This window comes from Anabaena sp. FACHB-1391 (assembly GCF_014696755.1).
Taxonomy (GTDB): Bacteria; Cyanobacteriota; Cyanobacteriia; order Cyanobacteriales; family Nostocaceae; genus Dolichospermum; species Dolichospermum planctonicum.
Map to the genome: position 1 here is coordinate 1 of NZ_JACJQS010000017.1, position 57,671 is coordinate 57,671.

Sequence of the window (57,671 nt, forward strand, 5' to 3'; positions counted from 1 at the left end):
GAAATAGTTGATAAAGTTATTTCTGTTGCTCTCGATTTGATGAATCCTCAACATTTAAAAAATTGGTTCACTAATTGTTGTTACTGTACCTCATAACACCGGGAAGTGCTGTATTGATCATAAATCATTTCGTGGAATCTTAACAGGTTTAACAGAAGCATTTGTCATTGGTAATGAAAATTGTAGAGAAATAATTAACAAAGATAGTCGAAATTCAAAAATAATTCGTTCATTTATTTTAGGTCGTAATATAAAACCTTATGCAATTCCTGAAGTAGAAAATTATTTAATAAAAATTGATAAAGGCTTTACCAATTCATTTAGAGAAAATCAAGATGCTTGGATATGGTTATCGGAAAATTATTCAGCAGTTTCTAATTATTTAAGTCTATTTAAAGATCAAGCAGAAAAAAGAACAGATAAAGGTGATTACTGGTGGGAGTTGAGAGCCTGTGATTATTATCAAGAATTTGAAAAACCTAAAATAATGTATCAAATATTTCAGACAAAACCATGTTTTATTTATGATGAACAGGGGCTATATTGTAATAATTCTATGTGGATTATTTCCAAAGCAGATAAGATTTTATTGGCTATTCTTAATTCAAAAATGGGTTGGTGGCTAATTTCAAAATACTGTACCGCTATTCAAAATGGATTTCAATTAATTTGGAAATACTTTGGACAAATCCCAATTCCTCAAGCAAATCCAAAACAAGGGGAAGTTATTACTTCCGTTGTTAATCAAATTCTCACTGCTAAAAAATCAGATCCAAAAGCAGATACAACCACATTAGAAACAGAAATAGATCAACTAGTTTATCAACTTTATGAATTAACACCAGAGGAAATTAAAATCATAGAAGGGTAAACACCACAAATTCCAGATCCCCGACTTCTGAGATTAATTTATCATTTATTGATAAGATAAAAAAGAAGTCGGGGATATTATTTTCATCCCTAACGCACCTCATTTAAACTTTCAATTTGTTCCGTAAACATCTCTGTAAACAAACTCATTACCGTGCGTTCTTCACGAACTTTAATATTAGCAGTAATGGACATCCCTGACTGTAAAGATATCTTTCTATCTTGATTCGTGAGATTTAAATGTTGTTTGTCTAACTTAACTGTGGCCGGAAATCTATAAAATTGATGGTTTTGGTCTGGAGGTAAAGCATCTGAAGCAATCTTAGTTACTTTACCTTTAATATCACCAAATTCACTAAAGGGAAAGGAGTCAATTCTTACATCTACGTTCATACCTTTTTTGACAAAACCAATGTCTTTATTGGTAATGAAAACTTCTGCTGATAGGTTTTCTTTGGGGACAATTTGTAGTAATTTTTGTGTGGAATTAGCAACAAAGCCAACATTTTTAGCCTGGAGATCAAAAACTATTCCTCCTACTGGAGCGCGAAGTTCTTGATATTTAAAGTTTAATTGTGTTTGCGATATTTTGCTATTTATGTCTGCTAAACGCTGTTCATTGTCTAAAATGACCTTCGTGAACTGACTATCAATTTCAGCAATGCGTTGTTTATTATTGCCTATTTTTTCCAAAATATCTTTACCGGAACTAGCAACTGTATTAGTTAATTGCTGTTTTCCTTTATCAATATCAAATTCTAGACGTTTTATTTCTTCCTGCAATTGTGAGATTTCCGCTGCGAGAGTTTGTACCTGTTGTTTCTGATTCAGATATTGAAGTTGGGAAATACCCCTTCTTCCGCTAAGACTTTGATTTTGGCTAAAATACCGCTTTGAATGGCTAGACTATTGCGAGTATCTTGCAGTTTAAATTGAGTTTGAGAAAGTTGTTTTCTAGTTTTTTCAACTTCTAAATTTGCGGCTTTGGAACGAGACGCTAATTCTATTTTTGCAACTGCTAGTAGTTGTTCTTCGTCAATTCCTATTCCTGCTGTTCCCGATGAATTTCTCAATTGAGAACGTAATAGTTCATTTGCTGCTACTAAGGAAGCGCGACTTTTGAGCAGAAATGCTGATTCTCCTGGTAGTTTACTGCGTAAAAATTCTATTTCAGAATCTTTACCTCTGCTTGCTCCCATTAAGCGTCGATAGATATTGTTTTCTTGAATTAAAGCTATGCGAATTTTATTCAAGGCATTTAATTCTGCTAGGGTAGCAATAGACTCAAATGTTAATAACAATTGTCCTGGTTTTACTTCGTCTCCATCTTTTACATAAATTGATTTAACGACTCCATTAACGGGAGCTTGTACCTCTTTGACTGTTCCTTCTGGTTTTAATTGACCCGTTGCAGGAATTGTTTGCTCAATTTTGGCTAAACAAGCCCAAGTAATTCCAAAACAAGCTAATCCCATGAGGGTGATCATGATGGTTCGTGACCATATTGGAGATTGTCGTAAAACTACAGATTGCTCAAAATTATCGAAATTAAAGTCAATTTTAGGCTGTTGGGAACTGGGTTTGGGAGATGTTAATACTTTTGAGTCTTTATATGATCCATTGCCATTTCCGTTTCCGTTGCCATTTCCGTTGCTGCGATTACCATTAACTTGAGTCATAATAATTTGGGATTTGGGATTTTAGATTGAATATTTACTGGAGTGTCATTTGAGCTTGGCTCTGTTATCAGTTGGATTTTATTTAAGCAACTGACAGGGTTTAGCATTGCTAAACCCCTAGAAATAATTGACTACAAATTTACTTCCTGTTGTTGATAAAGATAGAAATAATGACCTTTAGCAGCCATAAGTTCTTGATGATTACCTTGTTCTATCATCCTACTGTTATCCATGACGACGATAGTATCGGCATTACTAACAGTATTTAAACGGTGGGTAATGAAGAAGACGGTACTACCTTTAAAAGCGCGAGCTAAGTTCAGACAAATTTGTTTTTCGGTGGGATAATCTAGAGCGCTGGTGGCTTCATCTAGAACTAGTAATTTAGGTCTTTGTAACACAGAACGTGCGATCGCAATTCTTTGTCTTTGTCCACCAGAAAGGGCTGATCCTCTTTCCCCAACTCGCGTATTATAGCCTTGGGGTAAACCCATAATAAATTCATGGGCAACGGCAATTTGAGCAGCTTCAATAATCTCCTCTGTTGTGGCTTCAGGATTAGTTAAAGCAATATTTTCCTGTACTGTACCATCAAATAAAAGGGTATCTTGAGGAACTACACCAATTTGTCGCCGCAGAGAATAAAGTTCGACTTTGGCAATGTCGTAACCATCAACTAAAATTCTGCCAGATTCTGTGTCATAAAGTCTGAGCAGTAATTTCATCATTGTACTTTTTCCCGAACCACTTTGTCCAACAATACCGACAAATTGACCTGCGGGAAATTCGACAGTAACATTACTCAATTGTAGGGGGCCTGAGGCGGCAAATCGGAAGGAAACGTTTTCATATTTGACTCCACCAATAATCGGTGGGAGGGGAATATTATTCTTATCTATTTCTGCTTCTTGGGGGCTGTCAACAATATCGCTTAATCGTTCTAAGGATAACCCGGTTTCTTGGAAGTTCTGCCAGATTTGTGCCAGCCGTAATATGGGGGTGGTAACGTAACTAGAAATAATCCGAAAGGCAATTAATTCCCCTAATGTTAGTTCTTGTTTTAAAACTAAATAAGCTCCCACCCATAAAACTAATAAGCTGCTGAGTTTGCTTAAAAACTGACTTGTGGAGTTAGCTAATGTGGAAGTAATAACGGTTTTAAAACCTGCGGCCACAAATTTAGCATATTTTTTTTGCCAAGAAAAACGCGATCGCAATTCAATATTTTGGGCTTTAACTGTTTGAATACCTGACATCACCTCCACTAAATAAGATTGAGTTTCGGCGTTACGTTCTGCTTTACCTCTTAATTGTCTACTCACTGTTGGGGCAGCAATTAATGTCACTAACACAAATAGAGGGATGGTTCCTAAACCTACTATGGTCAATTGCCAACTGTAAAACAGCATGACCACTATATAAACTACGGAAAATAGGGCATCTAACACTACTGTTAAGGCCGTACCCGTGAGGAACTGACGAATATTTTCTAGTTCATTAATTCTGGTGGATAATTCACCCACTGGCCTTTTATCAAAATACCGCAGTGGTAAGCGCAATAGGTGGTCAATAATTTGTGACCCCAAACTCATATCAATGCGGTTGGTGGTATCTACAAATAAGTAAGTCCGCAATGTAGTTAATACCGCTTCAAATACACCCACTGCTAATAGTAATACTCCTAAAACATTTAGGGTATTAATACTATTTTGAACGATGACTTTATCAATAATTAGCTGAATGATTAGAGGATTAGCTAGGGCGGCTAATTGGACGAAGAAGGAAGCAATAAATACTTCTATTAGCACCCGTCGGTAACGGGATAAGTAAGGAACAAACCATCCTAATCCAAAGCGTTCTTTAGGTGTTTCCTTGGTAGCACTGAGCAATAAAACCCTAACTTGTGGTTGTAAGTTGGTTTCATCTGTTTCTAATTCTTTCAGCAATTTATCAAGGTTGGTGTTGATAATACCTTGAGATGGTACACCCAAAACGGCTTTTTTTCCATTTACGGCATAAAGAACCGCAAAACTGTCACGATAGCGAATTAATGCTGGGGTAGGAATGCGGTTAATGGAAACAGCCGGAACATCAACTAGCTGGGATTTGAGTCCAATTAATTCTGATAAATAAGCGCAAAGTTGAAAAGATACACTGCCTTGACGCTTGATTTGGTCATTTAAAATGCGGCGGACTACTTCTTTCCGAAAGGGAATTTCTAAATGCTTGGATAGCATTTGAAAACAAGCCAGACTAGATTCTAGTTCTCCCTGTCCTTTAAAAAATGGATATTTTTGATTTTTTGGTAAATCCTTTGATGTGCTTGTCCCAATAAATTCCGATTCTGTTGCGTAGGGAACTTCTTCTATGGTGACAGTACCATCTAACAGATTTTCTAATTTCTCTGTTTTTAGAGGTGGACTATCCACTAATGATAAATCATTCTGACTGATACCCAACAAACGGACAGGCAGTTTATCTTTAACTTCAATTACTTCGTCTTCTAAGCGAGAACCAGGGGTTAAATTGCTCAGATCACAACTACTACTTACAAACCAAATTCGATCACTTTCTAATTCTCTTAAAGACGTTTTTCCTGGTCGTAAATAGTGAATTTTTGACCCTAATAACGCCTGTTCCGTCAGGTCTTTGAGATTATGATTGGCTAAAGGTTGTTGTGCTATCTGTAAACTCAAGATATCAAATACTTCTGCCAAGTTAGTTATTTGTTGACGAGCCTGAGTAAATGCTAAATTTCGAGATAGGAATTGTAAATAATCTGCTGCATTCCAGGTTAAACATATCACTTCTTCATAGGCGATCGCTGTTTCGCACGGAATTTGACGTAACCAAGAAATTTCCCCAATTACCGCTCCTGGTTCTACTATTTTTAAAGTAATTGGTGATTGGTTTTCCGGGTATCCTAGTAGTCTGATCCTGCCTTGATAAAGAATTGATACTTTTTGAGGTAATTGTTCTTTGCCAACAATTTTCTGCCCCATGCGGTAACGTAAAGGCTGTAAAATTTGTGGTGATGAGAGTTTGCTAATTTCCTCGCTTGATAATTGGTCAAACCCTGGAATCGTGGCAATAAATTCTTCAAAGGTACTCTTAGTATAAGTCATGTTTCTTGAGGTTAATTATGTCAATTTATATTGGCCAAAGGTTCGGGTAATTTATGATGTTTGAATTTGCCATTTTCGTTCTGTCATTTGTTCTTGTAACCATTGATTAAATCTTTCATTCAGCAACCGTTGCCGCATTGAACGATCCAGTTGGGCTGGTAGTAATTTTTCCAAGCGGACAATTACCAGTACATTATTAATTTGAGTTGGTGGTGATAACTGCTGTGGCTGGCTTCTTGAAAGGATATTCACCAATGTTGGATGAAGGGATTGTAAATCTATTGGACCTACTAATCCATCAGTTTGAGCTTCTGGACCTTGGGCATATTCCCGTGCTAACTCAGCGAAAGACTGTTCACCCTCTTTGATGCGGAAGTAGATTTCTTGGGCAATCCCGATTTCCGAGGTAGTAATCAGCGAATAAATTACCCTATCTAGTTGGGCTTTACGTTGGAAGAAGTACGAGTTTAAATCCCCACCCCAAGTGGCCTCTTTAAACTTTTCTAGTTTTAATTGTCGCATGGCCATGATCTTTAATTGCTGGAAATTTTCTCCTTGTTGATCTATTCCCTGATATTGTTGGGCTAATTGTTCGCAGACCTGTTTTTCTTCTTCTGGAGTATGGACAATTTCGGCTGCTGCGATCGCTTGATCAATGATAATTTCCTTGATTAATACGGGAATAAGCTGGTATTCCGATATTAATGATAGAACTTCTCCGGGCTGGAGGATGCGATCGCCCCATTGCAGGACTTGATTCTTATGGCTTGTGATCAGATTTGTCACCGTTTTTAACTGCTTTTGAAAAGATAATAGGACTAAGTTTTGAACAAGTTATCTTTTGGTTAAGATTAGATAATCTATTACTAATTTACTCTGCTTTCGAGTTAGTGTATAGATGTATATCAGTAAATTTTCCATCGGCAGAAGTTGATTTGCTAGATGTAGATAATCAGACTGTTGATATTTGGATATTATTGTACCAAAATACCATGGATTGATAAATTTGTCATACCAAACTTACTTTTACTCTATAAATCTTTGCTAACCTTAACTATGGCATCATCCCCTGCTAAATTGCTCGTTCTGGATCACAGAAAATCAGGCCGGTAAATCGTAATTACGACTTACCAGCCTGAAGTAGACAATTAAATTTATTGCTCCTACCTCATCAAATCATCCTAATTAACGGAATCTGCCAGGATTTAGACGAGCAGGGTCTTTTTTTGGTCTATTGCGTCCAATTCCTACCCCATTTCTCAATTTTTTGGCAGTACCACCATCTTGAGGATCAAGGTATGGTTTCAAATTAATTCCACTTCTAAAAGAACTAAGCTGATTATTACCACTTACAAGTGTTTGTCCTATGTTGTATAAACTATCTCCCTTTCCTCTCTGAGGTTCAGTGTAGGTATCAACAGCAATAGTTTGTTGTCCACTATCAGCGGTAGTGAGATTTTGGAATACACTATTACGGATTGCATAGGGATCTTTACCACGGGGTACTGTTAAGACAATTCGACAATTGGGTTGGGCTTCAGTGGTGACACAAATAATATTTTCGTTGTTTTCTAAAGCTATTCGTAGTTCTTGTAAACCATCGGGACGATATAATTCTAAACGTCCTGCGATCGCTTGACAACGTTTTTGGGCATCCCAACCCCCACCTAAATTTTGAGGTGCAGCCCAAGCAAAATATTGTCCTGGTTGACTTTGGGGCTGATACATGACTGTAAACTGTCCATTGTAAGATTGACAACTAAATCTTGTACTACTGTTAACTGTGGTAGAATTTGGTACACTGGTTGTAGTTGAACTTGATGGAACTGTACTTGAACCTGATGGAATTGTAGGCACCACAACTTGAGCAACAGTCACAGCATTTCCAAAAAATAAAGAACAGCCAAGACTACTCAAGAATAAGAACCGCAGCGATTGTAAAGACATAAATATAATCCGTAGTGGAGATAGGTAAATAGCTGATGTCTATATTGACGGAGAACATAAGTTTTTGATTCATGGAAAAATCTGTTTTTTGTTTTTACTACCGCAGAAACCGCTGTATTATATGTTTACTAAAATTTAAATTTATTAATGTATTGCAACAATTATGAAATATTTCTTAAAATTTGCCTAGTCCTACATATTCCCTGCTAACGCTATATTAGAGGTTTTGTAAGTCATGCGCCCATGGAAATTATTATTGGTTGGCTGTACCCCAAGTTAATGAGTACTTATGGTGATCGGGGAAATGTGATTACCATAGAACGTCGCGCCCAGTGGCGGGGGTATAATGTGACTGTATTGCCCTTGGATCAAAATTCCACCGCAGAAGATATCAAATCAGTAGATGTGATTGTCGGTGGTGGGGCGCAAGACCGTCAACAAGAAATTGTGATGCGGGATTTACAGGGTGAAAAAGCTGAGGCCATGCGTCATAAAATAGAAAATGGTACACCGGGAGTTTTTACCTGTGGTTCTCCTCAACTACTGGGAAATTATTATGAACCAGCTTTCGGAAAAAGAATTGAGGGTTTAGGAATATTGGATTTAGTTTCTGTTCATCCTGGTGAAAATACTAAAAGATGTATTGGTAATTTGGTCATAGAAGTTACAGCTTCCCGGTTAGCAGCCGAATTGCAAGCAATGACAGGGATAAAACCTTATTTAGTCGGGTTTGAAAATCACGGTGGCCGGACTAAATTAGGGAAGGTGGAAGCTTTGGGGCGGGTAGTGTATGGCTTGGGTAATAATGGAGAAGATGGAACAGAAGGAGCGTTTTATCAAAATGCGATCGCTACCTACTCCCATGGTCCATTATTACCTAAAAATCCCTTTGTTGCTGATTGGTTAATTCAAACCGCGTTAAGATTAAAATATCAGCAAGAAATCAAACTTTCAGCTTTAGATGATACCTTAGCGATGCAGGGACGAGAAGCAATGTTTAAACGGTTAAAAGTTGATTTACCCAATGCTGCGGGAATCAGAATTTAAAATAGGTGTAGTTTAGATTAAATAAGAATCTAAATTTTAATATTAAACTACATGATTTTTATAGAAAAAAAACATAATTTTCTATAAAACATCTGATAAGTTACTATAAAAACCCGAAATCATTTAGTTAGTCATCATTTGAAATCTGTGCAACTTCCTTCTTTACCAGAATTTGAAAATCGCTCGTATCATCACCCTGATCAGGGTTTGCAAGAATTACTCAGTCGTCTGATCATCAGAATGCAACGAGATGAATTGATCAGACAAACGACAAATCAATTGCGAGAATCTTTACAGGTTGATCGGGTAGTATTGTATTATTTTTATGGACAATGGCAAGGACAAGTGACATTTGAGTCATTAGGTTCTGATGAATATTCGATTCTCGGTTCTACTGGTCCTAGTGATTGTTTTAATAATGAGTATGCTGCGTTATACTTAAAAGGACGAGTACGAGCGATCGCTGATATAGAATTAGAAGCGATTGAGGATTGTCACCGTGAATTTCTGCGCGGTATGCAGGTTCGGGCTAATTTAGTAGTGCCAATTTTAATACCAAGGGGATTATGGGGGCTATTAGTAGCTCATCACTGCCAAAGTGCGCGTTTTTGGACTTTAGCAGATATTGAATTGATGGAAAAGGGAGCGGGAACTTTAGCAACAGATTCTAATATTTTAGAGAGCTAATCATGTAAAGAATTTTTCTGATGTTGATGTTTTTTAGATATTATATTTGAGAAAGAAGTCGGTAAGCTGATGCTTTATCTGTGGTCATCAAAACGGAATTATTCACTGGGACGCACATCCTGGTAATATGATTGATATTAAAAGAAAATAGAAATACTGTAGGGGCAACCACAGGGGGTTGCCCTTAGCTAATCTAGCTTTTGCAGCTTGGAAATGCTAGAAAATAATACAATATTCATAATCCACCAACCCGAAACGGTAATGGTTCAAATCCCTATTAAACCCTTAACCCTTGATGAATTTCTCAAATTACCAGAAACCAAACCGGCAAAGGAATTTGTTAACGGCCAAATCATTCAAAAACCCATGCCTCAAGGAAAACATAGTACAGTTCAGCTTGACCTCGGTTCTAGTATTAACCTAGCACTCAAACCCCGGGGCGTAGCCCGTGTATACTCTGAATTACGCTGTACCTTTGGCGGTAGATCCATTGTACCTGATCTTGCAGTCTTCACTTGGGAACGCATTCCCCGTGATGAAAATGGTGAAGTTGCTAAGACCTTTGCTATCGCTATCGCTCCTAACTGGACAATTGAAATACTTTCTCCTGAACCAAGTCAAACTAAAGTTGTTCGTAATATCCTCCATTGTATTAGTCATGGTACTCAAATGGGTTGGTTAATTGACCCCGCAGAAAAACTAGTTTTTGTCTATTTTAGTGATCAACGTATTCTATTATTTGAACTAGAAACAGATGGCTTACCTGTTCCACCTTTTGCTGAGTCTTTTAATCTTACTGTAGGTCAACTTTTCAGTTGGCTAAATGAATAAATGCTATCAGCGATCGCTTTTTTAAGTCGTGGTAATGTATTTGGTATAGTGCTAAGTTCTCTGTCAACTGCAAATTTTATGGATTCCCATTTGCCACTGTGTCAAGCTATAGCCCATCGTATTATTACTAATTCCCAAAAAAGAATTACCTTTGCGGAATACATGGATATGGTGTTATATCATCCAGAATATGGCTATTATGCCAGTGATGCTGTAAAAATTGGATTTCGAGATAGTGACTTTTTCACATCTGCCAGTTTAGGATCTGATTTTGGGGAATTACTGACCAAGCAATTTTATCAAATGTGGGAGATTTTAGATCAACCCATATCCTTTAATTTGGTAGAAATGGGAGCAGGACAAGGCATATTAGCCTCCCATATTCTCAACTATGCAAAGCAAGAATACCCAGACTTTTTTGCAGCGGTCAAATATATTATTGTTGAAAAATCACAAAGTTTAAAACAAGAACAACAACAACGGTTACAAGATTTTTCTGTAGATTGGTGTAACTTGGAAGAAATCACCCCCAATTCCATTATTGGCTGTTTCTTCTCCAATGAATTAGTGGATGCTTTTCCAGTCCATCAATTTATTTTAAATGGGGGGGAATTACGGGAAATTTACGTTACTGTTGAGCAAAAACCGGAGGAAGAAAATTCTGCTTTACCTATATTTATTGAAATCATGGCAGAACCATCAACACCACAATTAGGGGAGTATTTTAAGTTGGTGGGAATTGATTTAAGCCAAAATACTTATGAAAATGGCTATCGCAGTGAAATTAATTTAGCAGCTTTGAAATGGTTGGGTATAGTAGCAGACTGCTTGCAACGCGGCTATGTGTTAACAATTGATTATGGCTACCCCGCACATCGTTATTATCACCCCAGAAGAGATCAGGGAACTCTCCAATGCTACTACCAACATCGTCATCATGATCATCCTTATATCAATATTGGCAGACAAGATATCACCGCCCATGTTGACTTTACAGCCTTATCATCCTGGGGTGAAAGGTGTGGACTCAAAAAAGTTGGTTGGACCGAGCAAGGCTTATTTTTAATGGCATTGGGAATAGGTGAAAGATTAGCTGCTCTCTCCTTTCAACAGCAACCAATATCACAGTTGCTACAGCGACGGGAAGGATTACACCAATTAATTAATCCAGGGGGACTAGGCAATTTTGGGGTTTTGGTCCAAAGTCGAGGACTAACTGCACAAGAGGCATCAAAACCACTGCTGGGATTAGTCGTACCAGAGTAGAGATCAAAGAGAAAGGTTAAAAATCTCTTTAACAATCCCGTATGAGTCTTGTTTGCACTAGCATAACAGAGATGACATTCAAATGACAAATCTACCCCAGAGAAATAATTATGACTGCTCATGATCTGTTAGTGCTAGTAACTCTATTGTCTCCCGGCATCTTACTTTCCGTGATCATAATGGTGACTTTTGCCGCAGGAGGCTAGGAGATTTTGGATTTTAGATTTTGGATTTTATCTAAAATCTAAAATTCAGATCACAACTGACAACTGACCACTGACTAAGGAACGTGAAACATGAAGGTGGCATTTCTGGGAACTGGATTGATGGGACTACCGATGGCTCAAAGGTTATTAGCAGCCAATATAGAGCTAATTGCCTATAATCGCACCCCAGAAAAATTAGAACCGCTACGGGCAGCAGGGGCGGAAATTGTAACAAAACCGCGGGAAGCCATCCGCGCTGCTGACTGTATAGTCCTAATGCTTTCTAACGCCGCAGCTATTTATCATGTCTTGCTGACAGATACCTCTTGGCATACTTTATCAGGACGCAGCATCATTCAAATGGGGACAATTACCCCCGTAGAAAGCCAAGAAATCAGAGATGCAGTAGTTGCGGCTGGAGGCGAATATATAGAAGCGCCTGTCCTCGGTAGTATTCCCGAAGCTAAAACTGGCAAATTAATCGTCATGGTAGGTGGAGAGGAGGAACAGTATCAACGTCATTTCCCACTCCTCCAACATTTTGGAGACAATCCTGTATACATAGGACCTGTGGGTACTGCTTCTACCCTCACCCTAGCACTCAATCAACTCATTGCTTCACTGACAACTAGCTTTGCTCTCAGTCTGGCTTTTATCCAGTTGCAAGGTATTGATGTTGATTTGTTTATGCAAATTCTACGCGAAAGTAAACTTTATGCTCCCACCTTTGATCAAAATTTGCGGCGGATGTTAGATGGTAATTATAATAATGCCAACTTACCGACAAAACAACTGATCAAAGAAATAGATTTATTTATCTCTGAAGCTAAATCCTTGGGTTTGAATCTCAGCAGTATTGAGGGTGTAAGGCAAATCTTACACGCGACTATGAAAATGTCTTATCCAGAAGATGATTATTCATCGGTATTTCCAGCAATTCGGGAATGGGGTGAAGTCAGTGGCGGTTGAGGTAAGCTGTTACCCATCTCAATTTGATCATCTTCATCTGGCTAGATGTTGTGGTGCGGGCATCTTGCCCGCTAGAATTATACAAATTAAATGCAGTTTAAAGGCAGTAAAGCCTTCCGGCTAAAACGGGATATCATCTGGATCGGGTTCTGGTGTAACTCCTACAGGGGACGGAGACTGAACGGGTGCGGGTTGGTATGTCAGTTGAGGGGCTGCTACCTGCGGTTCATTTTTTTGAGCAGGGGCTGATGGGGGATAGTTTGATTCATAATTCGTCGGGCGGTAGCTAGGTGATGCTACAGTAGTTTCTACTACAGGTGTGGTTCTCTTAGCAGCTGGTGGTGAATTAGTATAAGTACCTTGTTCAATAGCGTAAATCTTTTGCACCGTCAACTCTGCGCGTTTTTCCTTAAATCCTTCGGGGCGATCAATTGTATTCATACCTAAGCGCCCTTCTATAATAATGCGATCGCCTTGATGATAACTTTGGTGAATCTCTTTTGCCAAATTTCCCCAACCTACGACTTTTAAAGGATGAGTTGGATCATCTGGTTTTGTTCCTGGCACATGAACAATCATTTCTGTCACTTCCAACCCATCTGGTGTGTGACGCAGTTGAGGATTATCATAAATTTCCGCCATCAAAATACAACTGTTCATTACCTGCTCCTGATTTTCAATACTTTTTCTCGCAGTGAATTTAACTTCACGAGAAAATTTTAGCATAATTAATTACAGCATTTTTTATGTATTTATACCACACTCTGAATTAATCTACTCCTTCGCTTCTTCGCTCCTTTGCGTCTTGGCGCGAAACTTCGATTAAAATGTGGTTCATTTACCTAAAAATGGCTGTAAAACGATGATCATACTTACCGTTCCTGTACCGGAGGGAATCATCATCTTTCTATATTACAAGAATTGCGGCTCAAAGCCCTCATAGCACGGTGTGATGTCACCCAAAAAGTTTTTCAGTAAGTCCTATATATTTATTCATACATTGACAACTCAAGCATATTTATCTTAAAAATAACTTTATTGATGCGTATATTTGCCCTTGACTTGGGAGGATTTACCCCATTAAGCAGCGAAAAACAAACCACCTTTGGGTATTATCCTGTAATAATAGCAGAATGTGTCACATAAATTTTGCCTAAGTCCTATTTTTGTGTCAGGTAATATTGAAAGTAAAAAAAAACACAAATCCCTCTTGATAAAAGCCACTTTTTTTCAGTGATTTAACTAGTTGACAATCAATAAAAATGCAAAATATTATCACAAATGTAATGTGTAGAAAAAATTTAAAGGTTAATAGAATAATATGGCAACCATGAACGGAACAGCAGCAGCAGACAACCTCGTCGGTACAACGAGTGGCGATATTCTCAATGGTTTAGGTGGTAATGATACCCTCAATGGTGGGGGAGGAAATGATCAGATTTTTGGTGAGGTCTCCGTACCCTATTTCACCTATAATGGCAAATTTTACCTCTTGAGTAATGCAGGTACTTGGACACAAGCACAAGCACAAGCCGTTACTTTAGGTGGTAATCTTGTTACCGTTAATGATGCTGCGGAAAATCAATTTCTAGTTAACACCTTTGGTGGTACGGAAGGTTTATGGATTGGTTTGACAGACGAGGTGACTGAAGGAACATTTAAATGGGCAAATGGAGAAGCTGTCACTTATACTAACTGGGCTCCAGGTGAACCTAATGATGATGGTGGTCAAGACTATGCTTGGATCAATTTTCAAAATCCCGGGGAATGGGATGATGCTGGTGATACATTTAATAATTTCAATTTCCGAGGAATCATTGAAATCGAAATCGCTAACCCATCTAATGACACAATCATCGGTAGCACAGGCAACGATACAATTAATGGGGGTATTGGTCAAGACACAGCCGATTATAGTGCCATAGGTCAAGCCATTACCCTGAAACCAACAGGAGTAGTTACCAAAGGTACAGCAGGAACAGACCAACTGGTTGGGATAGAGAACATTATCGGTGCAACGGGTCTAACTAACATTATTGATGCTTCCACAGCCACCAGCACTGCTACCATTAATGCCAATTTAGCGACTAAATCCCTAGTTGTGAATACTGGTGATAGTGCTTTCCCCACTTTGTCCTTTTCCGTTCATAATTTTGTTAATGTTATTGGTACAGCCAATAATGACACAATTACTGGGAATGATGGCAATAATATCCTCGTAGGAAATGGCGGTAATGACATTTTAACCGGTAATAGTGGTAATGATACCCTCAATGGTGGAGAAGGAAATGATCAGATTTTTGGTGATGTTACCTCTGCTATTACTGCTTCTATTTTCACCTATAATGGCAAATTTTACCTCTTGAGTAATGCAGGTACTTGGACACAAGCACAAGCACAAGCCGTTACTTTAGGTGGTAATCTTGTTACCGTTAATGATGCTGCGGAAAATCAATTTCTAGTTAACACCTTTGGTAGTTCAGAAGCTTTATGGATTGGTTTGACAGACGAGGTGACTGAAGGAACATTTAAATGGGCAAATGGAGAAGCTGTCACTTATACTAACTGGTTTCCAGGTGAACCTAATGATTTAAATAATGAAGACTACGTAGAATTTAATTTTGTAGGAGCGGGAATATGGAACGATCTTCCCAATTCATTGCTATTATTACGAGGAATTATCGAAATCGCTAACTCTAATGACACAATTATCGGTAGCACAGGTGATGATACAATTAACGGCGGTTTAGGAAGCGATACAGTTAACTATAGCAGTCTTACGGAAGCAATTACCCTGTTAGCAGGTGGAATCGTTAATAAAGGCTCTTTTGGCACAGATACAATTGTGGACGTAGAAACTGTAATTGGTGCTACAGGTCAATCTAACACCATTGACGCATCCACTGGAATCGCTACCACCACATCCCTCAACGTCAATCTAGCCACTAATAACCTGATCATCAACGGATTACCAGCGCTGATTAATTCTATCACCTTAAACGTGCAGAATTTCCTAAATGTGGTTGGTACTACTCAAAACGATACCATCAAAGGTAATAATCTGGCTAACGAGTTAGTTGGAAATACTGGCAATGATACCATCCAGGGTAACGATGGAAATGATATTCTTGATGGTGGTGACGGTAATGATCAACTATTTGGTGGGAATAACGATGATCAACTATTTGGTGGTCTCGGTAATGATATTCTGCAAGGGGATAATGGAAATGATTTCCTCAACGGTGACTTAGGAAATGATACCCTCAGAGGTCTTGCTGGTGATGATATCCTTGATGGTGGTGTCGGTAATGATAGCTTGTTAGGTGGTGTTGGTAACGACATTCTCGTTGGTGATTTTGGTGATGATATTCTCAATGCAGAGGCAGGTAACGATTTAGTATTTGGAGATGATGGTAATGATCGGTTGTATGGTGGTGATGGATCAGATGAATTAAACGGGGGTATAGGCAAGGATTTCCTTTATGGAGGCAATAATAATGATACCCTCTTCGGAAATGATGATAATGACACCCTCTGGGGTGAAGCTGGAAATGACATTCTCAATGGTGGTAAAGGCAATGATATTTTGGTAGGAGGAGCAAACAATGATGTTTTTGTAATTGCACTAAGTAATGGTGCTGATATCGTTCAAGACTTCCAAGATGGATTGGACCGCATTGGCTTAAGTGGGGGTTTACTATTTACTCAATTGACAATTTTAGGAACTGGTACTAATACTGTGATCAGGAATACGAGCAGTGGTGAAATTTTCGCTACTTTGCAAAATGTTAGTTCCACATTGATTACAAGTGTTGACTTCACTGTAGTTTAAATTAGTATCATGTTTGGCGGTTATAAACCGCAGCTACACAAACAAAACATATCTTTATGGGTTTTATAACTTTAATTTCTCATTAGTATCCTAGAAACCTTGTAGAGACGTTCCATGAAACATCTCTACATTTTTTTTCATTAGATTGTTGATCAAAAATATTACCAATATAAGTAAGTTGGCATCAAAAAACCAAACTCTGTAAAGAAACGTAAAATCGCTGAAAACCTGTTCCCTGTTCCCTCTTCCCTGTTCCCTCTTCCCTATTCCCTCTTCCCTATTCCCTGTTCCCTCTTCCCTGTTCCCTGTTCCCTGTTCCCTGTCACCTGTCACCTGTTCCCTGTTCCCTGTTCCCTGTTCCCTGTTCCCTGTTCCCTGTTCCCTCTTCCCTCTTCCCTGTTCCCTCTTCCCTGTCACCTGTTCCCTGTCCCCGTGGCGTAGCACCTGTCACCTGTCACCTGTCACCTGTTCCCTGTCCCCGTGGCGTAGCACCTGTCACCTGTTCCCTAGTCAGTGAATATGTAAGAAAATCTGAGCAACCGTACAAGTCGCTCAGATTGATTGATTTTTATTCCGTCTGTGTCGGGATTAACTACAAACCCAAAAATTACTTTTTCGGAAATCCGCTGAAAATCCAACAAATTATACAAATTATAATTTTATTTAATAAAAGCTTGACTAATTAGCTATCAATCAGGTATTATATTAGATTGTCTGTCTAATTCCGGCTCGGATCAGGTAGACATACTGCAAAAGCTGGCAAAAGCTGTAAATAATAGCGTCTCTATAAAAGATTATAGCCAGCTACCTGTACGGCAACCTCAAGGACGATTTAATGACCTACGCAATTATTGAAACTGGTGGAAAACAAATCAAAGTAGAAGCAGGTCGTTTTTACGACATTGAACTACTCAACGCCGAACCAGATGAAAAAGTTACCATTAACGCTGTATTGCTTGTAAACCACGACGGCGCACTTTCCATTGGACAACCTTTGGTAGAAGGTGCAACAGTCGAAGGGACAATTATGCGACACCTGAGAGGTCGCAAAGTCCTGGTGTATAAGATGAAACCTAAAAAGAAAACCCGTAAAAAACGGGGACACCGCCAGGAAATTACCAGATTTTTGATTAATTCTATCAATCTCAACGGCGAAGTTTTAGCTTACGAAGCAGCCCCTACTGGTGCTGAAAGTCCAATTATTGATGCTGACTTTGTGGAAGAAACCGCAGAGGAATCATAAAAATTGATAATTGATAATTACCAATTACCAATTACCAATTACCAATTACCAATTACCAATTACCAATTAAATTTTCCCAGCCTAAACTAGACAATTAGCGGACTGGGATTCGTAAAGTAAATAAAAAAGAGGAAACCATGGCTCATAAGAAGGGAACAGGTAGTACGCGTAACGGTCGTGACTCAAATGCTCAACGACTAGGTGTAAAGCGTTACGGTGGACAAACTGTACGCGCAGGTAATATTTTGGTTCGTCAACGTGGTACTAAGGTTCACCCTGGTAACAATGTGGGTATTGGTAGTGATGATACCTTGTTTGCTTTAGTTGACGGTGTAGTTACCTTTGAAAGAAAGGGTAAAAGCCGGAAGAAAGTTAGCGTTTATCCAGTGGTGGTAGCAGAGGTAGAAGCGTTAGCAAGCTAGTTAGTGATTAATCATCTGGCTAAAAATTGTAGAGATGTTCCATAGAGCGTCTCTACAAGATTTAAAGTAATTAAGATGGGGTAGTTCATATATAAAGCTTAATAAATGCGCCCAGTGCTAAACCTACGACTGCAAAAAAGGATATACAGCCAAAAGCGAGCGCTGGTTTTAAAGCAAGTGTTTGGAAATCTATTCTGGCTAAAATAGTCGCGCACAAAATGAGTAAAATGTCAAGAAATACCCGAAACCAGGCAACCATCAGAAAAAATAGGAAAGCTGCTAAGATAGCTACACCAAAAGCCCTAGCACTGGACTTGAACAAGGTACTGACATACTCGTTTATTTTTAACCAAGGGTTGGTAAAACAGATTAGGGACAGCAGGATAGTTACCACGGTTATCAGCCATATATACCAAGGGGCTTTTTCTTCAAATATCATCCAGCCCAATGTACTGTAACTCAGTAATACGAGTGTCAGGGAGAACCAAGGGATCTTTTTCAAGATTGACATATAGCAGCAGTCAAGAATAAAACAGAGTGAATAAATGTGAAAGTAATGTGAAAGTAATGTGAAAGTTCTGTACCTTACTCAGTTACAAATCGTAATATACTGGTATTTTGAATATCGGTTTCATTCATTATTTCACAGATTTACCTAACCCATCAGGTTTCTTGATGGTAAATTCCACCCCTAATTCCATTTTGAGAGAATAAAAATCAACATTTGGTTAAATATGTTGATAAATATTTGTAAACTGTTAGCAGTTGAGTAGCCAACTGGCATATCATTAAGGATTGATCATGAGACAACTTGTTATCGTCGAGCGTATAAGCCTAATTGGTCATATCGTTTCTATGGTATTTGGACTGCTGGGGATATTAATTGTGATTCCCAATGCTGAATTGCTTGTCAGCTTATCCGCAGCAGGTGAGACCGTCATGCAGTGGAGTATGGCAGGTGGTGGTGTGGTATATATGATTTTCGGGGCGTTGGGAGTGTTCCTCTATGCTTACCGAACTTTGGGTTTGGCACGCACTTTAGGATTTTTAATACCATCCTTATCAATTTCCCTAACTAGTGAATTATTAGGAACTAGTACAGGCTTTCCCTTTGGAGGCTATAGCTATTTGAGTGGCTTAGGTTATAAAATTTCTGGTTTAGTACCTTTTACAATTCCCCTTTCATGGTTTTATGTAGGATGTGTATCTTATGTATTAGCCCGTGCGGGTTTACAAGTAGATAAAAAACCTAGCTTGTTTCGTCAAATTGGTGCAATTGTTTTAGGTGCTTTACTACTCACTTCTTGGGATTTTGTCCTTGACCCAGCCATGAGTCAAACTTCCCTGCCTTTCTGGTATTGGCACGAACCAGGCGCTTTCTTTGGTATGCCTTACCAAAACTTTGTCGGTTGGATGGGTACTGGTGCTTTATTCATGACTGTAGCGGCTTTATTATGGAGTCAAAACCCGATTAAATTAGACTCTTACCAATTGAATGTACCTTTATTAGTTTATTTAGGTAACTTTGGTTTTGCCACAGTCATGAGTTTAGCCGCTGGGTTTCCCATTCCTGTATTACTAGGTATAGCACTGGGTGTAGCTCCGGCTGTGCTGCTGTGGTCTAAAGGTTCTAGCGCACCTGCAACAGTGAATATGGAAGCAGCTACTCAGGAAGTTGCTGTTACTAATGTGAAGGTTGCTTTTAAGTAAGTAAGAGAGACGAGGAAAGAGGGAGAAGAAATTAAACTATTTACCTCTTTCCTAATTACACGGTCAAATTCCCATAATTTAGATTAATTTACACAAATTGCGAGAAGATGTAAACTAGCTACTTTATACAAAAAGTCAAGGTTAGAATTGCTAAATATTATTCCTCTCCTCCTGCTACTGGTCCAAGTCCCCGCCACGGCGATTTTACTTTCTCGTTTACTCAAAGGACCAGGACGTTATCCAGCTTTAAAACCACAACAACCCACACCAGAACTTTTGGGAACTGTGAGTGTGGTTGTGCCGACACTTAACGAAGCATTACGAATTAGCCCGCTGTTAGCCGGTTTAAGTCGCCAAAGTTACGAAGTTAGAGAAATTATTGTTGTTGATAGTAAGTCACAAGATGGTACTCCCGACCTAGTGAAAACCGCAGCATTAACAGACCCCCGCTTTAAATTAATGACAGATGATCCCTTACCTGCCGGCTGGGTTGGTCGTCCTTGGGCTTTACATAATGGCTTTTTATTTACTTCCGAGGGCAGTGAGTGGTTTTTGGGCATGGATGCAGATATTCAACCCCACCCCGGTTTAGTGGCGAGTTTGGTGAAAACTGCGATCGCTCAAGGTTATGATTTAGTATCTTTATCACCGCAATTTATTCTCAAATATCCGGGAGAATGTTTATTACAACCAGCTTTGTTGATGACATTACTGTATAGATTTGATCCTACGGGTATTTATACTGAACAACCAGAACGGGTCATGGCTAACGGCCAGTGTTTTTTGTGTCGTCGGTCTGTGTTAAAGGCTGTGAATGGTTACAGCAGCGCTAAAGGTTCTTTTTGTGATGATGTCACCTTAGCCCGGAATATTGCCTCTCATGGCTTTAAAGTAGGCTTTTTAGACGGAGCAAAGGTGCTAAAGGTGCGAATGTATGAAGGGGCTTTAGAAACCTGGAAAGAATGGGGACGTAGCCTAGATTTGAAAGACGCAACTTCCCGCGCTCAAGTTTGGGGTGATTTATGGTTATTATCTGCGGTGCAGGGTTTACCCCTATTGATTTTACTGGGTTATTTCCTGTTTCCCCCTTTGCTTCCCTCACTGCCGGCACTGCTATTGTTAGAATTAAATATATTTTTGGTAGTGATTCGTTTTGCTTTATTATTAGCGATCGCTCCTTCTTATGATCGTCAAAATGCTAATGGTGGTTGGTTATTCTGGCTTTCCCCCTTGGCTGACCCCCTAGCGGTGCTGCGAATCTTTTTATCTGCCCTCCGCACTCCCAAAGAATGGCGCGGGCGGAAATATGGTGATTAATGTCATTTAGGGCGTTGACCGAGGGTATCGCTCTTTATTCCAATTTATCTTATTGGGGAGAGCGATCGTATTTATTAGAAAATATTTTGGTTCTTAAAGAACACAGGCTATATAATTAGTATATCTGTCAATTCTCTACATTTATTTGCTCTATGGATTTATTAAACATCCGCACCAAAGTAATCACAGAAATTAATCTCATTCCCGAAGATAAATTAGAAGAATTATATAATTTTATTCATTATTGGCGATTGAATGGAGAATCATCTCCAGGTTCACTAGAACAAACTATGCAGTTTGCTGGCTGTTGGAATGATATGTCAGATGAAACATTTGCTAATTTCAGTGAAGAAATCAACATCCGTCGTCAACAGGCATTTTTTGAAAGGAGAAGTGATGAAACCAGCTTTGATTGATACCAATATCTTATCATTATCACAACAGGAACTCATCCAGCCGTCAATTTTTCCGATAAGTGCTTAAATACCCAAAGTTCAGGAGATTAAAAAAGGAGATAATTAATCATCATGAAAACATCAATCAGTATTAATCCAGCTTATGAAGAAATAATCAACTTTCTCGCTGCTGGCATAACATCTCAAAGTTTAGTTGAATTTCAAGTATCAGAAACAGTAAAAGAAAGAGTATCTGATTTGATTTTTCGAGAAAAAACTGATGGAATTTCTTCAGAGGAAAAATCAGAATTAGATCATTATTTGATTCTAGAACATTTATTAAGACTAGCAAAAGCTAGGGCTTATGATTTTATTCACGAAAAGGCTTAAAATTCAATTATGGAGCGTCCTTATTTAAATCTAGAACTTCGCCGTTTAGTTGCTCAAAGAGCAGATAATTTATGTGAATATTGCCTGATTGCTGAACATGATACTATTTTAGGATGTGCCATTGATCATATTATTAGTATCAAACATGGTGGCTCATCAAATATAGATAATCTAGCTTATTGTTGTGTTTATTGTAATCGGTTTAAAGGCAGTGATATCGGTTCAATTATTATAGATAAAAAAGAATTTGTGCGTTTTTATCATCCTCGTTGGGATAATTGGGGAGAACATTTTAAACTGAATAATTCTACTATTGAATCTCTCACAAATATAGGACAAGTGACGGCTAGAATTTTAGGGTTTAATGATCAATCTCGTTTATTAGAACGTCAATTACTTATTGATAATAAAAAATATCCTTCTCTTTTGGCAATGAGAAGAATGAAGGATTAATGCAACGTCTTCCAGATTATTGAAATTGCGATAATTATGCTGGTGGTAAAATGAGTCGTTGGATAACTAATTCTGGATTATCTAAGAATGGATTGATTTGGTTAAAATCAAATATTCCATTGGCAATACCTCTAGCATATTGATGAATTAAAACTTTACAATGGACTGGGTTTGCAGGTTCTATTTTATCTCTATCAAGGAAACGTAAACGTGGGACAATCCTCAGCGTTCAAGGTTTAAATAAACTTGAGAAGGCGATAAAAATTAGGGAATATAGTGAAAATAACAGCAAGCGATTTACCCTTGATCATCTCAGTAGTCAGACTGGCTTAGATTCTCATACTTTATGCAAAATTTTTAACTGCAATGTCAGAGTTGATAAAAAGTCTCTAGTCAAATGCTTCAAAGCATTTAATCTGGTGCTAGAGGCTGATGATTATCAATCACCTCTTTCCGTCCCATTAGTCAAACCAGAAACACACTCAACACAATTTATCCAACCTCTACAGCCTCAAATTCAGCCTGATGGGGATTATAATTTAGCCCCCAAGGTCTCGGTTTTCTATGGACGCACCGCTGAACTGGCAACATTGAACCAATGGATTCAGGTCAATCGCTGTCAATTAATCATGGTCTTAGGAATGGGAGGTATGGGTAAAACCAGCCTCATAGCCAAGTTAATGGCAGGTTTCACCAACAGCACAGATTTGTCATCATCAGAATTTAAGTATGTCATCTGGCGATTCCTACGGAGCGCTTCGCTATCGCTTCATCACGCGCCAACAGTAGAAGAAACCTTAACTGATCTAATTCACATCCTCTCACACCAGCAAGCCGTTGATTTACCAAAATTTCCAGATCAATTAATATCAAAGTTAATGCAGTATCTCCATCAAACTCGTTGCTTGCTGGTTCTGGATAATCTAGAATCTATTCTGCAATGGGGAGGAGGGGGATATTATCGGCCAGGGTTTGAAGGTTATGGACAACTGATTCGCACAATTGGGGAGTCTACCCACAAAAGTTGTTTAATTATCATCAGTCGAGAACCACCGATCGCATTCAGTGTCCTAGAGAAAAAAGCTAATTCAGTTAAATTACTGATCCTGAAAGGGTTGCTTCCTGAAGACGGACTCAAGATTTTCCAGTCAGAAGGCATTGACGAAACTCAAGCAGAATGGCAAATATTACATAATGACTATGGCGGAAATCCCCTGATACTGAAAATTGTTATCACCACTATTCATTTTCTATTTTCTGGCAAAATTGATCTTTTTTTAGCCCAGGGTATCACCGTCTTTGGCGATATTTACGATTTATTAGATCAACAATTTCAACGCTTATCAGATTTAGAAAAAACCGTCATCTATTCCTTAGCGATTCACCGCCAACCCCTATTCATGCCAGAATTACTAAACAAGATCATTCCTCCTGTCACTTCCCAAAAACTGTTAGGAACGCTAGAAAGCCTAAAATTGCGATCGCTCATTGAATGCAACTCTGATGGATTTACAGTGCAAAACGATCTGACAGAATATGTCACCAGTCAATTTGAATCATAGAGAACAGAGATTTCTATTTTTTGACAAAATATATAATTGAATGGCATGGTCGGAAATATGGCGCGTAATTAATTAGTCGCATTTCGGCATACTCATTGACCACATACCGCTATATCATGCGATTAAATTCTCATTTCATCTTACATAAATTTATGACATTGGCAATTTCCATCAACAATAGTCACCGTCTAGGACTAGAACCCCTCGATATGCCCCACCGTCTATTACTAGGTCCGGGTCCTTCTAACACCCATCCAGAGGTACTACAGGCGATGAATACCACACCCGTAGGGCATTTAGATCCGGCTTTTTTAACCCTGATGGATGAGATTCAATCTCTGTTACGCTACGTATGGCAAACGGAAAACCCCCATACTATCGCTGTCAGTGGCACGGGTACAGCAGCAATGGAAGCCTCTCTAGCTAATTCTGTAGAACCGGGTGATGTGGTATTAATTGGTGTAGCTGGTTATTTCGGTAATCGTTTGGTAGATATGGCGGGCAGATATGGCGCAGATGTAAGAACTATTACTAAGCCTTGGGGGCAAGTTTTCAATTTGGAGGAAATTAGCACCGCAGTAGCTACCCATAAACCAGCAATTTTAGCTTTAGTTCATGCAGAGACTTCCACCGGTGCTCGTCAACCTTTGGAAGGTGTGGGTGAGTTGTGTCGTCAGCATGGTACGTTATTATTAGTAGATACCGTGACTAGTTTAGGTGGTGTTCCCATCTTTTTGGATGAGTGGGGTGTTGATTTAGCTTATAGCTGTAGTCAAAAGGGTTTGGGTTGCTCTCCAGGTGCGTCACCATTTACTATGAGTGGGCGAGCAATGGAGAAGTTACACAAGCGGCAATCTCAGGTGGCAAACTGGTATTTAGATATGACATTGTTGGGGAAATATTGGGGTACTGACCGCACATATCACCATACTGCACCGATTAATTTATATTATGGTTTACGGGAAGCTCTGCGTTTAGTGGCAGAAGAAGGTTTAGCAAATTGCTGGCAACGTCATCAAAAGAACGTAGAATATCTTTGGGAAGGATTGGAAGATATGGGTTTAAAAATGCACGTTGAGAAGGAATACAGGCTACCAACTTTAACTACTGTCTGCATTCCTGAAGGCGTAAATGGTAAGTTGGTTGCACGCCAATTATTACTTGAGCATAATATTGAGATTGGTGGCGGTTTGGGTGAACTTGCTGGTAAAGTTTGGCGTGTGGGTTTAATGGGTTTTAATAGTCGTCCTGAAAGTGTGGATAAGTTAATAGCCGCCCTGGGAACCATGATATCTAACTAATTAGTGCGTTGGTATAGCAATTCCCTTGAGACTAGACATCTGGTGAAAATTAAATGTGCGGTTTCTAGAACCATTGTAGAGATTTGACCTGACTAGGTTTATCTCTCTACAATTTTTACCTCCAGATGTCTATTGTCAACTGTACTGCATTAACAGTAATTCCTCTTTGCGCTTCTGAGCGAAACAAAAACCGTGGTTCATTTACCCGAAAATCGCTGTATGTTACCAATGCTGACAAAAAATTAGTCAATTAAACAAAATCAGGATGCAAATTTTGATTTTTCGTGTTAAATGGTGAGTATTAACGAAATTTGTTAACTGAGGATGATATCTAAACAGGTGTCAATCTTAAATCTAGTGAGAAGTGAACATGAGTAATATTATTCTTGGTAAAAATTTTTTAGCCTTACCAGGTATTGCGGCTTTAGTAATTTTAGGTGGTGGGCATTCCGTAAATGCTCAAACAGTGTCTGAAAAAACACAATCATCTAATCAAGTAGCGCAAGCGGACATTGAAGCAGCTATACCCAATCAAAATCAAACTCCTGGTAGCTATATCGGTATTGGTACTAACATTGGTATAACAGGCGGCTCTTCAGCCTTGAGTGATGGTAATTTCAGCTTCATGAGTAAAATTCGTTTTACCAAATCTCTATCAGCTAGACCGTCAGTTATACTAGGAACAGATACAACATTTCTTGTTCCTATCACCTACGACTTTTCTGTTAAACCAGCAGATCCACTGACCACCCCTGTAACTATAGTTCCGTACATTGGAGTAGGTGCAGTCATTCAAACTGGTGATAAATCTGAAACTGCTGTTTTAGTCACTGGTGGTGTTGACATACCTCTCAATCAAAAATTTACCGCCACCGCCGCCATAAACACTGGATTTTTTGATACAGTTGATGTCGGTATTTTACTGGGAGTTGGTTATAACTTCAAAGGATTTTAGGAGATAGGTTGCTTTTTATTCATATTTAAACGAATTAAGCAATTTGCAAGGAAGTTTAACTTCCTTGCAATACTTTTATCAGAAAACGCCGTAATACCCCATCCCTCTACAGGGTGGGGATGTAAGGCGGGTAAAAATTAAACACCCTTCAAGCGATATTAAGCGCAGCTTAATCATGAGAGAGGGTAGTTTCATTTTTACCAATCTTAGAGGTTGGTGAATTTCCTAAAGAATGTTAGACTCAAAATAGGTCGGGATTGGGAATAGAAGATGATTGTTTTTGAATTTAAAGCCAAAGGCACAAAGCAGCAATATCAAAAAATTGATCAAGCTATACGGATAACCCAATTCATCCGTAATAAGTGCTTGCGCTTTTGGATGGACAATCAAAATGTTAAATATTACGACCTGAATAAACACACTGCGGTATTAGCTAATGAATTTGATTTTGCTGATAAATTAAACTCAATGGCTAGACAAGCAGCAGCAGAAAGAACTGCTTTTGCAATTAAGCGATTTTTTGATAATTGTAAAGCAAAAGTTCCAGGTAAGAAGGGTTATCCCAGATTTCAAAAAAATAACCGTTCAGTTGAATATAAAACAAGTGGATGGAAACTTTTAGATGACTGTAAGCACATTACTTTCATGGACAAATGTGGTATTGGTCAGTTAAAATTAATTGGAACTTGGGATTTACATTTTTACCAGATTAAGCAAATAAAGAGAGTTAGGATAGTTAAACGTTCTGACGGTTACTATATCCAGTTTTGTGTAGATGCAGAACGGAATATTGACATCAATGCCACAGGTAAAACTGTTGGTTTAGATGTTGGTCTTAACAGTTTCTACACTAATTCTCAAGGGGATAAAATTGATAATCCTAGGTATTTGCGGAAGTCAGAAAAGTCTTTAAAACGACTACAAAAAAGAGTTAGTCGTAAAAAGAAAGGTTCTAATAATCGCAAAAAAGCTATTAACCGTCTTGGTAGAAAACATTTGCAAGTATCACGTCAGCGTCAAGACTTTGCTATAAAGACAGCATTGTGCGTAGTTAAATCTAATGATTTAGTGGCGTTTGAAAAACTGCAAGTGAGAAACATGGTTAAGAATAGCAAATTAGCCAAATCAATTAGTGATGCTGGATGGTCATTGTTTACTCAATGGTTAGAATATTTTGGTAAAGTCTATGGTCGTGTAATTGTATCAGTTGCACCACAATATACTTCTCAAAATTGTTCTAATTGCGGAGAAATAGTTAGAAAATCCCTATCAGTTAGAACTCATGTTTGTAAATGTGGTTGTGTTCTCGACCGTGACCACAATGCTGCAATTAACATTCTCACTAAAGCACTAAGACAAAGTGGCTATGATTTAAGTACCGTCGGGCGGACGGAAACTAATAACGCTTGTGGAGAGATGACCCTCTACCCAGACTTGGTAACAAGTTTGGGTAAGGTTGCTCGTTGAAACAAGAATCCCCGTCCCTCTATAGGGCGGGGAGCGTCAAATACTCTATTTAGGACTTACCTTGTCAATTACCTTGATTTTGCCATCATCCCCCACAGTCCAAACATCGTAAGTACCAATGACATCACCGTTAGTATCAACATCTACATCACCGCTTGCGCCTTGATAGTTGATTTGTTTACCTTCTTTTAGAAGCTTTAGCCCTTGACAAACATCACTTACTGGTGTACCCTTACCAGCAGCTACTTCTCGCAATTTACTAGCAATAGCCACCCCGGTATTTTCCTTAGCGGCTTGGGCTGCTAATACCAATAAGGCCGCAGCGTCCCAGGCTTGAGGGGCGTATTCTCCTGGAGAAGTACCTTTTTTATCTTTCCAAAGTTTATTAAAATTTTCTAAACCTTTACCACTAGAACCGGGAACTGTACCAATTGCGCCAGATAAGATATATTTACCATCCTTACCTTTACCAACTTGATCAGGGAAACTATCGGATTTTACACCGTCTGTGAGTAAAATTTGTACACCTTTGGTAACACCCTGTTGATAAGCAGCTTTCAGGAATAAACTACCGGTTTCAGCATACAATACGGCTAAAACTGCATCTGGTTTACCTGCAAAAGCGGCAGATGCTTCTGTATCAAAGGTTTGAGCCTTGGGGTCGTAGCGAATAGGCTTATCTTTATTAACTACTGTACCACCTAATTTCTCAAAAGTTTGCACAAATGCTTTTTCAAAACCCACACCATAGTCATTATTAATGACCACAGTGGAAACTCGTTTAAAGCCTTTTTTCTTAGCGAGTTGGGCTAAAGCTAATGCTTGGTAGGTATCAGGGGGAGCAGTCCGCGCCCAAAAGCCTTTAAAGTCGCCTTTTTGAGCTTTGTCAGTAAATACGGGGCTAGTGCTACCAGGAGAAATCAGCATGACTTTATTAGGTACAGCTACAGAAAGCGCCGCAGTGGAAACACTACTCGCAAAAGAACCGACCACACCACCAACTTTATCTAAAGTTGCTAATTTAGTCATACCCGCAGCGCCCGCTTTAGGGTCAGTTTGGTCGTCTACTTCTACCAAACTGACTTTTTCACCATTGACACCTCCACAAGCGTTAACAGTTTCCACCAGTAAGGGAACAGAACCAACCATTTGTTGTCCAATAGAAGCCAAGTCACCAGTGGTGGGTAATAAACTACCAATTTTCAATCCTTTAGTATCACTGGTTGTAGTCTTAGCTGTTGGTGAAGCGGTACTAACTTCCGTAGACGGAGGTTTAGGACTTTCACAAGCGGCTAAAAAGAAACCACTGGCTATGGTAGCTATACTTAAAGCTAGAGAGACACGAATTTTCGACATAGTTAGTCACACTCCTCAGATATTTGGAAGACTTGATCTAGTTAAATTGATATCAAGTGCTTCAACCGCAAATAATAACATCCTGATGACTTACTTACCAGAAATCAATTTAAACTCTTATTTCTCCCTGTCCTGGAGTGGTTGGTTTTTCCATAATTCAAACACTAATTTTTTCGCCGGGGTGAGGACTGATCACCTTAGTTGTTAAATTGTTATTTTCTAATAAAGTCTGAAATTCTGTCGTATTTCCCCTAGCTTGGAGAAATTTTACCAATAGTCCCTCAAAGAAAATATCCCCTCCGGCTGCGGTAGGGAGGATAAATTGAGGCCTTACAGATTTTACCACATCTAAAGCGCTATTCATACCTTTGATAATCGGACCGAGTAGGGGTAAACTCAAATCAATGATAGGTGTAATTACCACGTCAATGGGTGCTATTTCTTGCAGTTGCGGGGAATGATAGCCATGGGGTTCATAATACAATGTAGAATTATTGACTAAATCTTTCAGCAGATAACCATTTTCTAATAAAGTAGGTCCAATGGGAGAACCCAGAACAGCTTTAATTTCTATTTGCTGATTTAAAATGAAGGTTTGGCCATGTTGAAGACTGATGATTTGTTGATAACCTAGTTTTTCTACCACTTTAGCCGCATTGGGAGAAGCAACAACAGGAATGTTTTTGTCAAGTTGCTTTAAAGTGGGTGGGTGTGCGTGATCTTCTAAACCCTGAGAAAGCAGAATTAAATTTATATTATCTGGTATTGACCGATCCTGAGAACGATAACCTTTGAATAACCAATCTAAATTGTTAAAGGTTAAAGTACCAATTAACCAGGGGTCAATTAGTATTCGCTGTTGACCAATTTCAATTAACCAACTATTGCTATCTAACCAAGTAAGGTTCATATTATACAAATCCTCAAATTTTAAATTGGACATTGGACATTGGAAATGATTTACTGTCCCGCTAACATCTGTAGAACTTTATCAAAGTTATCTAAATTACCAACCATGCGCCGAATTGGATGAGGCCAAACCTTAACCAAGGTAGGAGTAGCAGAAACTTGATCAATTTCGGCCTGTTCTGGATTAGTGAGAACATCAACTACTTTAAGAGTATAAGGATACCCTAAAGATCGTTCTAATGATTCGTGCAAGTTTTGTAAAATTTTTTCAGTGGTTATACTGTGTCCAGCAACAAACAAGCGTAAAACAAAACCTGGAGAACCTGGGATATTTTGGGGTGCAGGTTGTGTAGTCATAATTGGTTGCTGATACTGTGAGGGAGAATCAGTTAAATCTAGACGCACAATTAAATCATGATCTTGCCACAGTTGAGGAAATGCAGCACGATAAGTTGATAATACCAGGCGATCGCACAATCCATCTTGCCAGGCTGCTGATTGCCAGATTAAATCCCCATCCCCAAAAATCGCATTTAGCACAGCTTGATGACGCATGACTGCGGGATAGGCCTCCGCAAAGACTTGGACTTTTTGAGTCCGAGGATTTAACCAATGATCAATAGTTGCAGTATAACAAGGAACTAAAAAATGTGGCGGTTCTGGTAAATCCAGGATTTCCTGCAAAGCCGCACACAGATTTAAATGCCATCTTCCTTGTTTACTAGGATCAATACAATAAATTAAATCTCCTCCAGGTGTAAACAAAGCAATACCCTTGAATAACTGAGGCTGAGATAGTTTGTCTACATTCAACTTAGTCATTGGTTAGTGGTCAGTGGTCAGGTGTTTTTAGGGGTTTTTATGAGTTTATTCATCAGTATATCAGTATAATTGCAAATCACCAGGACAAAAAACAGGGAACGGAAAAATCTGTTAGATCAAGCCCACGAGACTTGTTTAATTCATCTGTTGATCAATTAGATAAATTATGAGAAACAATACGGTTTTATATAAGAAATATTAAGCATCTAGGCAATCCAAGGGCGGGGATCAGGTTCTGGTTCTCATCTACCGTTAGTCCATATTTCTAAAGGCATACAGCCAAACTTATTTCCTTTCCTGTGGGCATATCTGGCTTCTCATTCATAAGCACAAAAAATTAACTGTAAAGTTTAGTAAAGAAATGCTCATTTTGGTGCTAAGGTTTTATATACTAAATTTCACTGAAACAAAATCGGTTTATTCGCCTCCCAGCGATAAATAACTGAAATTTAAACTTGCTGTGTATTTAGGAGGAAAAGTCATGGTTTCTGCTCAAAGCTCTAATCTGGTTCAGACCCACTCCTTGTTAGTGATGAAAAGCTTTTTAATCTGGACATTTACATTGGCAGTGTGCTTGTTAGTCGTCGGTTTTCCACTGGTTGTATTGATGGCTACAATTGGATGTCTGTTGTCTATTGTGTTACAATCCGTAATGCCCGCTAGTGCAGTTTTAGTTGTGGCAGGTGGTTTAGTAATGCTTAATGTTATGGCAGTATTAATTGCTGCTGGAGTTCTCACAGCTAAGGGTATTCATCCTAAGCAGGTAAAATGGTTAAGCTGGCTACATGGTGAAGCTGAAAAAACCCAAACTACTGTTTATGCAGCTTGTCCTTTAACTTGTGAAATCAACCAATAGTGATCATTCGCTAAAACTTGACAAAAAGTACATCTGCCCGGTTCAGCCGGGTTTTTTAATTATGTATCAATAGCTTCTTAATTGTATGTGTTTGGGAGTATTGATACTCTCCTTACCTGACTTCGTTACTTCAATAACCAAATCAACCATATTCACAGGATAATTGATTTACGCCTGTCCATACCTGTATTTTTACGTTACTTTTTAAATATAAAACGTTGCTAATACACAACAGCGTAAATCAACCACCCATACCTCTGAGCAGGAATCTTTAAAATAACTAAAAAGCTTGATTAATCAGCTTTTTAACTACAATCCTGCTTCACGTGGACATACTTTGATCATTTCCAAGGGGAAGAGAACAGCAATTAACATCGTTTAAACAGACTTTACCCCATTGTAAAGCCCAGCGAACTAAGGCCACACGGTTATCAGTCTTAGTTTTAGTGAGAATATTGCTAATATGGTTATCAACTGTCCGTTTGCTAATTTCCAGCTTTGCTGCAATTTCTTGGTTAGTTAAGCCGGTGGCCACTAAGTCGATAATTTGCATTTCTCTGTCTGACAGACTAACATGGTTTCCAGACTCACTAGCAGCCATTACTTACTATTCCTCCCTTAGTATATGTACTCAAGTCTTATTCCTTATTCTAGAAGATTTTTGCGGAGGTAGATAGTTTTAAATGTTACTAATACTACTAATGTCAAAATTTTCTTTTGATTTTAGGTTTGTAGTCATATACACTACAGATAAAAAGTATTGATTTTAACTAGAATTAATTGAAAAGCTGTCAAACTAAATATATAAATTAAATATATAATGCCCCATAGAAAATCAAAAACGCAATGATTAATCCCCGTGTTCTATGTCTTGGTGAAGTCCTATTTGATTGTTTAGCTGATGAATTGGGACTTAAACTAGAGGAAGTGAAATCATGGACTCCCTACCCAGGAGGAGCGCCGGCAAATGTGGCTTGTGCTTTAGTGAAGTTGGGGACATCAGCCGGATTTATGGGCGCAGTGGGTGAGGATGAATCAGGGAATACACTGATAAAATTACTAGAAACGGTCGGCGTAAATACAACTGGTGTGCAACGTCATCCTACAGCACCAACGAGACAAGTATATGTAGTTAGGGATTTAACAGGCGATCGCACTTTTGCCGGTTTTGGTAAATATGATACTTCAGAATTTGCTGATACCCGCCTCCAATCTACAAAATTACCACCCGCGCTGTTTGATGAAGCTGACTTTTTGGTGCTAGGAACTCTAGAATTAGCCTATCCTGAAAGTGAGCAAGCTGTATTACGAGCTTTAGAATTGGCAGAACAATATGACCTAAAAATTATTCTTGATGTCAATTGGCGACCAGTATTTTGGCCAGATGAAAATACAGCCAAGACCAAAATTCAAGCTTTATTAGGGAGATTTGATTTTATCAAATTGACCAAGGAAGAAGCGCAATGGTTATTTAATACAATAGATCCTGGAGCAATTACTTATAGACTCAATTCTTTGGAGGGAGTTTTAGTGACAGATGGTGAAAATGGTTGCACCTATTGTTTAGGGGAGAATGAAGGTAAATTACCAGCTTTTTCCGTGCCTGTTGTAGATACCACTGGTGCGGGAGATGGGTTTTTGGCTGGGTTTATCCACCAATTGCATCAAGTTGGGATTCACAGACTCAAAGACGCGGAAACCGCTAGAAAAATTGTCACCTATGCCAGTGCTGTGGGAGCTTTAACTACTCTTAAACCAGGTGCGATCGCTTCTCAACCCACTGCTGCGGAAGTTGATGCTTTTGTGAGTTCTCATCAACTAGCCTAAAGCCTTTTTAATCTTTTCTACAATTACTTCCGGGGCTTGGGAAACATCAAAACAAATACAATTATCTGGCTCTTCAAGGTCATTAAACTGACTTTTGAGGAGCTTTTCAGTCATAAAGTGATTTTTCCGGGCTTTTAGCCGATTTTCAATGACATCAAAAGACCCCTTGAGGTAAACTAACTGAATGCGGCTATCAATTATCAGCATTTGACGATAACTGGTTTTGAGTGCAGAACAGGCCAAAACAACATTTTTGTTTTCTTGTAGCCAATTTTTGATAGCTGTTTGCAAATCTTCTAACCAAGATATTCTATCACCATCATTGAGGGCAATTCCTAACTGCATTTTTTCAATGTTTGCTAGTTTATGGAAGTTGTCAGCGTCTCTAAATTCCCAGTTGAGTAATTCAGCTAAAAGTTTACCAATTGTAGTTTTACCAGAACCAGAAACACCCATAATTAAAATTATTGAACTTAATTTGTTGATCAAATTAAACCTGCCATTTTTCTATTTCTGTAACTTCTTAGGACTTACGTAAGATGTGGCTGAACACCTTATTCTTGCGTAGGGGTAATTCATGAATTACCCCTACTTTCGGTTCTTTTTGCGTAAGTCCTGCTTCTAAACCCGTTGGCTGAGCCACTTGTTCTAGAGACATCCCATTTTGCCACAAATTCACCGCAATTTCTCTTAATTGAGATTCAGCTTTTTCTTCGGCTGTAGTTTCCAAAGCGCGAAGTTTAAAATTTTAAATCTTCAAATTTCATAATTTAATATAGCTATCACGTCTATATTTTTAGTTCTGCTAAACCTAAATAACGGATACCTGCTGGAGAAATATCAAACCGACATGGTAAAACTTCTAAACCTAGATTAATCGCTGCCCTTAATAATTTACCATATAGGGGATCTTTGCTGTCCCCAGGTGCAAATTCTAAACAATCATTCCGGTTAATAAAATATAGCATTACTGCCCGATTTTGGGGGAGAATTTCTATTAATTCCTGTAGATGTTTTTGTCCTCTGGTAGTTTCTGTGTCGGGAAATAAGGCTAAAGTTCCTTGAGACCAAGTTGTATTTTTCACCTCTAAATAAATCGGACGTTGTTGAGCATTTCCTGTTAAATAAAAATCAACTCGACTTTTGCGATCTTTTCCATAGACAACTTCACTTTTAACTTGTTCATATTCAGTTAATTCTGAGAATAAATGTTTCTCTAAAGCTAATTTGATGACACGGTTAGGTAAGGCTGTATTTACACCCACCCAAGTTGTTGCATGATCATTGACTTCTATTAGTTCTAAAGTATATGCTAGTTTTCGTTGAGGATTATCACTTTTAGAAACTTGTACAGCACTACCAATAGTAGAAACTCCTGTCATTGGTCCTGTATTTGGACAATGTGCTGTGATCAATTCTCCAGAATTTAATTGAATATCAGCAAAAAACCGCTTGTAGCGTTTGAGTAAAGTACCAGCATATAGAGTTGGGTAGTTATAAAGCCAATCTGTCATGATCATCAATTAGGTAGAACATTTACTCATATTAACTCAAAATCATTCCCAGTCTTGCTGACTAGAGGAGATTAGGAAAATAGGAATAAACCCAATACGCAAAATCATAAAATCTATATGTTTATCCATCACTAAGGGACAACTAAGCCACAAAGTCTAATTTTAATCATAAATAATTCGTTTTTGTAGTCAAATTTACGATATTTTTATCAAATTTGAATATAATGGACATTATAAACCTACCATTTTTGTCCAAATGGTAGCATTTACCAATACAAGGAGAAATATTCTATGCGAAAAGTCTCACTTGATAGGGAATTAGAATATGCTTTTCTGTTTACCCTTAGAAAAGTAAACTCCATTAATACCATAGGTTTTCAGCCATTTTTTGATAATTTACCAATTGATCCTTATATTAAGGGGAAATATCGCTCACGCAGGTTATCCAGGTTTCTAGTTTCTAGAGATAAGTTGCTCAAACTTCCACACGGATATCTATTACAAACTAGAGAACATAATCCTTTATTGGGAGGGATAAAAAGGGAGTTTTCAGAATTGGATAATGCACTCATAGAACTGGATATGTTTAAGCATCTGATTTTCGCATTCTGTGATTCTTGTAAACTAAATATAGAAGCAGAAATTGATGTTCATCAAATTAGAACTACCTGTTCACCAAATAATTTAGGAAATCCTGCTCCTGAAGGTATCCACAGAGATGGTAGTGATTTTATTGGTATTTTTTCCGCAGGAAGAGATAATATTGAAGGTGGAGAAACTCATTTATATGCTGCGAAAAAGGAAAAGCCAGTTTTTAACAAAGTTTTGCAACCTGGAGAAATAATTTTAGTCAATGAACATCAATTTTTTCATTTTACTACTCCCATAAGACCCCAGAATCCTGGGTTAGGAACTAGGGATGTATTTGTGATCAATTATCCTAGTTTAATCTCTGATTTTTAGGAAATATAAATGTTCTAGAGAGATTCATATCCCCGATTTCTTCAAGAAGTCGGGTATCTGGTTGAATTGGTGTATAATTAAATTAAGAAATTCTTGATTTTTTTCCATTACCAATTATGAATAACGAATTTTACAATCGGGGATTAGAAAAAGCCCAACAAAAAGATTATACTGGTGCTATAGCAGATTTTAACTTGGCTATTCAGGAAAATCCTAAATTTACCAAAGCATATATCCAACGGGGTTTAGCATATTATGATTCAGGAGAAATTTTGCCAGCTGTTTATGATTATACCACAGCTATAAAGCTGGATGAATCTATTCCAGAAGTTTTTTACTGTCGAGCTTTGGCTAGATTAACATTAAAAAATTTTCCTGGTGCTTTAGATGATTTAGACAGCGCAATTCGTCTTAATTCTAATTATGCTGCTGCTTATGATTTACGGGGAATAGTAAGACGAAAACAAGGGGATATTCAAGATGCAATTAATAATTTTAAAAAAGCAGCTAAATTATATTTAGAACAAAAAAACAAAGAAAGATGTCAAGCCTGTTTGCAGAAAATTCAACAGTTACAACCACCTGAAAAAACGCAAATAACTAAATCTACACCTCTATCTATTATCTCTAAAAATCAATATTTTCATCAATTATTAGCAAAAGCAGAAAATGGAGAAACACAAGAAGCAATTGCTGATTTAAATTGGGTATTAAAAACTGATCCAAATGATGGAAAAGCTTATTGTTTTCGGGGAGTAATCCAGTGTAAAATTGGTAATTATCAAGACGCTATAGCCGACTTTAATTATGCAATAAAACTAAATTTTCAAGACGCAATTGTTTATAGAAATCGCGGAAAAGCACGTTTCCAAATTGGTGATTATCAAGGTGCATTATCTGACTTAAACCAAGCATTGAAAATGCAGCCACAAGATCCTTTAGTTTATGTTGCTAAAGGTAATATTTATCGGACTATGGGTGATTATCTCCACGCAATTCAAGATTATAGTCAAGCATTGGAAATTCATCCTGATCATGCTCCAGCATACTATAATCGCGGTCTGGCCTATACATTGTTAGAAGAAATGCAAAATGCTGTATCCGATTATCAAAAAGCAGCTAGTATTTATTGTGAACAAGAAGACTGGGAAAATTACCAAGAAGTATTAAATAATTTACAAAAAATCCAAACATCTAGTCCCGAAATCAAAAATCAGAAATATGAAGTTTTACGTCAGCGACTTTTGCGTTTAGTGGGGGGACACTGGGAAATAGCAGAACGCTTAATTCAACAACAAGAATATCATGAGCCGGGAATGTCAGATGATTGGTATTTACAAAGAGTAATTGAGCAGTTGGAGAAAGAACGCAACTGATAATTAATTCAATATTCTCGATTTATTCAAAAAATCGGGAATCTATATTTTTATATCAATTTAGTTAATTTATTTACAGCATAAATAAAGATTTGATGAAACCTGGTCATTAGGTATAGCGGTTTATCATAATTGCTCGTACAATTTATTTTTATAAATCCACATTTTGATTTAAAGGAAGTAAGATAACCGAAAAAGATATAAATTATCATCTAAAATTTCCATTAATACCATCATAGGTTTTAGATTTAAAATCTTCAATGATTGAATCTAAAATCAGCTTAAAAAGCCAGAACTTTACCATAAATCAAGTAGGATATATACCAATGACTAATATTTATCAGACAATTCCTAGTGCAATTTTTCAGCAAAAGTTTGTTTGTAATCGTTTAATTGCAAAACCGGAAGGTTTTATAGATTTTCCTAAGTCAGAGATTGAGCAATCTATTCCTCAACGATTTGAACAACAAGTTAATAAATATCCTCATGCTATTGCTATCAAAACCAATAATCAAATCCTGACCTACAGACAATTAAATGAAAATGCTAATCGGTTAGCAAATACAATTCTCTCCCAAAGAGGAGAACAACCAGAAGTAATTGTCTTATTGCTAGAAAAAGGTGCAGATTTCATTACAAGTATTCTGGGAGTTTTAAAAACAGGTAAAATCTTTGTTCCTTTAGATCCCACATTTCCCGTTGATAGACTTACTTATATTATTGAAGATTCCCAATCCGTTGCATTCATTACTAATAATTTGAATTGGGATTTAGCCAGGAAATTAGCTAATAATTGTCAATTATTTAATATAGATAATATTAAAGACAATATTAATAGCAATAATTCTGAGAAAAATCCTCTGATTAAAATATCACCAGAAACACTAGCTTATATAATTTACACTAGTGGTTCAACCGGTAAACCTAAAGGAGTAGTGCATAGTCATCGAAATTCTTTACATTACTGCATGAATGATACAAAAACCTTATTAATTAGCCATCAAGATCGTGTAGTTTTCCTCTATTCCTGTAGTGCATTGGGAGGAATATTATGTATTTTCTACACTTTACTTAATGGTGCTAGTCTCTATCCTTTTAATGTCAAAGAGCAGGGATTAACTAATTTAGTAAAATGGCTAATTACATCAGAAATTACTATTTATCATTCCTTTACAACCCTATTTAGACATTTTGTAGAGATCCTGACAGATACAGAACAATTTCCTAAAATTCGTCTAGTTAAATTAGGTGGTGAAGCTACCTTAATTAGAGATGTAGAAAACTACAAAAAGTATTTTTCTGCAAATTGTATTTTATATGCCAGTTTAGGTGCAACAGAAGCAGGAACTTTTTGTAATTTCATAGTTGATAAAAACACGAAAATTGCAAATAGTACCATACCTATGGGCTACCCAGTTCAAGATATGGAAGTTGTCATTTTAGATGAAAATGGCCTAGAAGTTAAAAATGGTAATACTGGAGAAATTGCTCTAAAAAGTGAATATTTAGCTCTGGGTTATTGGCAAAAACCAGAATTAACCCAAACTGTCTTTTTACCAGATATTCAAAATAGTAAAGAAAGAATTTACCGCACTGGTGATTTAGGCTGTATTCAATCTGATGGTTGTTTAGTTCATAAAGGTAGAAAAGATTTTCAGGTAAAAATTAGAGGTTTCCGTATTGAAGTTGCAGAAATTGAAATGGAATTGCTGAAAATTCCTCATCTTCAAGAAGCAGTGGTCGTAGCTACAGAAGATATCCCAGAAAATAAACGTCTCATAGCCTATATTGTTGCCAAAAAACAACCAGCACCTACTACTAAAGAAATCCGACAACATTTACAAAATAAACTACCCGAATATATGCTTCCTAGTGCCTTTATTTTTTTAGATACTTTGCCATTAACACCCAATGGTAAACTAGATAGAAAGGGACTAGCCGCATTTAATTTAATTAAACCCGAAGGGACTGAAAACTTTGTTAAGCCCCAAAATGATATAGAAAGTCAGTTAATCAAAGTTTGGGGAGATTTATTAGGTGTTCAACCCATTGGTGTTCAAGATGATTTTTTTGAATTGGGGGGAAATTCCTTATTAGCAGTGCGATTATTTGCTGATATAGAACATAGATTTGCTAAAAAATTGCCCCTAGCAGCTTTGTTTCCGTCAGCTACAATAGCAGCAATAGCCCAAATTATTCACCAAGAAACAGTTTTAGAAAACACTCCCAAAGCCAATTATTCATCCTTAGTGAAAATTCAACCCCACGGGACAAAACCACCCATATTTATGATTCATCCTTTAGGGGGAGAAGTGTTATGTTATCGCAATTTAGCCAGACATTTAGGATTAGAACAACCCTTGTATGGACTCCAACCACAAAAACCAGATCAAAAACGGTTTCCTGTAGTTCGGGTTGAAAACATGGCCTCCCAATATCTTCAAGAAATTCAGACTCTTCAACCTCAAGGACCTTACTTTTTGGGAGGATATTCTTTTGGAGGTATTATTGCTTATGAAATAGCTCAACAACTCCACCGTCAAGGTCAAAAAGTTGCATTTTTAGCTATGTTAGATACCTGTCGTCCCGGTTATAAGCGACGGTTATCATTCCTAAAACGAATTTATTTACATCTTAATTATATCAGACAACGCAGATCTAACTATATTTCTCACAAGGCTAAAAGTTTCTACAAACACACTAAGTTTTATATGAAACAAATTTTTCAACATTACTTACGACTTGTTACTCAGATATTTAATCCCCGGACACCTAAAATAAATAACTATTTACACAGGGATGATATTTATACTCAAGCTATGAATACATATACCTTTCAACCTTATTCAGGTAAAGTAACTCTCTTTCGCACAAAAGATGAAAATCGGACGGATGCTATAGGTATGGAATATGACTCAAAATTTGGTTGGGATGAAATAATAATTGGTGATTTAGATGTTAAATATATTCCCGGATCTCATCTTTCCCTTCTTGATGAACCTAATGTCAGGGTATTGGCCAAACAAATGAAAATCTGTTTGCACAAAGCCCAGAATCTAGAGTAGAATTTTACTCAAAATTGGATGACAAAGAAAATATTGTCTAGGTTTTTGTTACAATTAATTAAGTTTTTACAGCAAAATACCACTATGGCTTTATACGCAGAATTGCATCGGCATCTAGGTGGTTCAGTTGTACCTCGTGTCCTCTGGCGATATTTTCAGCGTCACAATACTGAGTTAATTTCTCCCTTTGCTGAATATCCAGAATTTGAAGATTTTTACACCCGTCCCCGTAATACATTGGATGAGTATCTAGAACTACATACTTTGGTAGAAAGTGTCCAAACGGTGGAAACCTTACCCTACTTTATTTACCGCTTATTGCGCGGTGCTTATATTTTTGAGAATTTGGCTTATTTGGAATTACGTTATACCCCATATTTACGAACTCCTGAACATTTGAGTCAAAATCAGAGAATTGATAAAATGGCGGAAATTGTGGATATTGTCGGTAAATCTAGTCATATCCCCGAATATCCCATTATTACCCGTCAAATCCTCTGTATGCACTCCCGTTTACCTTTCGAGGTAAATCAGGCCATTATTGATTTAGCAGCGCGAAATAGGGAATATGTTTGCGGCATAGACGTGGCAGGAGGCGATCGCTATTATGCTGAAAGGATGGCAGAATGGATACATTTATATAATTATGCCCATTCATTAAATATTAACACCACAGGGCATCTTTATGAAACTCAAGATGGTTGTTATCCAGAATTGCTACCCTATTTAATGCGAATTGGTCATGGTATTCAAATTCCTCTTTTGTATCCTGAATTACTTCCAGAAATTGCTAAAAGAGGACAATGTTTAGAAGTTTGTCCCACAACTTATTTAAAAACAGGCACTTTGCAGGATATTCGTCAGCTAAAATTAGTCTTTGACCGATGTTTTGCAGCAGAAGTTGATATCGCCATTTGTACGGATAATGCCGGGCTGCATAATATGCGTCTACCCTTTGAATATGAAAATCTTTTGACTTACGACATTATTAATTTTCAACAGTTACAAGCTTGTCAAAATGCAGCCTTTCGTCATGCTTTTGCGTGGCCTCATAGTCAACATCCAGCATCTTTGTTAACTGAGATGTTAAAGTAGATATTACCTTGCTCAATTGTCAATTCACCAGTAACAGTTGTTTAATAGCAGGGATAATTAATTTTTTGGCGTTACATAATGCAGGTATGAGTTATGTTTCCCGTAAAGGCGCAAAGTTTGATCTCTTGAATTTTCTTTTAAGTTTAAAGGGTGACTTGAAAAGTATTTTTATTAACCACAAAAGCCTCAAACCCTAACCGGGTTTTCAGGTCTCTCCCATAATCAAAGTTTTTCCCATTCTGTTTTTACTCAGCCTGTTGAGTGGAAGCCACCTCCCGACTCCCGACCCCTTTTTTATTTTCATCACTTGTGTTATTACAGATAAAAATGACTCAAGTTGTATAATTAACCCGTCTGCTCAATCAAACAACTATTTTGAGTATTGGCGAGTAGTCCATTTATTTTAGCTTAATTAGGGATGTATGTGGCAACAACAAAAAAAAGATAGTGTAATTATCAATCTGGCTTTATTAATGTCCATAACTACCAGCCCCATGGTAGCAAGTTTCTTAATTTCCGCACCAGTCCAAGCAGAATCCCAGACTCATACTCCGGCCTTTTCCCTGCCGCAAACGGTAGAAAATGGCACAATAGTTAAAATTGACGGTTCGGCTAACTTTCTCACCCTTAACCAAACCTTAAAAGAAAACTTTGAAAAACAGTTTTCGGGAACTCAGGTAGAAGTTGCTATCAATGGCAATGAAGAGGCATTAAAAGCGATTTTAGATGGTAAAGTTGATCTCGCAGCCCTTGGTCGCCGACTCACCCCAGAAGAAAAAGCACAAGGTTTACAACAAATACTGGTGCGTCGGGAAAAAATCGCTATCATTGTTAGCAACCATAATCCCTTTCAAGGTGGCTTAACTACTGAACAGTTGGCGAAAATTTTCCGAGGGGAAATTACAGACTGGTCACAAGTGGGGAATGCTCAAGGTAAAATTAGATTGATAGATCATCCCGACCATAGTGATACTCGTGCTTCCTTGAGCGAATATCCAGCATTTAAATCCGGCCAATTTGCTAACGGAAATGCTGTACAAATGCTAGACGATAATACAGCCAATATAATTAAAGAATTAGGTGATGATGGCATTAGCTATGTTTTAGCAAATCAGGTTTCTAAATTGCCTGCGGTGCGAGTCTTGAAAATACAGGACTTCTCACCAGACACTGTGGAATATCCTTTTTACCAGCCTTTTGTCTACGTTTATCAACAAAATCCCAGTCCAAAAGTTAAGGATTTTCTCGGATTTATTTTAGCTAAACCCGGACAGGAATCTATAAAAGCTGCTAGACAAGCAGAAGCACTTGCTATTATGTCGAGTCAATTACAAACTGTTACCACTCCTACCCTAACCTCGACAGAAATCTCAACAGCAACCCCAACAGCAACTTCTACAATTGATCAAAATCCATCTTTATCACCTATTCCCACAAGCCCCGCTACAGAGCAACCTATAGAAACTGGGGGTGAAATACAGTTGGTAAATCCCTTTAGTGACCCTTCAATGCTCACTAAAAATATCGGGTTTTTGCTGCTATTACCCTTATTTTTGATTGTTGGTTTAATTAGTTGTTTACCTTTGTTGTGGGGAAGAAAAAAGCGATCGCTAAATGCAACAACTGAATCAAATTCAAATATATTAGATTCAGAAGATTTAGAGGATGACTACCTCTTTCAAGAAGCAACCAAGGAAACCCTAGACGCAGCTATCCCACCAACTACAACTAACAATCATAATGGACTCAACGGTAATCACTCTCAAGAGGACATTTTTCCACAAGCAACAGCAGCAAATAATCTAGCTCTCACCCAGACAATTTCCCCAAAGGATCAGATAAAGGAAATTAATGAACTTGATTTAGACTATAATGGCACAATGTGGGATACAGAAGCTCCTGTGATTGTCGTCAATAATCATTATCCACCAATCCCAAGTATTCATCACGATCTAATTGACTCAGACATACCCATAGATGAATTTACCAATTCTCTACTAGAAACATCCGAACCACTAACATCAACATCATCTGATCAAAAGACCATATCTTTATCAGAATTGCTCAATAGACCTCCTGCTCCAATTAGAGAAGATAAATATATCTCTTTATCAGAATTACTCGGTATATCCTTTCCACCAAATCACCAATCACCACCCGATCAAAATTTATTATCCGATTTACCATTAAATCTGGAAGAGGCTTTAAATTCGATCACCAATGACATTGAACCCAATATACCTGAGATAGCAGAAGAAATATTACCGACTCCATTCCCTTCTACAACCACAGATGAAAACATCGCAATGGAGTTAGATGCAGAAATAGCAGCTTGGACTACTATTAACCAAATCAATGCTGATGAAAATACCAGAATTATCTTCACACCCCGCACTCCCAAATGGGCTTATGTATCTTGGTATATTTCTGATAGCGATAAGTTGAAACAAGCCATAAATCATCAAAAGATGTTAAAGAATCAAGGATTTATGACTTTGGCTGTACGTCTCTATGATGTTACTAACCTTGACCTTAGCTATCAGTTTCCTGAATTGGTGCAACAATACGAATGTGAAACCGCAATTCATGATTGTTATATACCTATTCCCAAAGGTGAACGTGATTACATGACAGAAATTGGTTATTTAATTAATGATCATCAGTGGTTATGTCTGGCTCGTTCTGGTACAGTTCACGTCTTCAGTAGTCCTAGTACAGATTTCTGGTTTGTCGTTGATACCGAATTAGTGATTTATGGTGCAACAAAACAAGATGCAATTGTCACTATTGATGGTCAAAATGTCAAACTCAATGCTGATGGTACATTTAAGGTATCTCTTCCTTTTGTGGATAATTTGGTTGATTATCAAATGACTGCTACTTCTGCTAATGAAGAAAATACTAAAACTATTTACCAAAAGTTTTTTCAGGAACAGAAAGAGAATTAATGGCAATATTACCTATTTATAGCTGTAGCCATCAAGATTAAGACATAAACCATAATGACCAGACTTGATAGTAAAGACTGCCCAGCAAAAGTGGTGGAAGCAGCGTCCTAATTAACCTAGCTACAGCTATAGCCAAAAAATTAGTTAAAAAACCACCCCTCAGCACTCTAGGGGTGGGTAACTCATCAATTACATAAATTATGGATTTGGGACAGTATCAAATTAGAACATACCCATACCACCCATACCACCCATACCACCCATACCGCCCATACCACCCATACCGCCCATACCGCCCATACCACCCATACCGCCCATACCGGCATCAGGGGCAGCGGCTTGTTTCTCAGGTTTTTCGGCGATAATAGCTTCAGTGGTGAGTACCATACCGGCAATAGAAGCGGCATTTTGTAAAGCAGAACGAACCACTTTGGCAGGATCAATGATACCAGCAGCAATTAAGTCTTCAAATTCCCCAGTCGCTGCGTTATAGCCGATATTTAAGTCAGTTTCCCGGACTCTGGCCACAATTACAGAACCTTCTACTCCGGCATTGTCTGCAATTTGTCGCAGGGGTGCTTCTAAGGCTTTTTGGACGATATCAGCGCCAATTCTTTCTTCAGGGGAGAGTTTGGCTTTAATTTCATCTACCTTACTAGATAGATGAATCAATGTTGTACCACCACCGGGAACAATACCTTCTTCTACAGCTGCTTTAGTGGCATTAAGTGCGTCCTCAATTCGTAGTTTTCTGTCCTTGAGTTCGGTTTCTGTGGCTGCACCAACTTTAATCACAGCAATACCACCAGCTAACTTAGCAATGCGTTCTTGCAGTTTTTCGGTATCATAATCGGAATCAGTTTCTGCCAACTGTTTCCGAATTTGAGCAATTCGTTTTTGGATTTCTGGTTTAACAGTGCTACCAGCGACAATTGTAGTGTTTTCTTTGTCAATGTTGATTTTTACAGCAGTTCCCAACATTTCCAAGGTAGCGGTGTCTAAGCTTAAACCAATTTCCTCAGAAATTAATTGCCCATCGGTGAGAATAGCAATATCTTCTAGCATAGCCTTACGGCGATCGCCAAAACCAGGAGCTTTAATGGCAGCTACAGCCAACACACCACGAGATTTATTCACAACCAGAGTTGCTAAAGCATCACCGTCTACATCTTCAGCAATAATTAGTAAAGGTTGACCTGAACGGGCAACTTTTTCCAATATAGGTACTAAATCTTGGATGCTGCTGATTTTTTTATCGGTAATCAGGATGCGAGCATTTTCAAATTCTACTGTCATCCGTTCGTTATTGGTGATGAAGTAGGGAGAAATATAACCTCTATCAATCTGCATTCCTTCAACTACTTCTAATTCAGTAGTGAGAGATTTAGATTCTTCCACGGTAATGACACCATCTTTTGTCACCTTTTCCATGGCCAATGCCAGCATATTGCCAACTTCAGCATCATTTCCAGCGGAAACTGTGGCAACTTGAGCAATAGCACTTCCTTCTACTGGTCTAGAAATTTTGGCAATTTCTGCTACCAGTCCCTCAACGGTTTTATCAATACCCCGTTTCAAACTCATGGGATTTGTTCCCGCTGCAACATTCTTTAAACCTTCCTTAATCAAGGCTTGTGCTATAACTGTGGCAGTGGTAGTGCCATCGCCAGCTATATCTTTAGTTTTCGATGCTACTTCCTGAATCAATCTAGCACCAGTATTTTCTAAAGGATCTTCTAATTCAATTTCTTTGGCAACAGTAATACCATCGTTAACAATTTGGGGAATACCAAATTTTTTTTCCAATAGAACGTTCCGTCCTTTTGGACCCAAAGTGATCTTCACCGCATCTGCTAGGGTGTTAATACCCTTTTCTAAAGCACGCCGTGATTCTTCATTAAATGCAATAACCTTGGCCATGTTTTATTTCTCTATATACTTCCATTAGACAATTTAGCACTCACTGACCAAGAGTGCTAATCCCTTTGCACAATTTATTTTATTTCACAATTTAGATGCACAATCAAAATCCCAAAATACATTACCATTAGCAGTTGATACTAATATTTAACTATAAAACCCATGATTGTCTTGGGAGCAGATGAATCTAGAAAACTTCCTTATATCCCTTGGCATTGCTAAACCTAGCGGCTCCGGCTGGTTAGCTGTAGTGTTTACATTTCTATTAGCTTCAGGTGTCACCTGGTTTTTAATTCCCACAATTCGCAAATTTGCCTTAGAGGTAGGTTGGGCAGACCAACCCAATGCCCGACGACTGAATCAAGAACCTTTACCTAATGCCGGCGGTTTGGCAATTTATGCGGGTGTAATTGCGGCTTTGGTCTTAGCTAGTCTCTTGCGGCCAATTGAAATCCAGGGCGTTTTGGCTCAAGTCTTAACCATTCTCCTGGGAGGTTCAATTTTAGTTCTGGTTGGCTTTATTGATGACCAATTTGGTTTACCTGCCTCTGTGCGGTTATGGGCTCAGGTGACGACAGCACTTTTGTTAGTTGGTAACGGGATCAGTATTAAAGTTATCTTTGGTACACCAGTTGATTCTCTCTTATCTATGGCCTTAACGGTACTGTGGGTAGTAGGAATCACTAATGCCATTAACCTCATGGACGGTATGGATGGTTTAGCTGGTGGTATCAGTTTTATTACTGCTATTAGTTTATTAGGAGTTTCTGCCCAATTTGATAATCGTGCGGCTGCTACTTTAGTTTTAGCGGCTTTGGGAGGGGCCGCATTGGGTTTTTTACGCCATAATTTTCACCCCTCACACATCATTATGGGTGATGCTGGAGCATACTTTTTTGGTTATGTTTTAGCAGCAACCAGCATTTTAGGTAAACTTCAACAAAATACTGTTTATGCCCTCATACCTACAGTTTTATTTCTGTTGTTGCCAGTTATTGACACTACTCAAGTGTTTATACGCCGGATCATGGCCGGAAAAAACCCTTTGAGTACACCTGGTAAAGACCATCTGCACCACCGTTTGTTGGCTTGGGGACTATCCCAACGCAATGCGGCTTTTATCTTATGGTCCATTACTTTGGGTTGTAATTTACTGGCTATGAAAATCCAGGGTATGAGTTTATCTGTAATCCTGGCTACTGCTGCTGGTATTATCTTGCTGTTAGGCTTTACTGTTTGGCAAAGAATACTGAATAATCGCTAAAAATGATTATAGGCATAGATCCCTGACTTCTTTGAAAAGTCGGAGATCTGGGTATGAGCGTATTATCAAACTACATCACCATGCCACCGTCAACATTAAATACTTGTCCAGTGATGTAGGCTGCTGCGGGATCAGATGCTAAAAATCTTACCATGCCGGCAATTTCTTCCGGTTGACCAAAACGCCCCAAGGGAATATATTGTAAAATTCCTTCGGCTTTAATATCGCTGGTCATGTCAGTGATAATAAAACCCGGAGCAACGGCATTTACAGTAATTCCACGGGAAGAAAGTTCTTTGGCTACGGTTTTGGTAAAACCAATCACACCCGCTTTGGCGGCACTGTAATTGGCTTGTCCAGGATTGCCCATTTGTCCAGCTACGGAAGCAATATTAATAATCCGCCCTGAACGTTGTTTAAGCATAATTTTACTGACTGCTTTTGTACATAAAAATACGCCAGTTAAATTAATGTCTATCACTGCTTGCCATTCTTCTAATTTCATTCTTAGCAGCAGGGTATCACGAGTAATTCCGGCGTTATTAACTAGGATATCCACTCGCTGGAACTTTTCTAAGGTGGTTTTAATCAGTGTATCTACTTGATTTTCTTGAGACACATCTCCTTGAATAGCAACTGCTTCACCTCCGGCTGTGGTAATTTCTGCTACTACTTGATCTGCAGCTGTGCTAGAACTAGTGTAGTTAACAACTACTTTTGCACCTTCAAAGGCTAATTGTAAAGCGATCGCTCTGCCAATCCCTCGTGATGCACCAGTGACAATTGCTACCTGATCTTTTAATAAACTCATCTCATTTTCCTCAATCTTTGGAGATATCGCGCTCATTATTTTATGGTAATTTGGTGAGGAGATCAGATATTTTCTGAATCCATTATGTTTCATCGCATCTGATAAAACAGACTCAAAATCTTTTCATTCACAAATTTTAATAACAACACGGCAAATATTTATGATATAAGTAAAGTACGGTATTCCTACTTAAAAACCGTAGATTATTTGCAGAGGTGTAGCACCAGTGGGTATAGTAGTAGAAAACGTTTCTAAACAATTTGGTAGTTTCCAGGCCGTTGCACAGGTAAATCTGGAAATTCAAAGTGGTTCTCTTGTGGCTTTATTAGGTCCATCTGGATCTGGTAAATCTACTTTATTACGGTTAATCTCTGGTTTAGAAATGCCAGATACAGGTAAAATTATTCTGACAGGGAAAGATGCTACTTATCAAAGTGTGCAAGAACGAAATATTGGCTTTGTCTTTCAACATTATGCTCTATTTAAACATTTAACTGTTCGTAAAAATATCGCTTTTGGTTTGGAAATTCGCAAAGCTCCGCAAAAGAAAATTCAAGGTAAAGTAGAACAACTACTAGAATTGGTGCAATTAAGCGGGTTAGGCGATCGCTATCCTTCGCAATTGTCTGGGGGACAAAGACAACGGGTAGCATTAGCTAGAGCATTAGCGGTAGAACCCAATGTACTATTATTAGATGAACCTTTTGGCGCACTTGATGCTAAAGTCCGTAAAGACTTACGAGCTTGGTTGCGTCGTCTGCATGATGAGGTTCATGTTACCACAGTTTTTGTTACTCATGATCAGGAAGAAGCAATGGAGGTTGCTGATGAAATTGTAGTTATGAATAAAGGTAAAGTTGAACAGGTAGGAACACCAGCACAGATTTATGATCATCCTGCATCAGCATTTGTCATGAGTTTTATCGGTCCTGTGAATATATTACCTAGTTCTGCTAAAATTTTCCAAAGTAGTGGATTTGAGTCAACACATCCAGAAACATTTTTGCGTCCTCAAGATATCATCATTGAAACAGTTGCTAATGGGACCACAGTACCAGCTATAGTTAGCAGAATCATTCATTTAGGTTGGGAAATTCAAGTAGAATTAACCTTAGATGATGGACAAATGATGACAGCCCATTTAACACGGGAACGGTTTGATGAATTAAAGTTAGAACCACAAGAAAAAGTTTATGTCAAGCCTAAAGAGGCTAAATCTTTTCCCCTTTATTATTCAATATAAAAAGAGAGAATGTAAAGCCAAAGATTAGTAATGTAAGGCAAGCAAATAGTAATGTAAAGCCAACGATCAGTAATGGATCATAAATAATTGACAATTGACAACTGTAAATTATCAATTATCAACTATCAATTAGTAATTAGATGAGAGATTTTGCCTTTTCAGACTCTTTTCCTAAACCAACCAACTGAGTGCTAAGTTCCCACATTCGTTTGCCTTTTTCGTCATCTCGTGCTTGGGGAGAAACTTTCTGTACAAAAGATGTTCTATCCTTCTTTTGACGATTTCCCCAACTCCAATAAATACCAGATTGCTTGTATTCAGGGTCAGCTACTACCATAGCAACACGTTCTCCTGATAATTCCTCAGAGACAAATCCCCCAGTAATATATTTTTGGAACAGAGGGAAAAGTTTTTGAAACTGAGGGTAATGATTACGGAATAAAGCCGTTGTGGCTACACAACCAGGATAGAGAGAACTGAAAGTAATACCAGTTTTTTCATGAAAACGGTTATGTAGTTCGCGCATAGTTAGCACATTGCATACCTTACTATCTTTGTAAGCCTTGACTGGTTCAAACTTCTTACCGTTAATCATTGTAATTGGGTCTTGGAAACCTGCTGCAAAACCCTCAAAATTACCCAAATCTGGACGAGGGGGAATTTTGCCACCCAATTCATCTGGGTTATGGGTAACAGTTCCTAGAATTACTAATCTTTTATCAGTGGCAGATGACTTTTGCAAATCTGGTAACATGAGATTACACAGTAGGAAATGTCCCAGGTGATTTGTAGTGACAGTTAATTCATATCCTTCGGGAGAAAATAAAGGCTCTTTGATTAAAGGCATATAAATAGCAGCATTGCAAACTAAAGCCTCTAAACTTCTACCAGTAGCCCTAAAATTGTTGACAAATTGTCGAACGCTTTCTAAAGAGCCTAAATCAATGTGCATGAGTGTGTAGCTATTTGCAGGTATTTCCACGCTTTTAGCAGCTTTTTCGGCTTTGATTAAATCACGACAAGCCATAATAACGTGCCATTGTCCTCTATTAGCGAGAGCCTTTGCTGCTTGTAAACCTACTCCTGAAGAAGCACCTGTAATGATTACGGTTGACTGACGATTTTGTTCCATTTGTTTATATTGCTTCGATGATTGTTGAGTTTAAAAAAACAGTGTATATGATCTTGATGATCTCATACTTTTGAAATTTCTATGGTAATGAGTAATTGGTAATGGGTAATGGGTAATTGGTAATTGGTAATGGGTAATTGGTAATGGGTAATGGGTAATTGGTAATGAGTAATGGGTAATTGGTAACTGACAAATTAAACAATTTTTGGTTTTTGTAAATGCCAATTAGTTGATTGTTCATAAGCATAAGCTACTTGGAAAAGTTGCTCCTCTCCCAAAGCTTTGCCAACTATTTGTAGCCCAATTGGTAAACCTTGACTATCAAAACCACAAGGTAAACTAATCCCTGGTAAACCAGCTAAATTAGCGGGAATAGTCATTAAATCATTCAAATACATACTCAAAGGATCGGTAGTTTTTTCTCCGGCTGTAAATGCGGTAGTGGGTGCAGTGGGAGAAATTAAAACATCTACTATTTCAAAAGCTTTTTCAAAGTCTTGTTTAATTAAAGTGCGGACTTTTTGCGCTTTCAAATAATAGGCATCATAATAACCAGCGGAAAGGGCATAAGTGCCAATCATAATCCGGCGTTTGACTTCCGCTCCAAAGCCTTGAGAACGAGTCCGGGTATACATTGATAAAAGATTGTCCGCATCAGGAGAACGTAAACCATATTTAACGCCATCGTAACGGGCTAAATTAGCTGAGGCTTCCGAGGGGGCGATAATGTAGTAGGTTGGTAAACCATAGCGGAAACTGGGACAGGAAATAGGATGAATTTCTGCACCTAATTCTTGTAGTTGTTCAATAGCTTTAGTAACAGCAGCTTCTACTTGAGGATCTAAACCTGCACCAAAGGTTTCTGTAATTACACCAATTCTCAATTTTTTGCCAACTTTGAGATCCGGTTTTAAACTAGCTGCATAGTTAGGAATTGGGACCTTGAGACTAGTAGAATCTTGGGGATCATAACCTGCGATCGCACTCAATAATATAGCTGCATCTTCTACACTGCGTCCAAATGGTCCAATTTGGTCGAGAGAAGAAGCATAGGCCACCAAACCATAACGGGAAACTAAGCCATAGGTCGGTTTCATCCCTACCACACCGCAGAAAGACGCAGGTTGACGAATTGAACCTCCGGTATCAGAACCCAGAGAAACCACACATTCATCTGCTGCTACTGCTGCGGCTGAACCACCGGAAGAACCACCGGGAACACGGGATAAATCCCAAGGATTAGCGGTAACTTGATAAGCGGAGTTTTCTGTAGAACTCCCCATAGCGAACTCATCTAAATTAGTTTTACCTACCATGACACCCCCAGCGTCAGCTAGTTTTTGGGTGACGGTAGATTCGTAAGGGGGGACAAAATTTTCTAAAATCCGCGAAGCGCAGGTGGTGACAATCCCTTTTGTACATAAGTTATCTTTAATGCCGATGGGAATCCCCGCTAACAGTCCAATTTCTTCTCCCGCAGCGACTACTGCATCCACAGCACGAGCTTGTTTTAAGGCTTGTTCTGTCGTGACAGTGAGGAAACTGTGCAGTTTTGGTTCTAACTCTTGAATCCGATTTAATGCTTCTTGGGTAATTTCAACAGCAGAACGTTCTTTAGTGATTATCTGTTCGTGCAATTCGCGGATGGATGCCATAATTGTTATCTTTAAGGAATCAAGTCATTGATTTTAGCATTTCCAGGGCTGGGGATTGGGGAATTTGCGTCTCTACAGTAGATTTTTTGCCCCTCACCCAGAGGTGCAGAGACGCAAAGAGAGTTTTGAGAGTTTAGTTATAGTCCTAAAGCGATTATTGCCATAATTACAAAAAGTTGCTAACATTAAGGTATAACTAAAGTTATACCAAGTTATGAAAACAGCAATTTCCATTCCTGACCCTCTTTTTGAAGCTGCTGAACAATTTGCAAAACATAAAGGCTTATCCCGTAGTCAGCTTTATGCTGTAGCACTTCAAGAGTATTTGCGATCGCATAAACCGGATCAAATTACTGAACAGTTAGATGCTGTATATGCCGATGAAGATAGCAGTCTTGATCCATTGTTTGTCAGTCTACAAGCCCATACAATATCAGAGGAAAATTGGTGATGCAGCGAGGTGAAATTTGGTGGGCAGAACTGCCCATACCTGTTGCTTCTGAACCAGGATATCGTAGACCTGTTTTGATTATTCAATCAGATGAGTTTAATAGGAGTCGAATTAGAACTGTGATTGCTGCTGTTCTCACAACTAATCTGCGATTGGCCCAAGCTCCAGGAAATATTTTACTAACAACAGATGAAACTGGTTTATCCCAAGATTTCGTTGTGAATGTTTCCCAAGTAATTACTGTGGATAAGTCATTTTTAATAGAGCAGGTAGGACAGGTAGATAATAGCGCAATGTTGCTTATTAATGAAGGTCTTCGTTTAGTTCTAGCTTTATAGTCAGATTATTAGTAAACTATCAAGTCACTCTCTCAACTACAAATCATGAATATTAATGCCTCTATTATTGATCAACGTTTGCAATCAGTGACTGATGCCATTCGACAACGGGCTGCTGAAGAATTAAATATTAATGATGCCGGTAAACTTAAATCCTTAGCATTTGTATATTTTTGTGTGCAAACAATTCTGGATTTAGAAGACTCTAATACCTTTGATTGTTTGACCGAAGGTGGTGGAGATTTTGGTGTGGATGCTATGCACATTTCTGAAGAATATGATGGTGAGTTTACAGTCAGTTTATTTCAGGTAAAGTATGTAAATAATCTAGAAGGTAAGACTAATTTTCCTGAAAATGGCATCACGGCTCTCATTAATGCGATTCGATTTTTGTTTGATCCCACTGCAAAATTAGAGCATATTAATCAACGCTTACTTGCGAAAGTAGAAGAAGCCCGGAGTTTAATTCGGGATGGATATATTCCCCAGGTGCGGGCATTAGCTTGTAATAATGGCATAAAATGGAACGCGTCATCTCAAGAAGCAATTGATCGATCTGGATTCGGTGATCAGGTGACATGGGAACACATCAATCATGAACATCTGATCAAAATTCTGCAAGCTTCCAAACCAGTTAAAGATACTTTACAACTAAGTGGCAAAGCTGTAGTTGAAGATATGAATTTCAGTCGGGTGCTGGTGGGCAGAATTTCCATAACTGAAATTGCGGCTTTGATTGAGCGACACGGAGAACGCTTGTTAGAACGCAATATCCGCCGTTATTTAGGGCTGCAAGGCAACCGGGTCAATGAGGGTATTCGGGACACTTTAAACAGCGATGAAAAAAACAATTTCTATTTTTATAATAATGGCATTACTTTAACTTGCGACAGTTTTTCCTATAACGCGCTGCAAAATGGTGATTATCAGGTACGAGTTGAGAACCTACAAATTATTAATGGTGGTCAAACCTGTATGACCATTTTTAAAACTCTTCAGCAGCCAAATTTCTTCGGGCAAAATACTCAAGCTTATGTTTTAGTTCGGCTTTATCAATTACCTACTGATAATGATGATTTAGTCCAAAAAATTACTTATGCTACCAATAGTCAAAACCCGGTGGATCTGTATGACCTGCGAGCCAATGATGAGCGACAGCGGCGGCTAGAAATGGATATCCAACAATTGGGATTTAATTATCGCCGTAAACGGTCAGATACAGCCACTAAATCCACAGATATTACTTCGGGTGTAGCGGCTGAGGCGATACTAGCGGTTTGGCGACAAAAGCCTCATCAAGCTAAGTTTTTCACTCGTGAGCATTTTGGTAAACTGTATAATGTAATTTTTACTGAGCAGTTGAATGGCGCACAAGTCGTAATCGCTGTACAGTTGTATAGAATTGCTGAAAAGCAACGCAAACGACCAAACCCAAATGATCCTGCTTGTGTCCGTTATGCTTCGTGCTTTATTGCTATGCAAATGGGGCGAAGACTTCTCAAAAAAATGAATCTACAAATGAAGGAAATTGACCACCGTAATTTTGAAGATGTAACTCAGTTGATTAATCAAAATGGGGAGAATTATTTCCATGATTCAGTGCGAGATGTTCAAAAGGCACTTCAGGTGCTTTACGGAAGCCAGGAAATTTCTTTACAACAACTTTCTGCCACTTTCCGACGCGGTGATTTAATAGAGAAACTTCAGCAGATGGAAATTCATTAAATATATTCCTATGAATGACAAACTCCAGACCGAAACAGACAATCTACAAGAAAACACTAATGTGGAAATAAGTCCAGAACCAGAAACCGAAAAAGTTTTATGTCCCCATTGTCAACGCACTGCTACAAATGGTATTAAATGTAAAGGCATTTGTGTGGCTGATAATGACTATTAAGGTGTAAATAAACAAATTTAGAAAAACTAAGTAATATGGTTAAAATAATTTCCCGGAAATATGTCGGTCAAGCCAATGTTTATGATATTGGTGTGGAAAATGACCATAATTTTGTGATTAAAAATGGTTTTGTCGCTGCTAATTGTTTCAATAAATCTCACTCTACTGCTTACGCTTACGTCACCTATCAAACAGCATATTTAAAAGCAAATTACCCATTGGAATATATGGCCGCGCTGTTAACTGCTAATAGTGGTGATACTGACAAGGTACGGAAGTATCTTGATAATTGCTCTAATATGGGTATTGTTATTGATCCACCTGATGTTAATCGCTCTGGTTTAGATTTTACTCCCATAGATGACAAAATTTTATTTGGATTTTCGGCGGTACGAAATGTGGGACAAAATGCGATCGCCTCAATTTTAGAAGCAAGAGAACAATCAGGAGAATTAGTCCCATTTAAATCTCTCGCGGATTTTTGCGACCGTGTTGATTTACGAGCTATGAACCGACGTACTTTAGAATCACTAATTAACTGCGGCGCTTTTGATAAAATTGAACCTAACCGCAACCAATTAATCCATGATTCGGAATTAGTTTATGAGTGGGCCCAATCCCGTGCTAAAGATAAGGCTAGTGGACAGGGAAGCATTTTTGATTTATTAGGAAGTGGATTTGCAGGTAATAATAATCTAGTTCAAAAAAACACTTTTGAATCTGCTCCGAAAGCTCCTCCTGTTAATGATTTACCACCTCAAGAAAAATTACGAATGGAAAAGGAATTATTAGGATTTTATTTATCAGACCATCCTCTCAAATCTATCAGACAATCATCGTCAGTCCTTGCACCAATTAATTTAGCACAACTGGGTGAACAAAAGGATGATTCTATCCTTTGTGCGGTAGTAATGTTGAATAATGTTAAAAAAGTAATGACAAAAAAGGGTGAACCAATGGCAATTTTGCAAGTTGAAGATTTATCTGCTGCTACGGAAGCTATTGTTTTTCCTAAAACTTATGAACGCATTAGTTCTATACTGGCAGTTGATGCTAGATTAATTATTTGGGGTAAGGTAGATCGTCGTGACGAACAAAGTCAATTTATTCTGGAAGATGCAGAAACTGTAGAAATGGTAAGAATGATTTTATTGGAACTTAGTCCACAACAAGCGGGGACTATTGAAGAACAACATCGTCTAAATACAATTCTTAAAGCCCAAGCTGGAGATAAGGATAATAAATCAAAAGTACCAGTAATTGGCATCGTTCAAGCAGGAAATCATCGAGAAATTGTCCGGTTTGGTAGACAGTTTTGGGTACAAGATTCGGGAACAGCATTGCAAGCATTACAAAATGCTAATTTTCACGCTGATATTAAACAATTAACTAGTGGTTAAGCATAAACATAAATTTGAGTGATTACACAATTTGCAAAACAACCAATGTCATATCATCTGTATTTTGTCTATCAGTGCCGATAAATTTCTCAACTTGATCAAATAGATATTCAACAATTTCTTGAGGACTATTACAATACTTACAAGCTGTTCTAAAGGATGTAATAAAATTATCTTCATCAAAGCGATCGCCTCCAGCCGCCGCCGCATCAGTCAAACCATCAGTATAATAAATAACTGTATCCCCAACTTCTAACTGGGCTTGAGCGTCTTCATATTCACTATTAGCGTCTAAACCAATTAACATTCCCAAGGTATCCAAACGGGTGACGGTCTTTGTCGCTGCGTGCCACCACAAAGGCGGATTGTGGGCTGCATTACTATAAGATAAAATCCGCGTTTGCGGGTCATATTCTGAATAAAACATAGTTACAAAGCGGTGGGAATTTTCTAAATCCGCATACATAACACGATTCAAATTTTGCAAAATTCCGGCTGGAGTGTTACCGTGTAATACTTCACCCCTTAACATTCCCCGCAACATGGTCATAATTAAACCTGCGGGGACACCCTTACCCATAACGTCCCCAATTACCAAACCCCAACTAGCATTTTCTGATATCATGCGTGGCGTAGCTGTAGGTTGTTGTGGGTTGGGTTTAGTAGGAATAAAATCATAATAATCACCACCGACGCGATTAGCTGGTTTACAACGTGCTGCTATAGACAAACCAGGAATATTGGGACATTGACGCGGTAAAAGTCGGCGTTGAATTTCCGCACCAATTTCTAATTCTTGATCTAAACGTTCTTTTTTTCTTAATTCTACAGCTAGTTCATCATTGTCAATGGCAACTGCTGTTTGGTCGGCTACTAACCGGACTAATTTCTGTCTAGTTTCTGTCCAACTATATTCAGGATCACGACTGAGAACATAAAGCCAACCTCGTTCTGTATTTTTAACTAAAATGGCTGTACCAAAGATTTGGACATCAGCACCCAGATAACGGTGCATTTGTTCATCTAAAATACCTGTAGATATAGTTGGAGGAACGGAATGATTTAAAAGGGTAATTTGACTACTAGCAGTTTCTAGGGCTTTTCTAATATTTTTTCTTTGTTGACTGTCTTGCCAATGTAATTGTTCTAATC

Annotated in this window: 51 protein-coding genes and 1 pseudogene (1 of these 52 running past the window's edge); 32 read left to right on the forward strand and 20 right to left on the reverse strand. The window is 38.2% G+C overall.

The features are described from left to right. Positions 1 to 235 precede the first annotated feature (235 nt). Positions 236 to 871, forward strand: a complete 636-nt coding sequence (locus tag H6F62_RS10075) for a TaqI-like C-terminal specificity domain-containing protein (RefSeq protein WP_347238706.1) — start codon at positions 236 to 238, stop codon at positions 869 to 871. A gap of 89 nt (positions 872 to 960) precedes the next feature. On the opposite strand, the pseudogene H6F62_RS10080 reads toward H6F62_RS10075, so the two are convergent. From H6F62_RS10080 to H6F62_RS10095, 4 genes and pseudogenes are all read right to left on the reverse strand, one after another. Continuing rightward, positions 961 to 2,549, reverse strand: a pseudogene (locus tag H6F62_RS10080) (HlyD family efflux transporter periplasmic adaptor subunit). 131 nt (positions 2,550 to 2,680) lie between these two features. After that, positions 2,681 to 5,674 carry a peptidase domain-containing ABC transporter gene (locus H6F62_RS10085; RefSeq protein WP_190371949.1) on the reverse strand — a complete coding sequence of 998 codons (2,994 nt, stop codon included), beginning with the start codon at positions 5,672 to 5,674 and terminating at the stop codon, positions 2,681 to 2,683. Positions 5,675 to 5,725: 51 nt separating this feature from the next. Beyond that, entirely contained in the window at positions 5,726 to 6,451 is a 726-nt protein-coding gene (locus tag H6F62_RS10090) for a peptidylprolyl isomerase (protein ID WP_137909325.1), read from the reverse strand. A gap of 408 nt (positions 6,452 to 6,859) precedes the next feature. After that, positions 6,860 to 7,621: a COP23 domain-containing protein gene (locus H6F62_RS10095; protein ID WP_190371950.1), complete on the reverse strand. Its 762-nt coding sequence runs from the start codon at positions 7,619 to 7,621 to the stop codon at positions 6,860 to 6,862. A 243-nt stretch (positions 7,622 to 7,864) separates the two neighbouring features. On the opposite strand from H6F62_RS10095, the gene H6F62_RS10100 reads away from it, so the two are divergent. From H6F62_RS10100 to H6F62_RS10120, 5 genes are all read left to right on the forward strand, one after another. Continuing rightward, on the forward strand, positions 7,865 to 8,668 hold the full coding sequence (locus H6F62_RS10100; protein ID WP_137909316.1) for a type 1 glutamine amidotransferase: 804 nt from the start codon (positions 7,865 to 7,867) through the stop codon (positions 8,666 to 8,668). A 147-nt stretch (positions 8,669 to 8,815) separates the two neighbouring features. Next, positions 8,816 to 9,355, forward strand: a complete 540-nt coding sequence (locus tag H6F62_RS10105) for a GAF domain-containing protein (RefSeq protein WP_236097179.1) — start codon at positions 8,816 to 8,818, stop codon at positions 9,353 to 9,355. Between the two features lie 261 nt (positions 9,356 to 9,616). Beyond that, a complete protein-coding gene (locus H6F62_RS10110) occupies positions 9,617 to 10,186 on the forward strand; it encodes a Uma2 family endonuclease (protein WP_190371951.1) in 570 nt (189 codons plus the stop codon). A gap of 78 nt (positions 10,187 to 10,264) precedes the next feature. Further along, positions 10,265 to 11,452 carry a class I SAM-dependent methyltransferase gene (locus H6F62_RS10115; protein WP_137909327.1) on the forward strand — a complete coding sequence of 396 codons (1,188 nt, stop codon included), beginning with the start codon at positions 10,265 to 10,267 and terminating at the stop codon, positions 11,450 to 11,452. 296 nt (positions 11,453 to 11,748) lie between these two features. After that, a complete protein-coding gene (locus tag H6F62_RS10120; protein WP_028082087.1) occupies positions 11,749 to 12,627 on the forward strand; it encodes an NAD(P)-dependent oxidoreductase in 879 nt (292 codons plus the stop codon). A 120-nt stretch (positions 12,628 to 12,747) separates the two neighbouring features. Here the strand turns inward: H6F62_RS10120 and H6F62_RS10125 are convergent, their stop codons facing one another. Next, on the reverse strand, positions 12,748 to 13,287 hold the full coding sequence (locus tag H6F62_RS10125; protein ID WP_137909328.1) for a single-stranded DNA-binding protein: 540 nt from the start codon (positions 13,285 to 13,287) through the stop codon (positions 12,748 to 12,750). 661 nt (positions 13,288 to 13,948) lie between these two features. On the opposite strand from H6F62_RS10125, the gene H6F62_RS21195 reads away from it, so the two are divergent. Then, positions 13,949 to 16,459 carry a lectin-like protein gene (locus tag H6F62_RS21195; RefSeq protein ID WP_190371952.1) on the forward strand — a complete coding sequence of 837 codons (2,511 nt, stop codon included), beginning with the start codon at positions 13,949 to 13,951 and terminating at the stop codon, positions 16,457 to 16,459. 90 nt (positions 16,460 to 16,549) lie between these two features. On the opposite strand, the gene H6F62_RS10135 is transcribed toward H6F62_RS21195, so the two are convergent. Next, the gene (locus tag H6F62_RS10135) at positions 16,550 to 16,876 is read right to left on the reverse strand and encodes a hypothetical protein (RefSeq protein WP_190371953.1); all 327 of its coding nucleotides are present in this window, start codon (positions 16,874 to 16,876) and stop codon (positions 16,550 to 16,552) included. Positions 16,877 to 17,294: 418 nt separating this feature from the next. Here H6F62_RS10135 and rplU point away from each other — a divergent pair, with 418 nt between their 5' ends. After that, positions 17,295 to 17,702 (forward strand): 50S ribosomal protein L21, encoded by a 408-nt coding sequence (rplU, locus tag H6F62_RS10140; RefSeq protein ID WP_028085419.1) that lies wholly within the window; start codon positions 17,295 to 17,297, stop codon positions 17,700 to 17,702. A gap of 137 nt (positions 17,703 to 17,839) precedes the next feature. Next, positions 17,840 to 18,124, forward strand: a complete 285-nt coding sequence (rpmA, locus tag H6F62_RS10145) for a 50S ribosomal protein L27 (protein ID WP_028088939.1) — start codon at positions 17,840 to 17,842, stop codon at positions 18,122 to 18,124. Positions 18,125 to 18,209: 85 nt separating this feature from the next. On the opposite strand, the gene H6F62_RS10150 is transcribed toward rpmA, so the two are convergent. Continuing rightward, complete coding sequence (locus tag H6F62_RS10150) at positions 18,210 to 18,563, reverse strand: hypothetical protein (RefSeq protein WP_306420257.1); 354 nt, start codon at positions 18,561 to 18,563, stop codon at positions 18,210 to 18,212. A gap of 362 nt (positions 18,564 to 18,925) precedes the next feature. Between H6F62_RS10150 and cruF the strand changes: the two genes are divergently transcribed. The 9 genes from cruF to H6F62_RS10195 all read left to right on the forward strand — a co-directional run bounded on the left by cruF (position 18,926) and on the right by H6F62_RS10195 (position 27,674). Next, complete coding sequence (cruF, locus tag H6F62_RS10155) at positions 18,926 to 19,834, forward strand: gamma-carotene 1'-hydroxylase CruF (RefSeq protein ID WP_137909320.1); 909 nt, start codon at positions 18,926 to 18,928, stop codon at positions 19,832 to 19,834. A 147-nt stretch (positions 19,835 to 19,981) separates the two neighbouring features. Then, on the forward strand, positions 19,982 to 21,151 hold the full coding sequence (gene cruG, locus H6F62_RS10160) for a 2'-O-glycosyltransferase CruG (RefSeq protein WP_190371954.1): 1,170 nt from the start codon (positions 19,982 to 19,984) through the stop codon (positions 21,149 to 21,151). A gap of 152 nt (positions 21,152 to 21,303) precedes the next feature. Next, positions 21,304 to 21,567 (forward strand): hypothetical protein, encoded by a 264-nt coding sequence (locus H6F62_RS10165; RefSeq protein ID WP_137909322.1) that lies wholly within the window; start codon positions 21,304 to 21,306, stop codon positions 21,565 to 21,567. 111 nt (positions 21,568 to 21,678) lie between these two features. Then, positions 21,679 to 21,936, forward strand: a complete 258-nt coding sequence (locus tag H6F62_RS10170; protein ID WP_137909323.1) for a hypothetical protein — start codon at positions 21,679 to 21,681, stop codon at positions 21,934 to 21,936. A gap of 9 nt (positions 21,937 to 21,945) precedes the next feature. Then, positions 21,946 to 22,389 carry an HNH endonuclease signature motif containing protein gene (locus tag H6F62_RS10175; protein ID WP_137909324.1) on the forward strand — a complete coding sequence of 148 codons (444 nt, stop codon included), beginning with the start codon at positions 21,946 to 21,948 and terminating at the stop codon, positions 22,387 to 22,389. 419 nt (positions 22,390 to 22,808) lie between these two features. Next, positions 22,809 to 23,951: an NB-ARC domain-containing protein gene (locus H6F62_RS10180; protein WP_347238705.1), complete on the forward strand. Its 1,143-nt coding sequence runs from the start codon at positions 22,809 to 22,811 to the stop codon at positions 23,949 to 23,951. A gap of 152 nt (positions 23,952 to 24,103) precedes the next feature. Then, positions 24,104 to 25,252, forward strand: a complete 1,149-nt coding sequence (locus H6F62_RS10185) for an alanine--glyoxylate aminotransferase family protein (protein ID WP_190371955.1) — start codon at positions 24,104 to 24,106, stop codon at positions 25,250 to 25,252. Between the two features lie 370 nt (positions 25,253 to 25,622). Then, positions 25,623 to 26,207: a hypothetical protein gene (locus tag H6F62_RS10190; protein WP_137909679.1), complete on the forward strand. Its 585-nt coding sequence runs from the start codon at positions 25,623 to 25,625 to the stop codon at positions 26,205 to 26,207. Between the two features lie 270 nt (positions 26,208 to 26,477). After that, the gene (locus H6F62_RS10195) at positions 26,478 to 27,674 is read left to right on the forward strand and encodes an RNA-guided endonuclease TnpB family protein (protein WP_190371956.1); all 1,197 of its coding nucleotides are present in this window, start codon (positions 26,478 to 26,480) and stop codon (positions 27,672 to 27,674) included. Between the two features lie 45 nt (positions 27,675 to 27,719). On the opposite strand, the gene H6F62_RS10200 is transcribed toward H6F62_RS10195, so the two are convergent. From H6F62_RS10200 to H6F62_RS10210, 3 genes are all read right to left on the reverse strand, one after another. Further along, positions 27,720 to 29,030: an ABC transporter substrate-binding protein gene (locus tag H6F62_RS10200; RefSeq protein WP_190371957.1), complete on the reverse strand. Its 1,311-nt coding sequence runs from the start codon at positions 29,028 to 29,030 to the stop codon at positions 27,720 to 27,722. A 157-nt stretch (positions 29,031 to 29,187) separates the two neighbouring features. After that, positions 29,188 to 29,940, reverse strand: a complete 753-nt coding sequence (locus H6F62_RS10205) for an MBL fold metallo-hydrolase (RefSeq protein WP_190371958.1) — start codon at positions 29,938 to 29,940, stop codon at positions 29,188 to 29,190. Positions 29,941 to 29,990: 50 nt separating this feature from the next. Beyond that, positions 29,991 to 30,761: a circadian clock KaiB family protein gene (locus H6F62_RS10210; RefSeq protein WP_190371959.1), complete on the reverse strand. Its 771-nt coding sequence runs from the start codon at positions 30,759 to 30,761 to the stop codon at positions 29,991 to 29,993. A gap of 481 nt (positions 30,762 to 31,242) precedes the next feature. Between H6F62_RS10210 and H6F62_RS10215 the strand changes: the two genes are divergently transcribed. Beyond that, the gene (locus H6F62_RS10215) at positions 31,243 to 31,617 is read left to right on the forward strand and encodes a hypothetical protein (protein WP_137908861.1); all 375 of its coding nucleotides are present in this window, start codon (positions 31,243 to 31,245) and stop codon (positions 31,615 to 31,617) included. Positions 31,618 to 31,939: 322 nt separating this feature from the next. On the opposite strand, the gene H6F62_RS10220 is transcribed toward H6F62_RS10215, so the two are convergent. Continuing rightward, complete coding sequence (locus H6F62_RS10220) at positions 31,940 to 32,218, reverse strand: LuxR C-terminal-related transcriptional regulator (protein ID WP_137908860.1); 279 nt, start codon at positions 32,216 to 32,218, stop codon at positions 31,940 to 31,942. Positions 32,219 to 32,463: 245 nt separating this feature from the next. Between H6F62_RS10220 and H6F62_RS10225 the strand changes: the two genes are divergently transcribed. Then, complete coding sequence (locus H6F62_RS10225; protein WP_137908859.1) at positions 32,464 to 33,444, forward strand: carbohydrate kinase; 981 nt, start codon at positions 32,464 to 32,466, stop codon at positions 33,442 to 33,444. On the opposite strand, the gene H6F62_RS10230 is transcribed toward H6F62_RS10225, so the two are convergent. The 3 genes from H6F62_RS10230 to sfsA all read right to left on the reverse strand — a co-directional run bounded on the left by H6F62_RS10230 (position 33,436) and on the right by sfsA (position 34,958). Next, positions 33,436 to 33,900: a gluconokinase gene (locus H6F62_RS10230; RefSeq protein ID WP_190371960.1), complete on the reverse strand. Its 465-nt coding sequence runs from the start codon at positions 33,898 to 33,900 to the stop codon at positions 33,436 to 33,438. The genes H6F62_RS10225 and H6F62_RS10230 overlap by 9 nt on opposite strands. Before the next feature lie 67 nt (positions 33,901 to 33,967). After that, complete coding sequence (locus tag H6F62_RS10235) at positions 33,968 to 34,174, reverse strand: hypothetical protein (RefSeq protein ID WP_190371997.1); 207 nt, start codon at positions 34,172 to 34,174, stop codon at positions 33,968 to 33,970. A gap of 58 nt (positions 34,175 to 34,232) precedes the next feature. Further along, the gene (gene sfsA / locus H6F62_RS10240; protein WP_137908857.1) at positions 34,233 to 34,958 is read right to left on the reverse strand and encodes a DNA/RNA nuclease SfsA; all 726 of its coding nucleotides are present in this window, start codon (positions 34,956 to 34,958) and stop codon (positions 34,233 to 34,235) included. Positions 34,959 to 35,249: 291 nt separating this feature from the next. On the opposite strand from sfsA, the gene H6F62_RS10245 reads away from it, so the two are divergent. The 5 genes from H6F62_RS10245 to H6F62_RS10265 all read left to right on the forward strand — a co-directional run bounded on the left by H6F62_RS10245 (position 35,250) and on the right by H6F62_RS10265 (position 44,405). After that, positions 35,250 to 35,921, forward strand: coding sequence for a 2OG-Fe dioxygenase family protein (locus H6F62_RS10245; protein WP_190371961.1), 672 nt, complete (start codon positions 35,250 to 35,252; stop codon positions 35,919 to 35,921). 116 nt (positions 35,922 to 36,037) lie between these two features. Next, a complete protein-coding gene (locus tag H6F62_RS10250) occupies positions 36,038 to 37,297 on the forward strand; it encodes a tetratricopeptide repeat protein (protein WP_190371962.1) in 1,260 nt (419 codons plus the stop codon). A gap of 326 nt (positions 37,298 to 37,623) precedes the next feature. Continuing rightward, on the forward strand, positions 37,624 to 40,362 hold the full coding sequence (locus tag H6F62_RS10255; protein WP_190371963.1) for an amino acid adenylation domain-containing protein: 2,739 nt from the start codon (positions 37,624 to 37,626) through the stop codon (positions 40,360 to 40,362). Positions 40,363 to 40,446: 84 nt separating this feature from the next. Then, the gene (locus H6F62_RS10260; RefSeq protein ID WP_137908865.1) at positions 40,447 to 41,457 is read left to right on the forward strand and encodes an adenosine deaminase; all 1,011 of its coding nucleotides are present in this window, start codon (positions 40,447 to 40,449) and stop codon (positions 41,455 to 41,457) included. Positions 41,458 to 41,879: 422 nt separating this feature from the next. Further along, complete coding sequence (locus tag H6F62_RS10265; protein ID WP_190371964.1) at positions 41,880 to 44,405, forward strand: substrate-binding domain-containing protein; 2,526 nt, start codon at positions 41,880 to 41,882, stop codon at positions 44,403 to 44,405. Between the two features lie 222 nt (positions 44,406 to 44,627). Here H6F62_RS10265 and groL read toward each other — a convergent pair whose 3' ends face one another. Further along, entirely contained in the window at positions 44,628 to 46,325 is a 1,698-nt protein-coding gene (gene groL / locus H6F62_RS10270) for a chaperonin GroEL (protein ID WP_190371965.1), read from the reverse strand. A 181-nt stretch (positions 46,326 to 46,506) separates the two neighbouring features. Between groL and H6F62_RS10275 the strand changes: the two genes are divergently transcribed. After that, a complete protein-coding gene (locus H6F62_RS10275; RefSeq protein ID WP_190371966.1) occupies positions 46,507 to 47,589 on the forward strand; it encodes an MraY family glycosyltransferase in 1,083 nt (360 codons plus the stop codon). A 70-nt stretch (positions 47,590 to 47,659) separates the two neighbouring features. Here the strand turns inward: H6F62_RS10275 and fabG are convergent, their stop codons facing one another. Then, a complete protein-coding gene (fabG, locus tag H6F62_RS10280; RefSeq protein WP_190371994.1) occupies positions 47,660 to 48,400 on the reverse strand; it encodes a 3-oxoacyl-[acyl-carrier-protein] reductase in 741 nt (246 codons plus the stop codon). Positions 48,401 to 48,626: 226 nt separating this feature from the next. Between fabG and H6F62_RS10285 the strand changes: the two genes are divergently transcribed. Continuing rightward, a complete protein-coding gene (locus tag H6F62_RS10285; protein WP_190371967.1) occupies positions 48,627 to 49,643 on the forward strand; it encodes a TOBE-like domain-containing protein in 1,017 nt (338 codons plus the stop codon). A gap of 136 nt (positions 49,644 to 49,779) precedes the next feature. On the opposite strand, the gene H6F62_RS10290 is transcribed toward H6F62_RS10285, so the two are convergent. The 3 genes from H6F62_RS10290 to gatA all read right to left on the reverse strand — a co-directional run bounded on the left by H6F62_RS10290 (position 49,780) and on the right by gatA (position 52,430). Further along, positions 49,780 to 50,775: a protochlorophyllide reductase gene (locus H6F62_RS10290; protein ID WP_190371968.1), complete on the reverse strand. Its 996-nt coding sequence runs from the start codon at positions 50,773 to 50,775 to the stop codon at positions 49,780 to 49,782. 79 nt (positions 50,776 to 50,854) lie between these two features. Next, a complete protein-coding gene (locus H6F62_RS10295; protein WP_190371969.1) occupies positions 50,855 to 50,968 on the reverse strand; it encodes an alpha/beta hydrolase in 114 nt (37 codons plus the stop codon). Between the two features lies 1 nt (position 50,969). Continuing rightward, positions 50,970 to 52,430, reverse strand: coding sequence for an Asp-tRNA(Asn)/Glu-tRNA(Gln) amidotransferase subunit GatA (gene gatA / locus H6F62_RS10300; protein ID WP_137908847.1), 1,461 nt, complete (start codon positions 52,428 to 52,430; stop codon positions 50,970 to 50,972). 214 nt (positions 52,431 to 52,644) lie between these two features. On the opposite strand from gatA, the gene H6F62_RS10305 reads away from it, so the two are divergent. The 5 genes from H6F62_RS10305 to H6F62_RS10325 are packed head-to-tail and all read left to right on the forward strand — an operon-like array spanning position 52,645 to position 56,519. Continuing rightward, positions 52,645 to 52,881: a ChpI protein gene (locus H6F62_RS10305; protein ID WP_137908846.1), complete on the forward strand. Its 237-nt coding sequence runs from the start codon at positions 52,645 to 52,647 to the stop codon at positions 52,879 to 52,881. Beyond that, the gene (locus H6F62_RS10310) at positions 52,881 to 53,219 is read left to right on the forward strand and encodes a type II toxin-antitoxin system PemK/MazF family toxin (RefSeq protein ID WP_277878590.1); all 339 of its coding nucleotides are present in this window, start codon (positions 52,881 to 52,883) and stop codon (positions 53,217 to 53,219) included. The genes H6F62_RS10305 and H6F62_RS10310 overlap by 1 nt, the downstream gene beginning before the upstream one ends. Before the next feature lie 45 nt (positions 53,220 to 53,264). Next, positions 53,265 to 54,944, forward strand: coding sequence for an AIPR family protein (locus H6F62_RS10315; RefSeq protein WP_190371971.1), 1,680 nt, complete (start codon positions 53,265 to 53,267; stop codon positions 54,942 to 54,944). A gap of 10 nt (positions 54,945 to 54,954) precedes the next feature. Continuing rightward, positions 54,955 to 55,119, forward strand: a complete 165-nt coding sequence (locus H6F62_RS10320; protein WP_190371972.1) for a hypothetical protein — start codon at positions 54,955 to 54,957, stop codon at positions 55,117 to 55,119. A gap of 35 nt (positions 55,120 to 55,154) precedes the next feature. After that, positions 55,155 to 56,519: an OB-fold nucleic acid binding domain-containing protein gene (locus H6F62_RS10325; RefSeq protein WP_190371973.1), complete on the forward strand. Its 1,365-nt coding sequence runs from the start codon at positions 55,155 to 55,157 to the stop codon at positions 56,517 to 56,519. 22 nt (positions 56,520 to 56,541) lie between these two features. On the opposite strand, the gene H6F62_RS10330 is transcribed toward H6F62_RS10325, so the two are convergent. Beyond that, positions 56,542 to 57,671: the 3' portion of a PP2C family protein-serine/threonine phosphatase gene (locus H6F62_RS10330; RefSeq protein WP_137908842.1), read on the reverse strand. Its footprint extends 262 nt past the window's final position; 1,130 of the gene's 1,392 nt are visible here — the last part of the coding sequence; the start codon falls outside the window, past its right edge — the gene reads right to left on this strand; the stop codon is at positions 56,542 to 56,544.

Bases quoted from the DNA above. Each gene is read 5' to 3' on its own strand.
- H6F62_RS10085 (WP_190371949.1), bottom strand. From the start codon at position 5,674: ATGACTTATACTAAGAGTACCTTTGAAGAATTTATTGCCACGATTCCA.
- H6F62_RS10095 (WP_190371950.1), bottom strand. From the start codon at position 7,621: ATGTCTTTACAATCGCTGCGGTTCTTATTCTTGAGTAGTCTTGGCTGT.
- H6F62_RS10100 (WP_137909316.1), top strand. From the start codon at position 7,865: ATGGAAATTATTATTGGTTGGCTGTACCCCAAGTTAATGAGTACTTAT.
- H6F62_RS10110 (WP_190371951.1), top strand. From the start codon at position 9,617: ATGGTTCAAATCCCTATTAAACCCTTAACCCTTGATGAATTTCTCAAA.
- H6F62_RS10115 (WP_137909327.1), top strand. From the start codon at position 10,265: ATGGATTCCCATTTGCCACTGTGTCAAGCTATAGCCCATCGTATTATT.
- H6F62_RS10120 (WP_028082087.1), top strand. From the start codon at position 11,749: ATGAAGGTGGCATTTCTGGGAACTGGATTGATGGGACTACCGATGGCT.
- H6F62_RS10125 (WP_137909328.1), bottom strand. From the start codon at position 13,287: ATGAACAGTTGTATTTTGATGGCGGAAATTTATGATAATCCTCAACTG.
- H6F62_RS21195 (WP_190371952.1), top strand. From the start codon at position 13,949: ATGGCAACCATGAACGGAACAGCAGCAGCAGACAACCTCGTCGGTACA.
- rplU (WP_028085419.1), top strand. From the start codon at position 17,295: ATGACCTACGCAATTATTGAAACTGGTGGAAAACAAATCAAAGTAGAA.
- rpmA (WP_028088939.1), top strand. From the start codon at position 17,840: ATGGCTCATAAGAAGGGAACAGGTAGTACGCGTAACGGTCGTGACTCA.
- H6F62_RS10150 (WP_306420257.1), bottom strand. From the start codon at position 18,563: ATGATATTTGAAGAAAAAGCCCCTTGGTATATATGGCTGATAACCGTG.
- cruF (WP_137909320.1), top strand. From the start codon at position 18,926: ATGAGACAACTTGTTATCGTCGAGCGTATAAGCCTAATTGGTCATATC.
- H6F62_RS10165 (WP_137909322.1), top strand. From the start codon at position 21,304: ATGGATTTATTAAACATCCGCACCAAAGTAATCACAGAAATTAATCTC.
- H6F62_RS10170 (WP_137909323.1), top strand. From the start codon at position 21,679: ATGAAAACATCAATCAGTATTAATCCAGCTTATGAAGAAATAATCAAC.
- H6F62_RS10175 (WP_137909324.1), top strand. From the start codon at position 21,946: ATGGAGCGTCCTTATTTAAATCTAGAACTTCGCCGTTTAGTTGCTCAA.
- H6F62_RS10185 (WP_190371955.1), top strand. From the start codon at position 24,104: ATGACATTGGCAATTTCCATCAACAATAGTCACCGTCTAGGACTAGAA.
- H6F62_RS10190 (WP_137909679.1), top strand. From the start codon at position 25,623: ATGAGTAATATTATTCTTGGTAAAAATTTTTTAGCCTTACCAGGTATT.
- H6F62_RS10195 (WP_190371956.1), top strand. From the start codon at position 26,478: ATGATTGTTTTTGAATTTAAAGCCAAAGGCACAAAGCAGCAATATCAA.
- H6F62_RS10200 (WP_190371957.1), bottom strand. From the start codon at position 29,030: ATGTCGAAAATTCGTGTCTCTCTAGCTTTAAGTATAGCTACCATAGCC.
- H6F62_RS10205 (WP_190371958.1), bottom strand. From the start codon at position 29,940: ATGAACCTTACTTGGTTAGATAGCAATAGTTGGTTAATTGAAATTGGT.
- H6F62_RS10210 (WP_190371959.1), bottom strand. From the start codon at position 30,761: ATGACTAAGTTGAATGTAGACAAACTATCTCAGCCTCAGTTATTCAAG.
- H6F62_RS10215 (WP_137908861.1), top strand. From the start codon at position 31,243: ATGGTTTCTGCTCAAAGCTCTAATCTGGTTCAGACCCACTCCTTGTTA.
- H6F62_RS10220 (WP_137908860.1), bottom strand. From the start codon at position 32,218: ATGGCTGCTAGTGAGTCTGGAAACCATGTTAGTCTGTCAGACAGAGAA.
- H6F62_RS10225 (WP_137908859.1), top strand. From the start codon at position 32,464: ATGATTAATCCCCGTGTTCTATGTCTTGGTGAAGTCCTATTTGATTGT.
- H6F62_RS10230 (WP_190371960.1), bottom strand. From the start codon at position 33,900: ATGGGTGTTTCTGGTTCTGGTAAAACTACAATTGGTAAACTTTTAGCT.
- sfsA (WP_137908857.1), bottom strand. From the start codon at position 34,958: ATGACAGATTGGCTTTATAACTACCCAACTCTATATGCTGGTACTTTA.
- H6F62_RS10245 (WP_190371961.1), top strand. From the start codon at position 35,250: ATGCGAAAAGTCTCACTTGATAGGGAATTAGAATATGCTTTTCTGTTT.
- H6F62_RS10250 (WP_190371962.1), top strand. From the start codon at position 36,038: ATGAATAACGAATTTTACAATCGGGGATTAGAAAAAGCCCAACAAAAA.
- H6F62_RS10255 (WP_190371963.1), top strand. From the start codon at position 37,624: ATGACTAATATTTATCAGACAATTCCTAGTGCAATTTTTCAGCAAAAG.
- H6F62_RS10260 (WP_137908865.1), top strand. From the start codon at position 40,447: ATGGCTTTATACGCAGAATTGCATCGGCATCTAGGTGGTTCAGTTGTA.
- H6F62_RS10265 (WP_190371964.1), top strand. From the start codon at position 41,880: ATGTGGCAACAACAAAAAAAAGATAGTGTAATTATCAATCTGGCTTTA.
- groL (WP_190371965.1), bottom strand. From the start codon at position 46,325: ATGGCCAAGGTTATTGCATTTAATGAAGAATCACGGCGTGCTTTAGAA.
- H6F62_RS10275 (WP_190371966.1), top strand. From the start codon at position 46,507: ATGAATCTAGAAAACTTCCTTATATCCCTTGGCATTGCTAAACCTAGC.
- fabG (WP_190371994.1), bottom strand. From the start codon at position 48,400: ATGAGTTTATTAAAAGATCAGGTAGCAATTGTCACTGGTGCATCACGA.
- H6F62_RS10290 (WP_190371968.1), bottom strand. From the start codon at position 50,775: ATGGAACAAAATCGTCAGTCAACCGTAATCATTACAGGTGCTTCTTCA.
- gatA (WP_137908847.1), bottom strand. From the start codon at position 52,430: ATGGCATCCATCCGCGAATTGCACGAACAGATAATCACTAAAGAACGT.
- H6F62_RS10305 (WP_137908846.1), top strand. From the start codon at position 52,645: ATGAAAACAGCAATTTCCATTCCTGACCCTCTTTTTGAAGCTGCTGAA.
- H6F62_RS10310 (WP_277878590.1), top strand. From the start codon at position 52,881: ATGCAGCGAGGTGAAATTTGGTGGGCAGAACTGCCCATACCTGTTGCT.
- H6F62_RS10315 (WP_190371971.1), top strand. From the start codon at position 53,265: ATGAATATTAATGCCTCTATTATTGATCAACGTTTGCAATCAGTGACT.
- H6F62_RS10320 (WP_190371972.1), top strand. From the start codon at position 54,955: ATGAATGACAAACTCCAGACCGAAACAGACAATCTACAAGAAAACACT.
- H6F62_RS10325 (WP_190371973.1), top strand. From the start codon at position 55,155: ATGGTTAAAATAATTTCCCGGAAATATGTCGGTCAAGCCAATGTTTAT.